Below are 57,671 nucleotides of genomic sequence, written 5' to 3' on the forward strand. Positions count from 1 at the left end.
AGGGAAATATCAATGAAAATTCCTACAGATATGATTCCTAAATGTCCTGATGATGGCTTGGATGTAAAAATGAATCTTCGTGCTGATAGTTCCTTTGTCGAAGATGAAGGTTGGCACAGAGCATCGAAAAATTATTATAATTTCCTTGAAAAGTATAAAGATAAACTTATACTCTTTTTAGAATTGGGTGTTGGAAATAATACTCCTGTAATAATAAAGTATCCGTTCTGGCAAATGACTATGGAAAATAAAAATTCTGTTTATGCTTGTATCAATTATAAAGAAGCTTTTTGTCCTGAACAAATAAAAGATAGAAGTATTTGTATTGACGGAGATATTGGAGAAATTTTAAAGAAAATTATTGAATGATAAATTAACAGTTTTGACGAAAGAATATTCTTTTTAAGAGTATTCTTTTTTTGTTGGAAATATGAAGTAAAGTTATGATGTTTTTGTAGTGGATATATCTACGATACATTCACTTTTGTTTGAAACAAAAGTATGAGATTTTCGCAGTCGATTGTATCCAAATCAAAGATTTGGACAATCTTTCCGTCATATTTACTTTTGATTGTTTACAAGTAAGCAATCAAATGAGATTTCTCCATTCCGCTTCGCTACAGTCGAAATGACGTATAAGGAAGAATCTTTGTTTAGGAGCTTAACGTTAAAAGTAAACAAACTTAAAATTTAGTTTGTAAAAATTAAAAAAATTTTTCATTTCATAAATATTTCATTTTCATTTCATAAATATTTCATAAATCTAGTTTAAAATAGCTACTGTAAAGAAAATACACACAGTGTTAAGGAGGAATGATAAATTTCTAATTGCTTAGAATTTAAGGGGTAATCCTAAAATATAAAATAAATTTGAGAGAGGGGAGCTGAATAAGAAAGTGGTAAAAAATGCGATAGCATATGTTTTAAGAAAAAAGAATAGAACTTTTATAGTTTTTATTATTTTGACAGTAGTGCTTTCTTGCTTATATGCATGTTTAAATATTTTGAAATCTGGTTCTAGTATGGAGAAGTCTTTATATAAATCTTCAAATTCATCTTCAACAATAGCCAAAAAAGATAGTCAAGGATATTTTGATAAAAATGATTTTAAAGGACTAGATAATATAAAGGAAATTGAAGAAGTTGTTTCTCAATATGAAGGTTTAGCAAGATTGTCAAATACAAATGCTGTAGATAGTGGACAACATGTTACTAGAGATGATATTCCAAGTTATTTAAAAAATGTTGTTTCAATACAAGCTACAAGTAATGTAAAAAGAAATGTTTTATTTAACAGTGGAGTTTTTGCAATAAAAGAGGGAAGAAATATTGAAAAAAACGATAAAGACAAGATTCTAGTTCATGAAGAGTTTGCTGAAAAGAATAAGTTAAAAGTGGGCGATAAAATTAGTTTAGAATTTGTAGATCCAAATCAAACTGACAAGAGTAATAAGAAACATGAATTTGAAATTGTTGGAATTTTTTCAGGAAAGAAACAAGAAAAACAAACTGGATTAACTTCAGATTTGAGTGAAAATACAATGTTTACAGATTATGATTCTGCTCAAAAAGCATTAAATGCTGAAGGAAATAAACAGTTAGTAAATAAGTTGACATTTTTCTCAGGAACTCCTGAAAATATGGATGAGGCAATAAATAAAGTTAAAAAACTTAATGTCGATTGGGAAAAATCTTATACAGTTGATAAGGAAGCAAATGCTTTTAAAGACGCTCTTGAGTCATTAAATGGTGTTAAACATATTATAAGAATAATGACTTTTGCAATTATGATTGGTGGTTCTGTAGTTCTTTCATTAATATTAATATTATGGTTAAGAGAAAGAATTTATGAAATTGGAATTTTATTATCCATTGGGGTAAGTAAATCTAAAATTATAGGTCAATTTATATTGGAATTAATATTTATATCACTTCCGGCAATTCTAGTATCTTTGATATTTGGAAATCTGGTAGTAAATCAAATTATTGGTGGATTGATTAGTTCTGAGGATACAACATCAATTACATCTAATTTTATAAGTAATGGATATAATATTGACAGTTTAATAACTTTTGCACAAAGTTATGGAATATTGGTGCTAATTATACTTTTATCAGTAGTTTTTGCATCAGGATTAATTTTAATTAAGAAACCGAAAGAAATTTTATCACAAATTAGTTAGGAGGAAGTAAATGAACACATTAGAAATTAAAAATGTAACATATAGTTATGCGAATTCAAAAGAAAAAGTTTTATCATTAATAAATCAAGGATTTGAACTTGGAAAATTTTATGCAATTATCGGGAAATCCGGAACAGGAAAGTCAACATTACTTTCACTATTAGCAGGATTGGATAAACCAAATAGCGGAGAAATTTTGTTCAAAGATGAAAATATAGAAAAAGCAGGTTATAGTAATCACAGAAAGAATAATATATCTCTTGTATTCCAAAACTATAATCTTATAGATTATCTATCACCATTAGAAAATATTAGATTAGTAAATAGAAAAGCCTCTGAAGATATATTACTTGAGTTAGGACTTGATAAGACTCAGGTTAGAAGAAATGTAATGAAGTTATCAGGTGGACAACAACAAAGGGTTGCTATCGCAAGAGCTTTAGTATCAGAAGCACCAGTTATTTTAGCAGATGAACCTACAGGAAACTTAGATGAAACTACTGCTGGAGAAATAATAGCGGTCTTAAAGAAATTAGCTAAAGAAAGAAATAAATGTGTAATAGTAGTAACTCATAGTAAAGAAGTTGCAAGTGCAGCTGATACGGTACTTGAGCTTAATAATAAGAGATTAAAAGAAGTAACAAAAAGTAAGTAGGAGGTAGGCGATGTTTAAAAATGCTTTTGCGTATGTAACAAGAAAGAGTTTAAAATCATTAATTATATTACTAATTATCTTATCAATGTCAGCACTTAGCTTGATAAGTTTATCTATAAAAGATGCTACAAATAAGGCATCAGAAGAAACTTTTAAAAATATTACAAACAGTTTTACAATGGAAATAAATAGAAGAGTAAATCAAGGTACTGCCAGAGGTGGTGGTAATGTTAAGGGACAAGATATAAAGAAAATTGTTGATTCAGGACATGTGGATAATTTTGTTAAGAGAATCAACAGTGTTGCCAACCTTGATGACAACTTGGATATAGTTCAAGCACCAGGAGCTGCTCAAAACGAATCTCCTGAAAGAGCTAAAAACTTCAAAAGAGCAGTAATGCTAACAGGTGTAAATAGTTCTGAAAAAGAAACAAAATTTGTTTCAGGAGCATATAAATTAGTTGAAGGTCAACATTTAACTAGTGAAGATAAAAATAAAATTTTAATGCATAAAGATTTAGCTGCAAAGAATAATTTAAAAGTTGGAGATAAAATTAAATTAAAATCCAATTTATATGATGCAGATAATGAAAAGAAAGCAGATGAAACTGTAGAAGTAGAAATAAAAGGTCTTTTTGATGGACATGGAAAAGGTGGAGTAACTTACTCACAAGAACTTTATGAAAATACTTTAATTACAGATGTTCATACAGCAGCTAAAGTATATGGAAATACAGAAGATACAGCAACTTACCAAGATGCAACATTCTTTATAAAAGGAAATAGAAATTTAGACCAAGTAATAAAAGATCTTAAAAAATTAGATATTAACTGGAAATCATATAACTTAATTAAGAGTTCTTCAAACTTCCCAGCATTACAAAGATCTATTTCTGGAATATATAAAATTGCAAATCAATTATTTGCAGGTTCACTAATATTTGCAGGTGTAGTAGTTACATTATTGTTATTCTTGTGGATGAATGCTAGAAAGAAAGAAATTGCAGTATTGTTATCAATAGGAATTTCTAAAACTAAAATATTTACGCAATTTGCAATGGAATTACTTTTCGTTTCAATACCGGCTTTCATAGGATCATATTTCTTAGCTGGTTATACGGGAAAAATTTTAGGAAATAGTATATTAAAGAAAGTTACAGGAGGTATTGCAAAACAAATTGCAAGACAATCATCAACTACAAAATTAGGTGGTGGTGCAGAAGTTGACGGATTTAATAAAACACTATCAAGTTTAGATGTTGTTATTAATACAAGAGCATTTCTTTACGTAGTATTGTTTATGACAATAGTACTTGCAATTGCTTTGGTAATCTCTTCTTCAAATATCTTAAGAAAGAAACCAAAAGAATTATTAATAGATACAAAATAGTTGTTTATCATGTTTTGGAGGTACTTCGTAATATTGTTGTACAAAAATGGAAATTATCGGTGTTTATACATCGATAATTTTTGTTTTTTGTGGTAAAATAGTATTAGTAAAATTTTATATAAAAAGGAGGGCTTATGAGAATACTTGTTGTTGAAGATGATCAATTTATCAGAGAGGGAATTTCTGAGTATTTATCTGAATTCGGTTATGACATCATTCAAGCAAAAGATGGACAGGAAGCCTTAAAAAATTTTAATAATAATGATATTAATTTAGTAATTTTGGATATTCAAATTCCATTTCTAAACGGATTGGAAGTTTTAAAAGAAATCAGAAAAAAAAGTAAATTACCCGTACTCATGTTGACGGCATTTAATGATGAAGAATATAAAATAAATGCTTTTTCAAGTTTGGCAGATGGATATATGGAAAAGCCATTTTCACTGCCGGTTTTAAAAGTTAGGATTGATTCTTTGATTAAAAGACATTATGGCGGTCATGAAAAATTTGAATATAAACATGCTGAAGTTAATTTTACAAGTTATACGGCTAAGTTTAAAGGAGAAGATGTAGATATAAATGCAAAAGAACTTGAAATATTAAAATATCTATTAGATAATGAAGGACATGCCTTGACTAGAGCACAGATAATAGATAATGTTTGGAAAGAAACGGATGAAATTCCATTCGATAGAGTGATAGATGTCTATATAAAAGAATTGAGAAAAAAATTAGGTTTAGATTGTATTGTAACAATAAGAAATGTTGGTTATAAATTGGAGAGAAGATGAAGAATTTAAAAATATTTCCTAAAATGTTTTTGCAGACATTCGGAATTCTTGGAACTGTAATTGTTTTAATACATTTACTAGTATTTTTTATTTTTCCAAGAACTTACTTGGAAACGAGAAAGCAGGAACTCTATGCAAAAGCAGATGAAATTGCTAATAATATTCAAGGGAAAGATATGAAATTTGTTGAGCAATCTTTGGAATTTTATTCTAAAAGCAGTGATATAAAAGCAGTCATAAAAGGACAAAGTGGAGATGGAGAACTACAAATTGGTGAGGATATCAATGTTGACTTAAAGAGTGGCAATAATTCTTTAATCATTGAAGAGAGAGAAATAGAATTAAAGGATGGGAAAAAAATCTCTGTTCAATTTATTTCTACTGCAGATATGCGAAAAGACGCCAAAGAACTTAGCTTTAAATTCTTGCCTTACTCATTATTTATATCTTTTATATTTTCTATTATAGTTTCCCTTATTTATGCTAAGGCGATAACTAATAATATAAACGAAATAAAGAATGTTACAAAAAAGATGATGCGACTAGATAGAACAGCTTATTTGAGAATTAATTCTACAAATGAAGTCGGAGAATTAAAAGAACAAATCAATGATTTATATAATACTCTTTTAAAATTGATAGATGATTTAGAACTAAAAAATGACGAAATCATAAAATTAGAAAAGCTAAAATATGATTTTTTCAGAGGAACATCTCACGAATTAAAAACACCTTTAGCAAGCTTAAAAATAATATTGGAAAATATGAAATACAATATTGGAAAATATAAAAATAGGGATTTATATATTGGAAATTGTATTGACATAGTTGACCACTTGACAAGAAGTATTTCGCAAATGCTATCAGTTTCTTCCTTTGAACATCTAAAAGATGATGAAGAAATAATAATTGTAAATGATATATTGGAAGATGTATTGAAACAGTATATGTTACTTGCAAATCACAAAAATATAAAAGTCAATAATAATCTAAAAAACGAAAAAATCTATATAGGAATGACTGCTCTTAAAATAGTTCTATCAAATTTGATAAACAATGCAGTTAAATACTCTGACGAAAATGGTGTGATAAACATCGGAATTAAAGATGATTGGCTTTATATTGAAAATTCCTACAAGGATAATAAAGATTTAGATGTAAATAAAATATTTGAAATTAATTTCAACCTAAACAAAGAAAACAGCAATGGTTTAGGATTGTACATTGTAAAAAACATCTTATTAAACTATGGAATAAAATACAAAGTAGAAAAAACCGAAATAGGAATTGTCTTTTTAATTGAATTGTCAGGTAATATGGACAAATAAACACTATTTAGCTAAAAAATGCAGACAAAAGTGTCTGCATTTTTAGGTTTTAATAAGTTGCTATTGTTCTTTATCTATTAAAAAACAGGATACCATTCTACCACTACCAATATCAACGAGAGTTGGCTTCTGAGTTCTACAAATTTCCATACACTTATCACATCTAGTTGCAAAAGGGCAACCTTTAGGAGTATCAATAGGACTAGGAATATCCATTGAAATTGTTTCTAAAGGTTTTGATTTATCACTTATTGGAATGGGTTCAAGTTGTGATTTCAAAAGTCCTTTAGTGTATGGGTGTAATGGATTTTTATAAATTTCAGCACTTGATCCAATTTCAACTATATTTCCAAGATACATAACCATTATTCTGTGAGAAATATGTCTTACCATAGATAAATTATGTGCTATAAATAGGTAAGTTAGTCCTAAATCTTTTTGGATATCTTCTAGTAAATTTACAATTTGAGCTTGGATAGATACATCCAAAGCTGATATTGCTTCATCACACAATATAAATTCTGGATTAGTAGAAATTGCTCTTGCTATACTTATTCTTTGCCTTTGTCCACCACTGAATTCTTTAGGTTTTTTTCTAATGCTTTGTCTGCTAATTCCAACCATATCTAAAACTTCAAATACTTTTTTTTGAATTTCTTCCTTAGATTTATTTTTATCTATTTTTAGAGGTTCAGAAACTATATCATAGACATTTAATTTTGGATTTAAAGAAGAATAAGGGTCTTGAAAAATAGCTTGTATTTTGCTTCTAAATAATTTCAACTCATTTTTGCTCGCGTTAGTTATATCGATATTATTATAAATTATTTTTCCTTCTGTGACGGGATAAATATTTGTTACACATCTTCCTAGTGTTGATTTTCCACTTCCTGATTCTCCAACAACACCTAAAGTTTCTCCCTTATATATAGAAAAGTTTACATTATCAACTGCTTTTAAAAATTTAGACTTTTCTAAGGGGTGATTTTTTTTGATTGGAAAATATTTTTTTAAGTTTGTTACTTCTATTAGTTTTTCTAAATTTTCCATTATTCATCACCTCCAAATAAATGACATCTAGAAAAATGATTACTTGAAATTTTTTTTATTTCTGGAATACATTTATTACAAATTTCTAATCTGTCTTTACATCTTTCATAAAATGGACATCCATTAATATTTTTTGTCATATCAGGAGGATTTCCTGAAATTGGAGTTAATCTCTTGTTACATTCTAATTTAGGTAAAGAATTTAATAGTCCTATTGTGTAAGGGTGTTTAGGGTTATTAAATAACTCTTCAACAGTTGCCATCTCCATTATCATTCCAGAATACATAACAATAACTCTATCACAAGTATTGGCAACCACACCCAAATCATGGGTAATTAAAATTAAGCTTCTATCTTTTTTTGAATTTAAATTATTTATAAGATTTAGTATTTGAGCTTGAATTGTAACATCTAAGGCTGTGGTAGGCTCATCTGCAATTATAAGATTAGGTTCAAGACAAAGAGCCATTGCAATCATTACCCTTTGTTTCATACCTCCACTAAATTCATGTGGATAATTTTTTAATCTTTTTTCTGCATTGGGTATTCCAACCAAATTTAAATATTCTATTGATTTTTCCTTTATTTGTGCATTACTCAGCCCTTTAAGATGTCTTTTAATTAGACGTTTCATTTGTGTTTCTATTGTAAATAACGGATTTAATGAAGTCATTGGATCCTGAAAAATCATTGATATTTTAGAACCTCTAATAGTTTTCATAAAATTATCATTTTTCCCTAATATTTCTTCTCCATTAAATAATATTGAACCAGATATTTTTGCGTTTTTACCTAATAGTTTTAATATAGATTTTGCTGTTACAGATTTACCACTTCCTGATTCTCCAACTATACCTACAGTTTCTCCTAATTTTACAATAAAACTAATGTCGTTAACAGCATAAGTTATTAAATCTTTATTTTCAAATCTAATTTTTAAATTTTTAATTTCTAAAAGTGAATTCATATTTTCTCCTATTTGCTATTTTGTCTAATATTATCTCCTATTAAATTAAAAGATAATACAGTAAGTAAAATTAAAATTCCTGGAAATAAAGCTAAATATGGAGCTTCTCCTAGGTATTGTTGAGCATCTTTAAGCATAGAACCCCATGAAGAACTAGGAGGTCTAACACCTAAGCCTAAAAAACTTAAAGTCGATTCTGTTAAAATGGCTCTTGCAACATTTATTGAAGCTGCAATAGATATCGTTTCAATAATATTTTTTAAAATATGTCTTAACATAATAGTTTTGTTGCTAACATCTATCATTTTAGCGTAAATTACATATTCTCTTTCTTTAACTGATAAAGTTTCTGCTCTAACTAACCTAGCAATTCCCATCCAGTTAAACAATCCTATTATCAAAATAATATTTTGAATACCTGGTTTCAAATAAGCATTTAATATTAATATCAAGAAAAATGTTGGAATACTCATTAATATATCAACTAATCTCATAATAATCATATCTACTTTTCCACCAAAATATCCGCTAATTATTCCTATAAAACTACCAATACAAGTTGATATAAAGACCGATAAAAACCCAACAGTAAGAGATGCTCTAGCCCCATGTAATGCTCTAGCAAAATAATCTCTCCCTAAATCATCTGTTCCAAAAAGATGTTCTTTACTTGGTGGTTTTAAGGCATTTGAAATATTAGTATCAATCCCATTTTGAGGATAAAAATCTGCAAATATAGCAAATAAAACAAAAATAAGTAAAATTATTATGGATATTTTGAATGAAAGAGACTTATTTAAGAATTTATTTATAATTTTTTTCATATCAATTTAACTCCTTAATTCTAGGATCTACAATCATATACAATATATCACTTATCAAATTTCCTACAATGAGAAGGATTGACGCAAACATTGTAGTTGCCATAATCATAGGATAATCATAGGCAAAAATTGATTTCATTCCGAGTTGTCCAAGTCCTGGCCAACCAAAAATACTTTCTGTTACAAAGGCACCAGAAATTAAAGCAGGAAGGCTCATTCCGATTATTGTAATCAGTGGTAATATCGCGTTTTTCAATATACTTTTAAAAAACACTTCGGTTTTACTTGCACCATAAGCTATTTCAGTTAATACATAATCTTGATCCATCTGTTCTATAACTCTTGCTCTTACATATCTACTTATTACAGACGTGTCAGCTATGCTTAAAGTTATTACAGGCATTATTAGATGTTTTAATAAATCACTAAAAGTGTTGACTCCTACAGTTCGCATACCAACACTTGGTAATATATTTAATTTTAAAGCAAATAATTGTAATAACATCATTCCAAACCAAAAACTTGGAATTGATATTCCTATGTATGATAATAAAATAAAAATCTTATCAAATATACCATTTTTGTTCATTGCTGAAATAACACCGATTATAACTCCTAAAATTATAGAGATAAGCATAGATGTTCCCATTAACAAAAATGTAGCTGGCAATCTTTCTGTTATTTGCTTTAAAACTAATTGATGATTTGAAAAAGAATAGCCAAAGTCTCCTCTAAGGATAGCTTTTGCCCATCTAAAATATTGAACTATATAGCTATCATTTAATCCCATACTTTCTCTAATTTTTTCAATATCTTGAATAGATGCCTCTGGAGTGATGTGGGCAGTAACAGGATCTCCTGGAGCCATCCTTATCAATATAAAAGATACAATTGATATTACAATAATCATAGGGATTGCTTGTAATATTCTTTTAAATATCGTATTTAACATAATTTCTCCTACATAAAAAACAAATAAAAGCTTAAAAATTAAGCAATTATTTGTTTTTTTAATTATAAATTTTATTTTTCCATTGATATTTTATTGAAATTATCAAACATATGGATTGGAGCAGGAACTGCTTCATCTAAATTTTTAAATTTCTTGTTTACAGCAACTATAGATTTTACATATGCAGTAGATATTTGAACAACATCTTTGGCAAGTATTTGTTGAATCTCTTTATACATTTCTTCTCTTTTTTTATCATCTTTTTCTTGAACTGCTGAGCTAAATAATTCATCAACCTTTTTATTACTATATCCGCTGAAATTTTCAGAACTTCCACTAGTGAATATTGCTTTATATCCATCTGGATCTTCGCCTAAAACATAACCGTTCAAAGCAAGCTCAAAGTCTTTATTATTTTTATCAAGTAGTTTCTTGATAAAAGAGCCTCTTTCTAAAGGTAAAAGTTCAACTTTAACATTAATTTCTTTAAGCATCTCTTGAATTAATAACCCTTCCTTTTCTTGTGCAGGATTACCAGAAGTATACATAAGTCGAATTGTTAAGTTTTGAACATTTGCTTCTTTAAGTAATTCTTTTGCTTTTTCAATATTATAAGAATATTTTTCTACATCATCAGTATAGTATTGGGTCTCTTGTGAAAATGGAGAATGAGCAACACTTGCATATTCAGTTCCGTTATATGAACCTTTTAGTAATTTTTCTTTATCAATAGCATAGGCTATAGCTTGTCTTACTCTTACATCTTTAATTCTTTCGTTATTTACTCTGAAAAATATATTATTTACCATTCCTTCAGAAAAAGTAACTAAATTTAAATTATCATTTTTCTTATATTTTTCTACTTGATTAGCCTTTACATATCCGGCACTAATTTCTCCGCTTTCTAATGCTACTGAAACTGCATTGGCATCTGGTATTACTCTGTAAACAATACCATCTAACAAAGCTTTATCTCCATAATAATCATCATTTCTTTCAACTTGATATGTTTCGCCTGTCTTTTGTTCTTTAAATTTAAAATATCCATTTCCAACTGGTGTGCTATTATTAGGACTTTTTTCTATACTTTCTTGTCCTTCATATATATGTTTGGGTATAGGTTTTATCTCTGAAAGATTTTGAATAAAAGACATATTAACTTTGGGAAGTTTAAATTCTATTGTATAATCGTCAATCTTTTTGAATTCAACTTTTTCACTACCTGAAATCAGAGCACCTCTGCCTTTTGCGTTTTGTTTTTCATCAAGAATCACTGAAAGAGTATACATCATATCTTCGGCAGTAAGTGGTTTTCCGTCGTGCCACTTAATATTTTGTTTGAATTTTAAAGTATAAGTTAGATAATCATCAGAATGTGTTAAAGATTCAGCAAGTTTATCAAAAACTGCTTTTCCGTTTTTGACGGTATAAAGTGGATCATATAACACATGTGAAATTGTTAAAGAAACTCTGTCATTAGCGTATAGTGGATTTACAATAGTAGGGTCTGAACCTATTGCTAAAGTCATAGTTCCTCCTTTTTGATTTGACTTTTCTGTTACATTTGTATTTTTTTCTTCAGACTTTTTTCCACTACAAGCACTCAATGACATACTTAGTACAAGAAACATAATTGTCGAAAAAAATATCATTCTTTTCTTCATCATAGTCACTCCTTATTAAATATTTTTTCGACAATATTATAACATTTATAAATTTAATTGTCCATACAAAGATTATCAAATTATTATAAATTTTTATCTTATAACACATTATTCACATTCGATTTGTTGTTAATAGAATATTTTTAATCAAATTTCATAAATTATTTTATTAGAATTTCTTATAGATGTTATAAATATTTATTATAGATAATATTTTTAATTAAATCAGCTTAATATTAGAATAGAATGGTAGATTTTTCATAATGTTTATATATAAATTAGAATTATTATCTACACAAAAAAAGCAGACATTTTTGTCTGCATTTCTAAGGAGCGAGAGCTCCTTTTTCATTTTGTTTTAATAATTTTTTTCTTATCACTAAATAGCAACAGATATGTGCTGTGGTTGTCAATGCCCAAGAAATTGGATAGGAAATGTAAAGGGATTCTTGTGTTTTATAAATTTGAAATATAGTAAATATCCAAATTACTCTAAACAGACAAGCACCCGTTAAAGAAACGACCATTGGTAAAATGGAGTATCCCATTCCTCTTAGAGAACCAACTGTTACGTCCATTAGCCCACATAGTAGATAGGTTGCTGAAACAATTTTCATTCTGTTAAGTCCATACATAATTACTTTTGGATCATCTGTGAATATTCCGAGTAGAATATTTCCTAAAGAATATGCACCAACACCTAGTACAAGACCAACTACTGCAACAATTCCAAGACCTTGCAATAAAATTTTATCTATTCTATGATATTTTTTTGCTCCCATATTTTGACTTGTAAAGCTAAGTGTTGATTGATAAATTGAATTCATTGACATATATACAAAGCCTTCAATATTTATCGCTGCTGTATTTCCTGCGATAACGAGCTTTCCGAATGTATTTATTGAAGATTGAATCAATACATTTGAGATACTAAATACAATACCTTGAAGTCCAGCTGGAAGTCCTATTCTTAAAATACTAATAACTTTATCTTTTTGCAATTTTATTTTTCTTAAATTCAAATGCATATAACCTACATTTTTTGTTAAGAATGATATCATCATAATTGCTGAAACATATTGAGAAATTATTGTTGCTATTGCTACTCCATCAACACTCATATTTAAAACTATAACAAAAAATAAATTCAAAAAAACATTTAAAATACCGGAAACTATTAGAAAAAAAAGTGGTCTTTTTGTATCTCCAATTGCTCTTAAAAGTGCTGCACCAAAATTATATATGGCTGCAGCGGGACTTCCTAAAAAGATTATTCTCATATAAAGTGCGGACAAATCTATTATTTCATCAGGTGTTCCCATAAGATGTAACATAGGTTTTGAAACAATAAGTCCCACGAAAAGTAAAATTGTTCCGGAAATAATGGCAAGACCAATTGCATTGTGAACAGTGTCAGACGCATTTTTATAGTCTCTTGCTCCACAATATTTTCCCATTGTAACACTGATTCCCATAGAAATTCCAATTAATAAACTAACGAGTAAATTTATTAGTGATGAAGTCGCACCAACTCCTGCAAGTGCGGTACTTCCAGAGTAACGTCCAACAACTATTATATCTATTGTATTAAAAAGTAATTGAAAAACACTTGTAAAGATAATTGGAATTGAAAAAAATATCATTTTTTTCAAGGTCTTTCCATTTATCATATCTATTTCATTGCTTTTAACCATTATATCCTCCGTAAAAATGTTTAAAATTATTCTAAAATGATAACATATTTTTAGTCTTTTTGCAATGTATATGTAATGTTTATAGTGATATAGATATTTTTTAAAATATTATATCCTGTTTTTAGATGCAATTAGCATCAGTTTTAAGTATAAAATATAGAAAAAAGTATAAAAAATATGTTATAATGACTATTGAATGAATGATAAAGCAAGGATGAAAGATGATGTTTAACAATATAGATGATATAATAAAAGAATTAGAAATTTCCAAGTCATATTTATACAAATTGATACACAAATCAAATATTAAAATTACTAAAAATAAAACAGGAAGGTATATTTGGAATGATAATGTAGTAAAAACTTTAAAGAAATTTTTGAAAAAAGACAAATTATCAAAATCAAAAGATACAGATAATTTAATATCTGAATTAGGATTAACTAAAATTAATATAAATAATAGGAGATATTTAGGGAATAAATATTCTCTTTCTAACTTTATAAGAAAAACAGTTAACGATAATTGTAACAATGTAAATGTAGTTATTGATATATTTAGTGGAACTGGAGCTGTTGCAAATGCATTTAAAGATAAAATAATTATTACAAATGATTTGTTATACAGTAATTATATATCTAATTATGCATGGTTTGGATATGAAAAATATTCAAGTGAAAAAATAATTAAAATTATATATAATTATAATCAATTGGAAACAAGTGAGAATAATTATATGCGAGAAAATTTTGCAAATACTTATTTTTCTGCAGATGATTGTAGTAAAATAGGATTTATAAGAGAAGATATAGAAGTTAAGTATAAAAATAAGGAAATAAATTTTAAAGAATATACAATTTTAATTACATCTTTATTATATGCAATGGATAAGATTGCTAATACAGTCGGACATTATGATGCTTATAGGAAAAATGTAGTACTTAAAAAATCTCTTATATTAAATGTAATATTACCTGAGATGACGATAAACCCTAATAATATTTGTTATAATCTTGATGCAAACAAGCTAATTAAAGATATTAAAGGAGATTTACTATATTTAGATCCACCGTATAATTCAAGACAGTATTGTGATGCTTATCATCTATTAGAAAATGTTGCGAGATGGGAAAAACCAGAAGTTTATGGGGTTGCTAGGAAGATGGATAGGACATTGCTAAAGAGTGATTATTGTAGGATTAGTGCTACAAAAGCATTTGAAGAGTTAATTGTAAAAGCAAATACTAAATATATTTTACTTTCATATAATAATATGTTCGATAAAGGAAATGACAGGTCTAATGCAAAGTTATCAGATGCTGATATAATTAGAATTCTCAGTAAAAAAGGAAAAGTTACTATATTTGAATCAGATTATAAAAGTTTTTCGACTGGAAAATCAAATATAAAAGGTAATAAAGAAAGATTATTTCTGTGTGAAGTGTTTAAAGAGGAGAAAAAGAAAGTTAATATATCTTGTCCATTTAATTATATTGGTGGAAAATTTAAGTTGTTAAATCAATTACAACCTTTATTTGCAGAAAAAGAATTATTTGTTGATTTGTTTGCTGGAGGAGGGAATGTCGGTATAAATTCTATATCTCCAAAATTGATTTTTAATGATTCTAATGACAAAATGATTGAGTTAATCAAATTTATTAAAGAAAAAGATACTAAAGATTTATTGCAGGATATAGAGAATATTATTGATAAATTTAGTCTATCAAATACATCTTTGTATGGTTATTCTTATTATGGATGTAATAGTAGTAAAGGATTAGCTGAGTATAATAAAGATAAGTTCTTGAAACTAAGAGATTCTTTTAATAAAAAGTTAATTAATGGAGTAGTTGATTATTTGATGCTATATGTGTTAATTGTATATTCTTTTAACAATCAAATTCGTTTTAATCAAAGGGGAATGTTTAACCTTCCTGTTGGTAAGAGAGATTTTAATTCTAAAATGAGAAGCAAATTAATTTTGTTTTCTGAAAAATTGAAAAGTAAAGATGTTAAGTTTTTAAAAAAGGATTTTAGAGAAATTTCATTAGAAGATTTACCTAAAGACGCTTTTATATATTGTGATCCACCATATTTAATAACAAATGCAACTTATAATGAGAATGGAATGTGGACTGATATAGATGAAAAAGATTTGCTTCATTTTTTAGATGAAGCTAATATAAAAGGTTTGAGATTTGCCTTGTCTAATGTTTTAGAAAGTAAAAATAAAAGAAATAATATTTTGCTTAAATGGATTAAAAAAAGAGGGCATTACTTGCATTACTTAAATAAAAGTTATTCTAATAGTAATTATCATAGAAAAAATAAGCACAGTATTACTGAAGAAGTTTTAATTACTAATTATCCTATAGATTGGAGGGAAAGTTAAATGATTAATAAAAGAATTTCTTACAAAAGTTTTTGTTGGGTTATTGGAACTACAAGTTTTAGGACAGCGAAATTAAACTTGAAAATAGAAGAGCAATTATTACTTCTTGATGAATTTCATAATGAAGAGATAAAAGAGTCAACTTGGAAATGGAACAATCACTTGCAAGAAAAATATTATGATTTTATGAAAAGTAGAAAATTTTTATCAGGAGAAGCGAATAGAAAAGATAAAGATGCTAGAGAAAAAACATCTGGATTAGTTAATATTGGTTTAATTACAGAAGATAGATTAATTACGGAAGCGGGAAGAGAGTTGCTTAAGGTAACTAGTGATGGAATCTATGATACTAATAATGTATTTAATATTAATAGGGATAGCTTTATTTACCTAAAGCAACTACTTAAAACTAGCATAGAAGTAAGTGATTGCAAAGTTAGACCATTTATTGCTGTTATAAAGTGTTTGACTGAATTGGATTTTTTAAGTTATGATGAGTTTACTTATCTGGTACCTTTAATTATAGATGATAACAGTTTAGTGCAAATTATATCAGATATAAAGCTATATAGAAAAGATGAAATTTCACTGGAAGATATAATTTATAAGAGGCTCATGCAGATGGATAATTATATAATTGCTAAAGAAGAATTTATTGCTTCTAAGGTTGATGAAAATGTAATTTGCTTGATTGGGATGAACCGAAAAAGTAGAAGCTATGACAAACCATATTATAAATTATATGAGAGTGTAAAAAATATATTTCTGGATGGTGGTAGTGACTATGAATCTCTATTAAATTCTGTAAAGAATATAAAACATAAACCTGGAATATTATGGAAGAAATTATTTTTTAAAACAACAAATATTGGAACTATAAGGAAGAACGGAAAGGCGTCAATTAATAATAAATGTCCATTTTTATATTGTACAAATGAACGAGATTTAAAAGAAGTATTTTTTAAGTACCTACATGTGTTTAAAGCAGAGGCAACATTGTTTGATTATTTTGATTTGAATAGAAGATATTTTAATATTACAGATACATTAATTTTTGAAGATCACATTATTAAGTTGGATATACTTTCAAAGTATTATTTTAAGGAGATTATTGATGTTCTTTGTACAGATACTTTTAGTATATCTGATAAACTTAAATATAACGTTAAATTGGAAGATATATCGGAAGCTTTCAAGCTTGACATAAGTAAAGTATATATAGCTTTAAGTAAAGATTTAGGAATTAAAATCAATAGTTCTGAACAAGCTGTAACTTATATAAATGATGAACGATATAGAAGGTTTAATACATTGATTGATAAGAAATTTAATGATTCTGTACTCATAGAGTTGCTAAACTGTTTTGAAAACCGAGATGATAAAAGAATTGAGGAACTTGTTACAGATGAGGCTACTATACCAACAATTTTTGAATATATCTTAGGAATTATATGGTATAAGATAAGTGAAAGACAAGGTAATATTCTAGATTTTATGAAATTATCATTAGAGGCTAATTTATTACCAAAGACCCACGCTGCAGGAGGATATGCAGATATAATATATGAGTATGATTCGTGTGTATTTTATCCAAAGCACTCATTATTACTTGAAGCAACACTTGCGGATAGAAATAATCAAAGAAGAATGGAAATGGAACCAGTTTCAAGACATTTAGGAGATTATAGGATTAGATTTAATAATCCTTTTGATTATAGTTTATTTGTAAGCACATATTTGGATAAGAATGTAATTTCTGATTTTAGGTATAGAAAGATAATACCATATACAAGAGATGAAGAAACTATTACAGGGATGAAGATTATTTCAATGGATACAACTTCTTTAAAGAAAATAATTGAAAATAAAGTTAAATATAAGTATCTTTATGATATTTTTGATAAATATCACAAAATGCCTATAGAAAAAGAAAATTGGCATGATGAAATGATTATAGAGGTTACTGGAGAGTATAAAGTATAGGTATGAATGGTAAAGGAAAGTATTATGAATGGTGTAGTTGAAAGAAAAATTGGAGAAACTATAATATTAGAAGTTCAAGCTTTATCCGATGAATTAAAGAAAAAAATAAGTGATGAGTTAGTAAACATATGTCATGGAGAATATGCTATTGGGTCAGGACTTATTTATCATTCTTTTGATGAAACAATAAAAGAATTGGTAAATCATAGAATTCCAAGTGATATAAAAAGAAAAGTAGGCGTGATAGGTGAGTTGTTGCTAAATGTGATGATTAGAGAATTCACTGATATTAAAATAGTTTCGCCATTTTTTAATTTAGAAGAAGGACACGTGAAAAAGGGTTTCGATATTATTGCTGTTGATTCTAATGAAGATTTATGGATTATAGAATCAAAAGCGGGTGAATTAGGAAAAATAAAAACTTCTACTGAGAAGGTATGCGAAAGAATCAATACTGCTAAAAGAGATTTATATACACGTCTGAATATGCATAATTCACAATTATGGTTAAATGCAGTGAATAGCGTTAGGAGTGCATTAGATGATACTAGTGAAAAAAATACTATAGTTAATATACTTAATAAAAGTGGTAACTCATGTTCAAGCAACGATAAAAATGTTATTTTAGGGGGAACAGTGTTTTGTTTATTTAACTCTACAATAGATTCAATAGAACTAGAGAAACTATACAATTCAATATTAGCCTCTAATAAATTTTCAAAATTGAAATTAATTGCAATACAAAAACAAACATATCAAGCGATTATAAACTATTTAATAAAATTGATATAGGAGGTTTGAAGTGGATAAATTAACATTGAGAAAGCTTTATAACACTGAATTTCCAGAACTATATAAAAAGTTACAGATAGGTGTAAAGTTATCTGATATAGAACTAGAAAAAATATTATCTATAGGAATTTTTTTGACTGGATTGGAAGATAAAAATCTTCAGAAATTAGGATATAGATTATTTTTGTTGTATAGCAAAATAACTGATGACTATAAACCATTGTATGAATTAAGTTTAAATAAAGGACTTATCCCTATATCTAAATTTATAGAAAACAACTTAAATTATTCAGAGAAATATGGAAATTTATACACTGAAATAAATAGTATAATAAGTGATGGATTTAAATGGAATAATTCATATCAAACAATAGGACAATCTGAACTATTTAAGGATGCAATTGAATTAAAATTAAAATCTCAGATTATTGTAGCTCCAACTTCTTATGGAAAAACAGAATTGATATTATCTTTTATTGATCAAAATAAATTTAAAAAAATATGTATAATTTCTCCTACTAAATCTCTTTTGGCACAAACCAAGAAAAGAATCTTAAATAAATTTGGATACAGAAAAATAATAACTTATCCTGAAATGTATAATGTGAAGGATGAGAAAATAATTGCTGTATTAACTCAAGAAAGATTGTTGAGATTATTACAGGACAATCCGGATTTGAAATTCGATTTATTGGTTGTTGATGAAGCACATAACATTTTAGATGGATTTTCAGAAGAAAATACACGTAGTTTAATTTTAACCTCAGTTATTATTATTTGCAAAAAAAGAAATGAAAATGTCATTTGTAAATATTTGACTCCATTTTTAAAATCAAAAGAAAGCTTAAATATTAAATATATCACTAATGATGCTAAATGGTATAGTGTTGTTGAAAGTGTTAAGTCTGAAACGTTTTATTTTTATGACTTGGAAAAAAATAAGAAAGTTTTGCTAGACCAATATTCTACAATGAAGGATAAGTTAATTGAATTACAGGTCGATGAATTAGGAGATGATGCAGATGTTGTTATTACTAATTGTGATAATAAAAATATAATATATTTAAACAGTCCTAAGAAACTGGAAAACTTTGCACATAAATTATTTTCTAAACTCCCTGAAAGGAAAATACTTAAACTTAATAAAGCTGCTAGTGATTTGCGTGAGTATGTGCATGAAGACTATAAATTAGCTGATTTTATCGAGAAGGGAATTATTTATCACCACGGTTCAATACCTGAACCAATAAGATACTTTATAGAGGACTTATATGTTACTGTGCCAGAAATAAAATTACTTATTGCTAATTCTACATTACTTGAAGGAGTAAATATTCCTGCTACAAAGATGTTTATATTAGATCCTTATAAAGGGAGGAGTTATTTGTCGCCATCGTCTTTTAAAAATTTAGTTGGAAGGGTATGTAGATTCGGAGAAATTTTTAATAGTAAAACTGGAAATTTAAAATACTTATTGCCAGAAATTCACATTGTTAAAGGAGAATATTGTAGACAAAATTCTAAGGTAGAAAATTTTGTCAAAGGACTAAAAATATTAGTTGAAGATGATGATAAAATTACTGACGATATAAAAAATCCATTGCTAACTAATTCTGATTCTGATGAAAGTAAAAAGAAAAAGGCTGAAGATATTATAGAAAACATTTCTCATTGTGATGATATAACTGCTAATAATTCTAATAAAGCAAAAACAAAAGTTGGACAATTATGTTTTGAAAATAATATTAATATATTTGATATACTAGAAATAGAGAAAAAAATAGATAATGAGATAAAAAATGTAAATAAAGCTCAAAGTATAGATACGGTTTTCAATATAATAGACTATTTATTTTTTTCTAAAATTAATGATAGTAAAGGAAAATATAATAACCTAAAGCGTTTGAGGGAACTTGAAGCTCAAAAATTTTATAAGATGTTAATTAATTGGAGAATTATTGGATTAACTATAAAAGATATGATAAACAAAATAGTTGGATATTGGAATACGCTAATAGAAGAGCAATCAAGAATTGTTTATGTTGGCAAATGGGGGGACAAAACCAGAGGGGGATACAATCCTTGTTGGACTGATATTAGTGAAAAAGATAAATATACAAAAGTTAATTTAGCAATTGTAAGGTTAAAAGAAGAATATGATTTTATAGATAATGAAATAGTAAAATATATAGAAATTCTATATTCTTTAGAACTTATTGAAGAGTCTCTTTATTTGAATATAAAATATGGAACAGATGATAAAACTAAAATTGCATTATTGAACTGTGGTATTAGTAGTATTCTATCAAAACTGTTGCAAGAAAAATATTCAGATATGTTTGAGGCTGATATAGATAATAGTACTGTAACTTTTTCTGAAAATTTAGTTTCTAAAATGTTAAAAAATAATGAAAATGGTGTTTTGATTTCAGAAGTCAAAATGAATACTAAAGATTGAATTAAAGTTTTAGAAATATAATTATTTTAGTAGAGCTGTTATTTAAAATAGTCAAATTAAAAAGAGAAGTAAAACAAACTTCTCTTTTTAAAATTTCTTTATTTGTATATTTTCTAATTAAATTTTCTATCATACAATAATGACGCATTTAAAATTACAAGTATTGAGCCTAGATTGTGGACTATTGCGCCAACTAATGGATTTAAAACTCCAAGTACTGATAAAATTACTGCTACAAAGTTAATTAAAAGAGATATGATAATGTTGAATTTTATCGTCTTTACTGTTGCATTGGCAAGTTTTTTTAGATAAACTATTTTTGAAACATCATGTCCCATTAACACAATATTTGCACTTTCGATTGAAATGTCGCTACCTGTTTTTCCCATTGCTACTGAAACATCTGCAAGTTTAAGAGCAGGAGCGTCGTTTATGCCGTCTCCAATCATACAGACAACATTATTTTCTTTTAAATTTTTTATGTTTTCAAATTTTTCTTCAGGGGAAAGTTCTGCTTTAACTTCTGTTATTCCAACTTTTTCAGAAAAATATTTTGCAGTTGAAAGATTATCTCCTGTTAGAAGTAGTGGCTCAATTTCAAAGCTTTTTAAATTTTCAACCATTTCTTTTGCGTTCTCTCTTAGAGTGTCGGATAGAGTTACGATTGATAAAACTTCTTTTTCATCTCCAAAAAGAATTATATTTTTAGCTTCACTTGAGCATTTTTCTATTTTTTCCTTTACATTTTCTTTGATATTTATATTATTTTCTTTTAAGTATTTTTCATTACCACAGAAGTATTTATTTCCTAAAATCTCTCCTTCAACACCTCTTGCAATTTTCATTTTAAAGTTTTCAACATTTTCTTTTTTGATATTTTTTTCATCTAAATATTCTGTTATGGATTTTGCGATAGGATGTTCGCTTTTTGATTCTAAACTTGAGATTAAGGACATTATTTTTTCATTGGGAAAGTCTGAAAAATTTTCTATATCATTTACATTTAATTTTCCATAAGTTAAAGTTCCAGTTTTGTCAAAGGCTATTTTATTAACTTTTGCCAGTTTTTCAAGAGCATTAAATGTTTTTATAATTACACCATGTTTACTAGCTTGACCGATTGAAGCCATAACAGCTGTTGGAGTTGATAAGAATAGAGCACAAGGGCAAAATACAACCAAAACTGTAACCGCTCTATTTATTGAAGTATATAAATCAAATTTATATAACATCATTATTGCAAAAGTTGCAATTGCAATTAAAAGTGCAGTTGGAACTAGCTTAACAGCAAGTCTATCAATTAGAGTCTGCATAGGAGTTTGTTCTTTTTCAGCTCTTTCAACCAAGTCGATAAATTTTTGTAAAGAAGAGTTTTCAACATCTTTTGCCACGATGTCGATACTTCCAAAACAATTCATAGAACCACAGAAAACTTCGTCTCCAACAGTTTTATCTACAGGTAAACTTTCTCCTGTTAGAATTGATTGGTCAATAGAAGAAAAACCCTCTTTTATAATTCCATCAACTGAAATTATTTCCCCAGGCATAACTCTGATTATATCTCCATTTTCAATTTCTTCAATCGGAACTTCTTTAACAGTATAAGAATCATTAGTTTTAATGAGTTTCTTTGCTTTTTTTGGAGCGGAAGAAATTAAATCATTAAGACCTTTTTTGGCTCTGTCAACTGTATAGTCTTCTAAAAGTTCTCCAATTGCCATAAGAATTGCAATTTCAGCTGCTGCAAAATATTCTCCAACAAATACGGATGCGATTACTGCAATTGTGATTAAAAGTGAATTTTTTATTTTAAATTTTACTATATTTTTAATAGCCCCAACTAAAAAAGGGAAAGCAGATATAACAATACTTATCCATACCGGTTTAAATGCAGTTTCTATCTTTAAAAGATTTAAGACAACATTTAGTATAAAAAATACTATTGAAATGATAGTAAAGTGTAAACCACTGAATAATTTTGAAATTTTATTTATCATAAGTCCTCCTTGATTTTTTCTGTTTATAATGCTACAATTAATTTAATAACGAACACTTTGTTTGATTTAATTGTATCACTATAGATATTATATATCAATAAGCAATTAATTAAAATAGTAATACTTTGAACATTTTTTTAAAAATGTATGGAGGATTTTATGAATAGACAGCAAATTAAAACTAGAAAAGCAATTTTTATGGCTTTTACTGATCTTTTATCCAAGAAAAATTATAATAAAATAACAGTTCAAGAAATTATTGATTTGGCAGATATAGGTAGGAGTACTTTTTATTCTCATTTTGAAACAAAAGATGATTTATTAAAAGAAATTTGTCGTGAGTTGTTTGAACATATATTTTCTAATGATTTAAGTAGAGAATGTTCAAAAATTTTTGAAAATTCAAAGAAAAATCCTAAAATTTTAATTACACATATACTTTATCATTTAAAGGAAAATAAGGAAAAATTTATAAAAGTTTTAAGTTGTGAAAGTAATGATTTGTTTTTGAGTTATTTCAAAAAATATCTGGATAAGCTGATTGATGAGTATATTTTTATTGAAAAGACTGAAGATGAAAAGTTTAAAAGATTTTTAAAAAATCATATTTGCTGTACATTTGTGGAAACAATAAAGTGGTGGATAAAAAATCAAATGGAAGAAAGTCCAGAAGAGATTGCAGATTATTTTTTTAAAGTAGTAGACCCTATAATATAATATATTTAGTATATAATGATTTGAGAAATTACCTAAAATATGATAAAATGAATGGGACTTTTCGTATTATGATAAATCAATATTTTTTTATCATAATTATATATTGAATATCAGGGGGAAATTATGAAGTGTATAATGTTTGATATGGACGGGACTTTGATTGATTCTATTGGGGGATGGTTTGGAAGTTGTTCATATTTTCTTAAAGAGATGAATTTAGAAGAAACGGATGAACTAAAAGAGTTGTTTAAAGGAAAAAAACTTTATGCAAGAGGAATAGCAATAGGAAAATATTATAATCTCAATTTAACTCCGGATGAAATTTATGCCAAAAATTTAAAATATGTAAAAGAGGGATACGACGAAATTTTCGGAGCAAAAGATAATGTGATGAATGCTTTGGATTATCTTAAAGAAAAAGGTTATAAGATTTCTTTGAATACTGCTACAAATATTGGACTTTGTAAAAATTGTTTAGAAAGAACAGGACTTATGAAGTATTTTGACTATATCCAAACTTGTGATGATTGTGGATATTTAAAAGATGATGAAAGATATTATGATTGGGCAATAAAAAAACATAATGAAGATACAGAAGAAATTATATTCTTTGACGATACTGAAGCTCCTTTAAAAACTGCAAAGAAAAGGGGAATTAAAACGGTTTTGGTTTATGAGCCTTTGACTAATGGAGAGTATTTTGGTACGACAACGGATTTTGACTATAAAATGGATACAATTTCTGTTGAAAATTTAAAAAGAATTGGGCTTTAAACAAAATTATAATGAAAAAAGAGCTATGTTGTGAAAATTTAACATAGCTCTTTTTGTCTAATCTTGATAATTCTCTAAATTATTTTAAATAATTATCAAACCATTCTAATATTTCTTTTAATCTTCTTATTCTATGCATTGGTTTACCGCTTCTTGAAAGTTCATGATTTTCACCTTTGAACATAACAAGTCTTGCAGGTACATCATGATATTTTAATGCAGAGAACATTTGAATTCCCTCAGGTATCCAACATCTATAATCTTCATCTGAATGGATGAAAAGTGTTGGTGTTTGTGCCTTATTTGCATATTTAAGCGGGGAATGATACCATAATTTTTCATAATTATTCCAAGGTGTTGCAGAAATTTGGTCATCAATGAAATAATATCCTATGTCTGTAAGTAAAAATTCAGAAGTCATATTTGAAATTGAACGTTGTGAACAAGCAGCCTTAAATCTGTTTGTGTGTCCAATTGCCCAATTTGTCATAAAACCACCGTAACTTCCACCCATAATGGCAAGTCTTTCTTCATCAAGAGCGGGATAGTTTTTAATTACATCATCTGTAAATTTCATTAAGTCATCAAAGTCAATTTCTCCATATTTTCCACGAATATCTGCAAATTCTTTACCTCTACCGTCAGATCCTCTAGGATTTGTGAAAAATACAAAATATCCATTATTTGCTAAAAATTGCATTTCGTGATGGAATATTTTTCCGAAAACTGTCTTAGGGCCTCCATGAACATGAAGCACACCAGGATATTTTTTATTTGGATTATAATCAACAGGTTTCATAACATATCCTATAAATCCAATTCCATCATTTGTAAAGTTGATTTCTTCAATTTCTGAAAGTGAATATTCTGTTGTATCATTGTGGAAGGAAATTCTATTTTCTTCTTCCATAGAAATTTCATAAATATCTTGTAAATTAGAATCTTTTAGTGCAACAGCATAAATTTTTCCATCTTTTGAAATATCGATACAATCGATAGAACCTGATTTTTCGTTTAATCTTTCAAGATTTCCATTTTTGTCAATTCTATAAATATATGAACTATTTACTTCAGTATTTATGAAGTACATAAATCCTTCTTTTACTAAAACACTTCTACCACCAGTTAATCTCATATCTGTTCCAACAGAGTTATTCATACACATATCAAAATTGTCATTTACAATTTTTTCAAAAGATTTATCTTTAATATTTATAATATAGATATTTGAATTTTCATTTATACCATATTCCTTCATATCTGTTGCTACGGTTATAATGTTTTCAGAATCAATAAAGTTTGCATAAGCAAAAGAATAATCTTTTGCTAAAAGGTCAACTGTTTTAGTTTTGATATCTAAAATTTTAACCTCATTTACAAGAGGCATCTTTCCTGTAAAAGTTGTTGCAATAAAAACAGCCTTAGTTTTGTCCTCATTTAATTCCAAACCATAAATATCAGTGATATCATCGCTTAATGGAATAAATTCAGAAGTCTTTTTGTTGAAATGATAAAGTCTGCTTCTATCTTCGTTTGTAAAGCCTATATTATTTCCCCAGAAAGGTATTTCAGTTGCAACTAGGTAATCCTTAGAATCATCATAAGTTTTTTCTTTGTTTTCTTCTTTTTTAGATTCTTTTTCTATTTTTTCTAATTCTTTTGTTCTATTGAAATTAGCTAAAACTAAAAATTCATCATCATTTATTTGTTTTATTGTATTTACTAAAGCAGGAACAGTAAAGTCTAAAACAGCTTCTCCACCGGAAGTACATATTTTGTAAAATTTAGTTGTATCAGACTCGTCTTTTTTACCTTCTCTATCACCTGCAAAGAGAATAGAACCGTCTAAAAGCTCAATGAAAGAACTTTCCTTAGCACCATTAGTAAAAACAAAGGACTTTTTAGTTTCCAAATCCATTTTATAAATTCTGTGTTCATAAGAATTTTTTTCTAAATTCATATTAGAAACACTATAGAATAGATTTTTTTCGTTTTTACTTAAATGTAAATTTCCCAAAAACTTAAAGTTTTTAAACTCATCAATTTTTATACTTTTCATATTGCCTCCTTAAACAACAATTTACAAGGATTATCTTATTGAAATTCCCTTGCAATTTGATTATACTACAAAAACAAAAAAATTACAAAAAAATTTTTGATAAATTCTAATTATATGATAAAATAAATATATTAAATGAAATTAAAAAATGGAGAAATTTATGGAAATTAGAAGATTGATTGATATTGATGCTAAAGAGTTTTATAATTGTCTTAAAATTATTGACAGTGAAACGGATTTTATGATGTTTGAACCTGACGAAAGAGTTTGGAATGAGGAAAAAATTGTAAAAAATTTAAAAGATGAAAATAATTTATTTTTAGGAGCGATAGAGGACGAGAAAATAGTAGGCTTTTTATCTGCCCAAAGGGGTGCTTTTAGGAGAATAAGACATACTGCCTATGTGATAATTGGGATACAAAAAAATTACTGTAATAGAAAAATAGGAACAAAACTATTTCAAATGCTTGATAATTGGGCAGTTAAAAACAAAATTATAAGACTAGAGTTGACAGTTGAATGTGAAAATGTATCTGCAATAAAATTATATGAAAAAAGCGGATTTACTATCGAGGGAATTAAGAAAAAGACAATGTATGTAAATGGAAAGTATGTTGATGAATATATGATGTCAAAAATATTTTAATGGAGATATTATGAAAATAGGACTGGTTTCTTACGAATTTAAAAATGGAGAAATTGAATATAATATTAAAAAAATAGAAAAGGCGAGTATCTCTGCTAATGAGAAAGTAGATTTACTTTGTTTTGGAGAAACTTTTTTGCAAGGCTTTGACTCTCTTTCTTGGAATTATGAAATAGATAAAGACATTGCAATTACAAAATATTCTACAATAATGGAAAAATTAAAAAATCTTAGTGAAAAATACAATATTGATCTTGGTGTCGGATATATCGAAAGAGAAAGAGAGCAGATTTTTTCTTCTTTTGTAGTAATTGAAAAGGGAAAAATAATCCACAACTATAGAAGAATTACTAAAAATTGGAAAGAATATTCCATTACTGATAAACATTATTGTGAAGGAGAGCTTTCAGATACATTTATCTATAAGAACAGAGAATTTAAAATTACCTTATGTGGAGATATGTGGATTTGTTCTGAAAAGTTTAAAACAAATGGAATTTTGCTTTGGCCTGTTTATTGTAATTTCTCAAAAGATGAATGGGAAAATACTGAACAATATGATTATGCTAAGCAATCTAAATTAGCATCGGATAATGTGCTTTTGGTAAATTCAATAACAAAAGACGAGCCAATAAGCGTTGGTGGGGCATATTATTTTAAAAATGGAAAAATTGAAAAGAGTTTAGAGTTGGATAAAGAAGATATTTTAATCGTTGAGATATAAAAAAAGATTCTGAAATTTAGAAAAAGAGCTGACTAGAGGTTTTAATCTCAAAATCTGCTCTTTTTTTGTTCTAAATAGATATTAATAAATCAACATTTATATACTTTCTTTAAAATCTGTAAACAATTCAATAAATTTTTTAGGTTTAAAAGAGTGAATTACATGATTAGTAGAAACTTTTTTATATGTAATTTGTGGATCTAATGAAATTACATTTTTTATCCACAATATAAAAAATATAAGCACTTAATTTATATTATAAATCTTATATAAATAAATCTACTTCATAATTAAATAGATAAGTTTATTTATCCTTTGGATTATTAATTTTGTTAAGTTCAGAAATATAATCTAGTCCAAAAATTTCTATTTCGTTCAAAACTTTCTGAAATTTAGTACCTAATGTACTTAAAGAGTATTCAACATGAGGAGGTACTTCAGCAAAAACTTTTCTTGTGATTAATTTATCTTGTTCTAATTGACGCAGTTGCCTTGTTAAAACAGTTCGAGTAACTTCAGGAATTAATCTTTCAAGTTCATTAAATCTTTTAGTACCTGTACTTAAATGATATAAAACTACAATTGCCCATTTTCCTTGTAAAACTTTCTGAGTAGTAACATAAGGGCATTTATCATAAATAGTTGACATAAAAACCTCCTTAAGCTGTGTAATAGTATCGTATCAGATACTATGTATTATAAATGTTCGTACTTTTAAAGTCAAGACTTAAAAAGTATAATAATAGTAAGAGGAAAATCAATCCTCAAAAAGAAAGGAGATTAGCTATGAAAAGTGAAATTATGAAAGTATATAATGCTTATACAGAAGCATTATTGAAGGGAGATTTTAAGTCTGTTTTTGAAACAATGTCTGATAATATTGTATGGCATATGGGAGGAGAAGGTCCACTTTCAGGAATTGTTAAAGGTAAAGAGGCGTTGGGAGAACGTTTAGGAGAATTTACCAAAAGAAGCAATGGTACATTTAGAGTAATTACAAATTGGGCTGCAAGTAATGATTGCTTTGTTGTTGCAAGTGTTGTTTCTTTAGCTGAAAAAGAAGATCAAAAACTAAATGACCCCGGTATTGATTTATTTAGAATAGAGAATGGAAAAATACAAGAAGTATGGACTTTTGCAGAACAACAAGAGGAAGAAGATAAATTTTGGAAATAGGTTAATTTATTTTTATAACAAAATGTAAGAGATATGTAAAATAAAATAATGAATGTCAAATTTTTAAAAAGAGAAGATTTTATATCAAAATATATAAGTCTTCTCTTTTGTTGTGAGACAACAAGGTTCTCGAATACCCACTCAATGTGAAGCATTTAGAAATAGTGAGCATATTATTTTAAAAATGGAAAAATTGAAAAGAGTTTAAAATTGAATAAAGAAGATATTTTAATCGTTGAGATATAAAAAAATATTCTGAAATTTAGAAAAAGAGCTGACTAGAGATTTTAAATCTAAAATCAGCTCTTTTTTCTTTTGCAATAGTTAGATATTTTCTCTAAATTCTGTTAATAATTCAGTAAATTTTTTAGGTTTAAAAGCGTGAATTACATGATTACCAGAAACTTTTTTATATATAATTTGTGGGGCTAATGAAATTGCAAGTTTAGCATCATCTTCATCAAATGCTCCTACAAGTCCAAAATTTTCATACCTTTTCCAGTCAGCATGAATAAGCATTATTGGACATTTTGTTTTTTTAAAGGCTTCTTCGTGCTTAATACCATCATAAAATCTTCCATCAACAAAAGCTCTAGAAAAATCGGGATCAAACATAGACAATGATTTAATAAGTAGTCGTAAACTATCTGGGAATCCTACTGCAATAGGTTTATTAGGGTATTTGTTTTGAAATTTCTTTATCTTTCTTGATAGCCAATTGGCAAACCAATTTGGAATTTTTTTAATTCTCTTTTCAGAAGCTGGCATTTCCATATCTCTAAAATAATCTGCTAAATCTCTATCTTCAATATTTCCAATTTTGTCAACAAGATGTTTTAATCCATTGTAAACAAATTTATCTTGTTCTTTAAATCTTGGCATCTCTGTAGAAAAGATTGGGGCATCCTCGAGAACAATTCCAGAAACATATTCAGGAATATTAACTGCACACCATAAGGCAAGAATACCTCCAGATGAATTTCCACTTATAATTACTTTTTCTTTTATTACATTTTTGATAAACATTTTTAAGTCTTCACCTACAATTTTCCAAGAATAATAACCAGGTGTCCAAGTAGATTTTCCATGTCCTCTTATATCTATTGAATAAACTTGAAAAATTTTAGATAAAGGTATTAGTACTTTTTTATAACTCTCCCACATTCCCATTTGAGCAGGAATTAGCAATAAACTAGGCCCGTTTTTGGGACCAACAACATAGTTAAGTTTAACAGTTCCTGTATCATAAGTTTTTTCCGAAAAGCCAGCATTAATAAGCTTTTTATTTTCAAGTTTTCCTGATAAGTTTTCATAAGGGTTTTTATAAAACATTTTATCCTCCTATCTTAAGCAATCTGTATTAAGAAATCCATAAAGCATTAAATGTAGATATTTCTTAATACTATTTTTAAATTCATCATAATTGTCGAATAAATCCATTGGATTGTCTTGATATTGATTGAGATGTTTTATTACAATCGCATCAATATATAAAGATAAAGCATCCACAACTAATTCATGATCAATATCTTTTCTTAAGTTAAATATTTTAATAGAATTAGAGATTTGTATTTTTAATTTTTCATTTGATTTTTTGTGATATTCACTAAAAATATCCTTAATTTCTTTTTCAACTTCTTTGCTTGTTTCCCTAGAAGCCATATTTAAAAATTTAGTTTCATTAGGATATTTTTTTATTAAATTACATTTTTGATCCATAATACTAAAAATGTTATCGAAAAAATCATAATATGTTTTACATTCTAAATTTTGTGTCAATAAATTTACTGCATAATTAAGTAGGTATAGATAAAAATTCTTTTTATTATCAAAATAGTAAAATAATAAACCCTTAGAAATACCAGCTTCCTTAACTATTAAATCAGTTTTTGCTTCTACAAATGAAAACTTTGAGAAAATCTCTATCCCTTTATTTATTATCATTTGTTTTTTATCTTCTGAAACTTTTTCAAAATTTTTAGTAGTCATAAATACGTCCTCCTTACTTGACTAATCAGTCAATTTATTTCAATTAAAGTATATCATCTTTTGACTGATTAGTCAATATTAATGAAATAGAATATACAATCAAAGAAAAATAAGGTTTTGTAGTAACAAATATAAGAACATTAAATAAAACTAAAAAAATACCAAAAACAGTATTTAGAAGAAATAGAAAAAAATTAAGTTTAGAAATCTTTTTAAATAGAAAAGCTAAGTAATTGAATAATTATACAATATGTATACGCTGTTAAAAGTAGGATATCTGAGAAAATATTCTCCTTTACTTTTTACAGCAATTATAGTAAAAAAACACTTGATATAATATATAATTATATGGGACAGAATATATTTAGTGAAAAATATCTATAACCTAATATTTATTACATTTTACAAAATATAATTTTTTTGGTATAATTATTTAGCCTAATTAAGTTTTAATAATACTTATTATGTAAAACTAAATTAGGTATAAATGAGGGATAAAATTTATTTATCAATATTTAGGAGGAAATATGAAAAAAGTTAAAGGAATATTATGTGGATTATGTGCGTTGTCAATAATTGCAATGACAAATCCAGTAAGTAATGCAACAACAGTTAATAAAGATGTAGTTGCTAAAAATGAAAAAACAGCACTTGCTAAAAACACAGAGAATAAAAACACTATGAGGACTATAAAAGTTACAGTTAAATGGATAGGTCCTAAGGAGAATATTATTATATCTCCTCGTGAAGCTGGAGTTAGACATGCAGGTTGTTATATAGATTTTGGCCGTAGATTACCGGGATATCCTGATAAATGGTATTATGGCGAGATAGAAATGCCTAAATATAATGAAAAAGGACAACTTAGAAAATATAATTTAGATGTTAATTACTCTATTTCTAAAATAGAAAAGTTACGAATAGAAAACAATGTAAAAGATCCTAAGCCTAATTATAAGATAACAGGAGATATAGATAAAGGCTTCACTGTTACTATAATAAACAATCCAAAAAAAGAAGAATGGATGTATGACGGTCTTTATGAAATGTATAAGTTATCAGATGGCTCATATTTTAAAAATGGTTGGAAGAATATAAAGGGTAGATGGTACTATTTTGATAAATCAGGATATATGGTTTCTGAAAAGTGGATTAAGACAGGAAATAACTGGTATTATGTTGGTGGTTATATTGAAAGATATACTAAAGAAGAAAATAGATTAAATGGCTCTATGTATGTTGATACTTTTACTCCAGATGGATATTATGTAAATTCAAGTGGAGCATGGGAAAAAGGAAGCCAATGGAAAAAGGATGCAAAAGGCTGGTGGCTAAGATATGACAATGGAAGTTATGCAAAAAATAAATGGGTTCAATTTGGCAAAAAATGGTATTACTTTGATGAATCTGGTTATTTAGTTCAAGGAAAGTGGGTAAATACAGATGGCACATGGTATTATATGGGAAAAAGTGATAGAGCTGATAAGGTAAGTCCTATGTATACTAATGCTTATACTCCAGACGGCTATTATGTAAATTCAAGTGGAGCATGGGAAAATGGTGGCCAATGGAAAAAGGATGGAAAAGGCTGGTGGCTAAGATACCCTGATGGTAGCTATGCTAAAAATGAATGGGTTCAGCTTGGAGAAAAATGGTATTACTTTGATGAATCTGGTTATTTAGTTCAAGGAAAGTGGGTAAATACAGACGGTTTATGGTACTATATGGGAACAGGTTCCAGTTCTAATGAAGTAGGTCATATGTATGCTGATACTTTTACTCCAGACGGCTATTATGTAAATTCAAGAGGAGAATGGGAAAAAGGAAGCCAATGGATATGGGGCGAAAAAGGTTGGTGGCTAAGATATGACGATGGTAGTCATGCTAGAAATCAATGGGTTCAATTTGGTAAAAATTGGTATTATTTAAAAGATACAGGATACATGGCAACTAATGAATGGATAGGAAACTGGCACGTAAATAATAGTGGCGTGTGGGATTATTCAAGATAGAAATTTACTGATTGATCAACAAATATAAAGAGGCAATTATGAAAAAAATTAAATTAAAATCATTTTTAGCTATCTTATTGATGAGCTCGATGATTTTTTCAGGATGTAACAAAAAAAAGGAAGAAAATAATATTACAGAAACTAATACAAAATATGATGTAGAGTATGCTAAGGATATTATTGAAGTTGGAGAAGGCGAAAGTATTTCGTTGGATACTAGTGTTAAAGATGGCTCTAAATTTGAAGTAGTTGGAGACGAGTTAGATGCTGCACCTCTAAAATTATTTGGCGATGCTAAACTATATAAATTTATAGATGCTCCTATTGTATCAGGTAAAAAACTTGATGGTAAGATTACAATTAATCCTACTAATATTAAACAAAATAAATTCAAATTATCAGATGGCAAGGAATTAACCTTAAAAGAAGGTGTATGGCCTGCATATGAAAAATTATATTTAGCTCAATATAATGATTTAAAAACAGGAAAAAAATTAAAAAAACCAGTAGTTCATGTTATAAATGTAAAAGGAAGAAGCTCAGGGATAACACCTCCAGTAGTTTCTAAAACTATTACGAGTGATGGGAAACTTAATTTGGAATGGAATCAAGTTAAAGATGCCACTTCTTACCACATTTTAAAACGTACTAAAAATTCTGATAAAAATGTAAAATTTGATCAATATTATATTTATGAAGAATTAGGTAAAGTAACAGAAAATAATTGGACATCTACTCCTGAAGTTCTTAAAAAATTAGCAATTGATCTTAAAAATAATAATGGTGATACTTCTAAATACTATGATTTAATAGTAGTTGCTGAAGATAGTTCGGGAAATTGTACACCTGCATCAAATTTAATATCAGGTGTTGATATTTGTAGAACTTTGATTCAAGATATAGACTATAGTAAAATTACAAATGCTATTGATGCAAAAACTTTAACTTTTGAAACATTAGACAATTTACCTAAGTTTATGCCTGTTTTGACTCTTGGTGGTACTGAAAGAATTTCAGCCGTTGAATACCATGGTTCAGAAATAAAAGCTGAAAAAACTGGAAATCAAGAATATAAGATAACAATACCTTTCTCATTAAAGGGAACAAGTATTAAAAAAGAAGTAACTATAACTAAGGTTAATAGCGATTATAAGAATAAGTTAGAGGATAAGCTTAAAAATATTGAACAATCAACTAAAACTGGAAGAGTTGATAAAAATATCACTATTAATGAAAAAGATATAGACTCTTTAAGTGAAGATATTAAAAAGAATGTTGCAAAAGTTGATACAAATTATGATGCATCATCATCACTGGAGGAATTTTTATTAACAAATATTTTACAGGGAAATACTTATTTAAGCCTTGAAAATTATCCAGAAGCAACAGATAAGTCATTTTTGATAAACACTATTGAGAATATTCTTTTTGAAAATCCAATTATGTCAACTGTAGTTAATTATAATTATTCATCAAAAAATAAAATTCTACAAATAACTTATGATTCAGAAAAACAAGCTAAACAAAAGGAATGCTTAGATAAGATTTCTAAGATTCTGCCTACTATAATCAAAGAAGGAATGTCAGATTTAGAAAAAAGTAAAGCTATAAATGATTATATAGCTAAGCAAACTGTATATGATTATAAAGCTTTTGAAGCAATAGAAAAATACAATGCTATTTATGAAAAAAATGGCGGGAAATCTGAAATAACTAAAAAAGCATATGATGACTTAGTTAAAAACTTTGGTTATGCTATGGATTCTGAAGGAGTATTGTTAAAAGGGATAGCTGTTTGTAGTGGATATGCAAAAACTTATTATTTGATGGCAAGAATGGCAGGATTGCAAGCGAGAGTAGTTACAGGTCAAGCAACAGGTGGACTTCATGCATGGAATTTAGTTCGTATAAATAATAAATGGTTGGTTGTTGACCCAACTTGGAATGATTCTGATGCTGATCCTAATAAATATTTGAATATTTCTCAAGATGACAAAACTTACACAAAAGATCATGTTATTGATGAAAAATTTAAGGAATTTAAATAAATTATAAGGAGAATTAAGATGGAAGACAAAAAAAAAACCTATATGGATGATTGTTCTAATTTTGATTGCTGCAACAGCGTTTGCCACTGTTTTGGTTATGAACGTTCCGGAGAAAATGCAAGCACCATTTAGAACTGCTTGTTATATATTATTGGCAGTTGTTTCTGCTTATCAAGCAAAAAGACTTAAAAATAAAAAGAATAACGAAAATAATAATAACGAAAATGAAGAAGATAAAAAAAATTAAATATTAGAAACATTAAAGTTGAGAAGAGAAAACTTCTCAGCTTTTTGGGTTTTTAAGTATAATTTGCTTAAAAAAGTAAATACGCTATTCTGGTAGAGATAAAATCTTAAGCTACAAAAAAATTTATAAAAAAACTTGACTTTATATATTGATATATAATATAATCAATAGCGATATTGAAAATTAATCTATATTAAAAAAATATTTCGGAGGTTTATATGAAGAAAAAACTTACAGCAATTGTTTTAAGTCTTTCAATGTGCTTAATTCCAATTAGTCAAATGCAAGTTTTAAATGCAAAAACGACAACACAAGAACAAAAAGATGATATTTCTTTAAAATTTATTAGAGGTAAACTGGGAAGTAGAGATAAATATGAAATTACACCTAAAGATAAATTAAAGGAAATAACAAAAATTTTTGTAGAAAATAGTGAATATGAAAAGAAAGATAATAAAGCTGCGGTATTTGGAAAGACATTCTTTGTAGATTTATCAGATAACTGTTTATACCTTGGTCTTGATCCAAAGGATAAAGAAGTTATAAAAATTGAATTTAAAGATAAAAGTACTGTTTCATTTAAAAAAGATGGAGACAATTTTATAAAAATAGAAGAAAAAAATAATAAAAAACCTTCTACACCAAATGAAACTCCTGATAACAAAGGGCAAAATGATTTTTCATTAAAAGTGATTGAAGAAAAAAATTATGAAAATAAATATTCTCTTGAATTAAAGGATAAAATTGCACAAATTAAGCAAATCTTTGTAAATGACGAGGAATACAGAAAAGTAAGCAGTAAGGTTGCTGTTTTTGGGTCAACTTATTTTGTAGATGAAGCGAATAAAATTTTATATCTTGGACAAAAAGTACCGGATGGACATATAGTTAAATTTGTCTTTAATGATGGGACATCTGTTTCATTTGAAAGAAAAGGAAAAGAATTTGTTAAAAAAGACAATCATTCTGCAAAAAAATATTATTTAAGAATTGTAGGTTCATTTGAGGCAGCAATTATCGGTCAACAAAAATATGATTCTATTTCATCTGCTACAGGTGGAGGAGTAAATTCAAATAAAAATAGTAATGTAAAATTACAAATTGCTTATACAGACAAGGAAAAACCAGCGGATTCAGATTTTAAGGATGCGAAAGAAGTAACACATGATTTACAACTGGAAGCAAAAATGGTTTCAGATGATTCTGGTATGGTAGCAAAATACTCTAAAATAGATAATAGTGTTAAATTATCTGGAATTCCTTCTAAAAAAGGAACTTATAAAGTTTTTGTACAATCAAAAGATGGAAAATTAAAATCAAATGAATTAGATTTTGAAGTTTTTGATTCAAACGAAGTTACTCTTGAAGAAAGATTGGTAGATAAAGAATTTAAACCTTTAAAACATCCTGATACAAAAAAAGAATGGGATATGAAACCTTGGGTAATCAAAAAGTTTGGAAAAAATAAAGAAGAAGTAACTGTTCCAAAAAATCTAAAACTTTGGTTTGGTTCAAGAGAAAGTGGAAAGTATTCAGAATTAGGCTATCCGATTGATGAAAATAAACCTACTACTCAAACTTTAGTTGTAACAGGAGAACTTTACCTTGTAAATATGAAAATTTTAAGTTCTGTAAATATCGTAGTAAAAGACGGTGGTAAACTTAATCTTTCAGATTCATCACTATATGGCAAAATAACTGTTGAAAAAGGTGGAACTCTTGAAGTAAATTATGATGACTACCACAAGAGTTTTGCAAGTGGATCTTCTATAAACGGTCAAATAATTTTAAAAGATGGTGCAACGCTACAAAACTCTGTTATTTATTCAAATGCCAATTATTTGACTGATGGAAAAAATGCAAAACATATACAAACTCCAGTTGTGAGTGTTCAAGGTAATGCAACTATAAAAGGTAATGTATTTATACGTGGAGATGAAGCTCCTACAGGTCAACAATATAAAGGACAAGGAGCAATGGAGATTGCAAAAGGTAAAACATTAACTATTGAAAAAGATGCAAAACTTGGACTTTTTGCAGGCGGTCGCTATGCTCTTACAAGTAATGGAGGAGACGCTTTAAAATTAGAGGGAACAGTAACAGGAAAAGGAACTTTAATTGCTGTTGGAGGAAATGGTCGATTTGCAGGTAAAGGTGGAAATGGAGTTTCAGGTAATGGAACAATTTCTGTTGATAATGCATATTTGCGTGGTGGAAATAGTTATATGAGTAAGAGTGAAGGTGGAAAAGCTGTTCTTGACTCAATAACTATTGACAAAAAAACAAAAGGATATGCAATAGATGGTAAAAAATCTACAAATTCGATTGAAGACTCTAAACTTCAAAATGAAACACCAAATTGGAATGGATATACTGCTCCGAATAAAGACTTATTAGATAAATTAAGTACAGAAAATGCTCCGTCAATAGTTGGGGAAAAAGAAAAACAAAAGCTTGAAAAAGATTTAGAAAAGACTAAAAAAGAGCTTGAAAAAATTAAACAAGAACTTGAAAAAATTGAGCAAGAACTCGAAAAATCTAAACAAGATTCAGAAAAAATTAAAAAAGAGCTTGAAAAAATCAAACAAGAACTTGAAAAAGCTAAGCAAGAGTTAGAAAAGGCAAAACAATCCGGAAGTAAAAAACAAAATGAAATTGATGAGCTTAACAAAAAAATAAAAGAACTTGAAGAAAAAGTAAATTCTTTAAAAGCTAAGCTTGAAAAAGGAAAGAATAATAATTCATCAGATAAACAAAATAACAATAATCCTAAGATAATTGAATTTTTATATGGTAAAAATCAAACTGTAACAAAAAATGATGGTCATAAATTATTCTTTAGATTGGATGAAGATGTTAAAAACTTTGAAAATGTATATTTAGATGGCAAGCTTGTTGACCCATCAATGTACACTGTAAAATCAGGTAGTACAATCGTAGAGTTTACTAATGAATTTAAAAATTCTTTAACAGAAGGAAATCATAATCTTGAGTTTAAATTTAAAAATGGTTATGCAAAAACACAAATTCATGTTTTAAATAAGAAGGAAGATTCTAAAAAAGATAAAAATAAAGTTATACAAACAAAACAAAAGAATACAAAAATTAACAAGGGTCTTCCAAAAACTAATATTTCAAATTCAAGTATATTGTTAGCAGTAACAAGTTTAGTAGGTTTTCTTTATTCAAAAAAGAAAAAATAGATAACAAAATGTAATTAGCTTATAATGTAAAGCCCCCAAATCAGAATAAAAGATTTGGGGTTTTTGTTGTGGAACAACAAGGTTTGCGGGCACCCAGCCGATGCGAAGCATTGTGGAAGGGTGGGGTTTTTGTTGCGAAAATTAAATTTTCAATATTTATTTATAATTAGAAATATGTTATAATAACAATTGTAGATATATAATAACTATATTGTTTTTTAAAAATTAGAGTTAAAAAGTTTATTAATCAATTATAGGAGGTTGTATGGAATTTAGAAATACAGTTAATATTCTTGGAAATAGATTAGAAGAAAAATATAGTAGTATAGGGTTTAAATATAAAAAAGATGAGAGAATGTTGGAAATGGAGAGCGAAAACTTTACATATTTGGTAGCTTTCTTTTCATTTGGTTTTAAAACAAGTCAAAGAATGGATTTAGACGTATGTTATATTATAAATCGTCGTCCTTTTGATCCAAGACAAAGTGAGGATCATCAGTTATTAAATCATTCATTGTGGAATAATGAAATTTTTCTTGATATATCAAATGAAGAAAAATTAGAAGAGGCTTACAATATTATATGTAAGTATATGGACGAAATAATGATTCCAAAGATTGAAGAGCTTAATGATACTAAATCATAACCACCACCTCAGCTGGTGGTTTTGATTTTTGAAAATTTAATTTTCAACGCATTTATTTGTAATCATATGATAAACGACTTATTAATAAATAATCTTATGCTATAATAAGAATAAAATAAATTAAAAAACTTGGAGGTAGTTGTGCTTCATTTAGAAAAAATAAATGGAAAAAATATATGGGAAATACTTAAATTAAAGGTATCTGAATCACAAAAAAATTTTGTTGCATCTAATGACGTAAGCATTATTGAAGCATATCTAACTATTACTGCAAATGGAGTTGTTTTTCCCTTTGGAATCTATGATGACGATATACCTGTTGGTTTTCTGATGATTGGCTATGATGTAGATGAAACTTGGGAAAATGTTCCAAATATAGCAAAGGGAAACTATAATCTTTGGCGTTTGATGATTGATGAGACTTATCAACAAAAAGGCTTTGGGAAAAAAACTATGAAACTTGCTTTAGATTTTATTAAATCATTTCCTTGTGGTAAAGCAGAGTATTGTTGGTTGTCTTATGAACAGGAAAATATAACTGCCAAAGAGTTGTATCATTCATTTGGATTTGTTGAAAATGGAGACATGGATGGAGATGAAGTTATTGCAATACTAAAACTTAAAGATAGATAAAATTTAAATTTATAGAGTTGAGAAACTAAATACAAATTAAATTTAAAGGAGAAAATTATTTGTATAGAAAATAAAAATTATAATAAAATTGAGGTTTTATATGGATATTAGATTTGAAAGAGGAATAAATAGAGAAAATGCCACTCTCTTATGTGAATGGTCAAATGATAGAGGAGAGGCTTTTCAAGAACAATGGATGGGACTAAAAATTTCCTATCCATTGACTTATGATAAAATTAAAGAAATGGAAAATGTATTTTCTATATTCAATGAAGATGATTTTTTGGGAATGATTCAACAAGTAAGAATTGAAAAAGATAATATACATATAGGTAGATTTATAATAAATCCTAAAAAGCAAGGAATGGGTTTTGGAAAAGAGGCAATAAAAAGTTTTATAGATTTGATTTTTAAATATGAAAATATAAAAAGTATTTCTTTAAATGTTTTTGATTCTAATAAAAATGCAAAAAATATTTATACTAAACTGGGTTTTGAAATTGATGAAGTTATTGAAACACCAAAACTTAAGTATATAATGAAAAAATATAGATAATAAATTTTTAAAACAGCAATTCAAAAGATTTGCTGTTTTTCTTTGTCAAAATTAAATTTTAAGGAGAATTATATCTAGAAGATGTACCTTCCTATGTGAATGCCCAAAAGGATTGTCATTTTTAAAATTCTTGATAAAAATCTATAAAAGTATATTACTTTTGGTATTTTTTAATTATATAATATCTAACGAAGACTTGTTTTATTCAATTATATATCATATTAAAACTTAGCATAAAAATCACTAAAAAGTTTTGATTTATTATTGAAATCTTGAATTTCATATGATATAATAACTTGAATTTAATTTTTCATAAAAATAAACTTTTTTATGAAAAAATATATTATTGAAGTGAGAGAATTAAATTCTCTCACTTCACAAAAAAGGAGATAAAAAATGAATATTTTTTATAGTGTTTTCTCTTCAACGGCATTTTGGGGTGATGTTACCTTTACTATTCCGTTATGGATTTTATGGGTACTGCCTATATTGTGGCCTTTTATTATACCAATGTTATTAGTTTTCTATTCAACTGTTTTGTGTATATTTATGTTATGTTTGAAAGTAGAAATTCCTTTAAAAAAAATAATAGTCAGAGTAACTTTTTTTGGGTTTTTATGCGATATAATTGCTATTATATTGATGTTTTTGATTGTAGGAACTTTAGAAATTTTTATCAAACCAACTCTAGGTTTTTTCAATTGGTATGGGTCTTTTTTGTATTCTTTAGTTGTAAAGATACCTATGAATATAGTTGAGGTATTGATATTGAGTGTTGCAATTCTTTTGTCAAGAATTATAAATTACAAATTAAATAAAAGATATACTTTTTCAAAACTTGATATAGAGGAAGAAAATAAGAAAAAATTAGCATTAGCCATAGCAATATTTACAGCACCATATTTATTTTTCTTTACTATATGATAATTCTTATATTATTAATCAGAAAAGGTAAAAAATGAGTTATACAATAAGATATTTTGATAGAAATGATAAATTATTGGATGAAAGAACCTTTGAAATATCTGTTACAAAAGATATGGTAATTAAAACAGGGATAAACAAAGATAAAGATACAGTTCTGCAAATAGATAAAAACAAAGATGGAGAAGTTGATGAAAAATTTTCAGCATCCAAAAATGAAAATATTAAAAAATAAAAAAATTGAAGTGAGAGAATTAAATTCTCTCACTTCATAAAAAGGGGGAGAAATGAGTACTTTTTATAGTGTTTTATCGGGAGTATATTTTCTATCTTTCGATAGATATATTGATCTTACCATACCATTATGGGTTTTTTGGGTAATTCTTATTTGTTGGATTGCTATTATACCAGCAACTGCTATATTATGTTCAATAGTAATGTATATATCTATGTTATATTTAAAAATGAAAGATCGTTTTAAAATACTTAGAAAAACAATAATACAAATAACTTGTTTTAGCTTTTTATGCGATTTAATAGTTGTTGTATTTTTACTCTTACTTGAAACAGGAAAAGATTTTATTGATTTGGATTTAGATTCATATCATTGGTATAAAAATGTATTTCTAAGGGCATTGGAAAGAAATCCATTTTCGAATGTATTTGCATTATTAGTATTGTGCTCTATAATCCTATTGTTAAGGATTTTAAATTATCAATTAAATAAAAGAATTACATTTTTAAACATTGACATAGAAGAAGAAAAAAAGAAAAAATTGGCATTAGCCATAGCAATATTTACAGCACCATATATATTTTTTATTCCTATAGGATAATTTATATATGACTAACTAGAAAAGACATAGGAACTATGAATTATACAATAAGATATTATATACAGAAAGTAGTTAAAAGTAGTGTGTAAAAACATAAAATTTTATACACTATTTTTTTACATTTTCTGTAAAATTATTATTGAAATTGTTAATAAAATAGCAAAAAATCATTAAATTATATTACAATATACGAAATTTTATTACCTACCTTTGCGAAAATTAAATTTTCAATTCATTTATTTATAGTCGGAAATATGGTATAATATTAATAACTTTATGCATTTGTATAAAGACAATATTATTTTTAAAAAATATGTGTTATAGAGAATTAATAAATGAAAATTTATTAAGATTAGTTTATGAAATAGAGGTTTAAAATGCAAGATAAAAAAATATTTTTATATTATTTTTTGGCTGTAGGAATGATTTTATTTCCTATCTTAAATTTATTAAGTTTTGTTCCTATGGTGATTTTATACAAGAAATCAAACTTTAGAACTTATATCTTGTCAGCAGGAATGTTTATAGTATTATCTTTAATTATTTTGCGAAATTTCACTTCACTTATACCTGTTTTTAGTTCTTTTATAGTTATAAAAGGAATGGATAGTGAAAAAGATGGATATAAAGTTTTGCTTGTAAGTGCTCTTGTTATGACAGTTTTGCTTGTAAGTGATTTTTTGCTATTAAGGATTAATGCAAAGTCTTATGAATTATTTTTAAACAACATAAGTGATTTTTTGAATCGTTTTGAAAATTACAAAGAAATTTTTAATATAAAAAATGCTGAAGATTTTGTCAATAGAATGATGAATATTTATCCTTCCGTTTCATTTACAATAGCATATATTTTCGGAACTATTGGATATTTGTTTTTATCCAAGAAAATTTATAAAAATTACAAAGATTCAGATGATGTTATTATACCCCTAGATATGAAATTTTTCTTTATTAGTTTAGTTGTAATTGTTGTAATGATATTTACTACTAGTTTAGAGGATTTTTATCAGGTATTTCTAATTTGCTATAATTTAATTATAGTTTTTATAGGAATAATGATAGTTCAAGGTTTTATAAAGGCTAATGCAGTTTTACAGAAGAAGTTGAATAAAATATTAGCAAATTTGCTAAGTTTCTGTTCAATATTTTTGGGGATAATTTATGCAGTTTATGTTATTTATGGAATTTATAGTTCAATTTTGCGAGGTGTGAAATGGGAAAGAAAATAGTTAAATTATCAGATTTTTATATTTTATTTTTATTTATGGTTATAATCTCAGCTTTTGTACTTTATTTTAAATTAATATTTGGGATTGTATCTTTTATATTGACTTTTATTTCATTTATTGTAGTCTTATACTATGTAAAAAATAAAAATGTTGAATATGAAGAGGATATAAAGAGACATAAAGATTCTTTAGATAATATTGCAAGTGAAGTAGTTTATAAGATGCCTTTTCCTATTGCTGTACTTAACAATAAAGGTAGAGTTAAATGGTATAGCCCAGAGTTTTCAGAGCTTTTTTCAGGAAAAGATGTTATTGGAATTGATATTAATTCAAAAATTTCAAATTTTAATATTTCTGAAGTTTTGAAAAAAGGTTCTGGAAAAGTAAATTGGGAAACAGAAAAATTTAATTATTTGGTTTATTATAATGTTGTAAAAGATGATGATAATGGGGAAGTTAATACGATTATTTATTTGATAGATAATTTAGAATTTTCAAAACTTCAAAAGCAATATGAAGACGATACTCTAAATTCTATTTTAATCTACATTGATAATTTTGAAGATGTTCGTAACAACACTAACGAAGATTTTAAGACATTATTGACTGCTGAAATGGATAAACTGATTATAAGTTATTTTTCAAATTTAGGTGCAATAGTAAGAAAATATGATTATGGGAAATATATTGTTATCTCAAATAATTCAATTTTACAAAAAATAAAAACTGATAAATTTAGTATAATAGAAAAATTAAGAGAAATAGAAATTTCAGGTAATATAAAACCGACTTTAAGTATCGGTGTAGGTCTTGGTGGAAATAATCCTTTTGAAAGATATAAGGAAGCTCAAACTGCTCTTGATATGGCATTAGGACGTGGAGGAGCTCAAGTTGTCTTTAAAAATGGTGAAGATTTAGAGTTCTATGGGGGCAAGAACAATAAGGGTGTTGAAAGAAATAAAGTAAAGGCAAGAGTTATTTCTCAAGCACTTGAAAATATAATAAGAGAATCTTCAGAGATTTTTGTAATGGGACATAAGAATCCGGACATGGATTGCTTTGGAGCGGGAATCGGTGTTATGGGAATTTGTAAAGAATTGAAAAAAGACTGTTATATGGTTTTAGAAGATGTCCCTATTACAATAAGAAATGTATATGATAGGATAAGACTTGCAGAACCTGAGTATGTAGAAATGATGATTTCTCCAGAAAAAGCTTATGATATATGTAAGGATACAAGTTTAGTTATATTGGTGGATAATTCGAGAACAGCTTCAACAGAAGCTCCTTATTTGTTAGATGTTACTTCAAAAATTGTTGTAATTGATCATCATAGAATAGGAAAAGATTTTGTTGAAAATCCGATGTTGACTTATCTTGAACCTTATGCGTCTTCTGCATGTGAGCTTGTAACAGAAATTATCTACTATATGTTTGAAAAAATTAATTTGGATAAAGAAGTCGCTGAAGCTCTGCTTGCAGGAATTGTAGTGGATACTAAAAACTTCTATTACCAAACAGGAGTAAGGACTTTTGAAATGGCATCCTATTTGAAACGATTTGGAGCAGATAGTATTGCAGTAAAACATCTTTTCAAAGATAATTTTAATACAATAAAATTAAAATCTAATGTTTTATCTAATGCAATATCATACAAAAATTATATTTGCATTGGGGTATTTCCGGAAGAAATTGAGGAATCTATGTTGATTGCAGCACAGGCGGCAGATGATTTGCTTGGAGTTTTAGATATTGAATGCAGTTTCGTTTTAACTATTGTTTCCGGACAAATTCATATCAGTGGAAGAAGTTTAGGAAAAATTTCAGTTCAATTAATTTTAGAAAAACTCGGTGGTGGAGGACATTATACTTCTGCCGGAGCAAGACTTGATTGTTCAATGGATGAAGCGATAGAAAAATTAAAGAAAGCCATAGATGAGTATTTATTGGAGGAAGATATAGATGAAAGTAATTTTAATTAAAGATGTTAAAAGTTTTGGGAAAGCTGGCGAACTTGTCAATGCAAAGACAGGATATGCCAGAAACTTTTTAATTCCTAATGGATTAGCTAAAGAAGCTACTAAAGAAAATCTTGAAATTTGGGAAAAAGAACAAGCTGAATTAAAGAGAATTGAAGCTGAAAATATAAAAAACGCAAAAGAATTAAAAGAAGTTTTAGAAAAATTAGAAGTAGTTATAAAGACTAAAACAGGAAGTGGGGATAAACTTTTTGGTTCAATAACTTCTCAAGACATCAGCGATGCTTTGAAAAAACAACATAAAATAGAAATTGACAAAAGAAAAATAGAATTAAAGGAAAATATAAAATCACTTTGTGCTTTGACAGTTCCAATCAGGGTTTATCCTGAAATAGTTGCAACTGTTAAGGTTTCTATTGAAAAGGAGTAATTTATGCATAATATTTACGACTTAGAAGCTGAAAAATGCGTCTTGTCGATAATGATTACAGAGCCAAATAAAAGAGAATATGTTTTTGAAAAATTAAAGAGAAAAGATTTTTATTTAGGTTGGCATAAAGATATATTTAGTGCAATCTTGGAATTATCAAGAGAAAATACAAATGTAGATCCTATTACAGTAATTAATAAAATGGAAGCAATGGGTTTTGATACGGAATCTAATAATGGAATTGTTGGAGTTGTTGAAATTGTAAATGCTGTCGCCTTTCCTTCAAATATAGAAAATTATTGTAAGATTGTAAAGGATAAAGCAGATACTAGAAATTTACTTTTTATTCTTGATAATATAAAGGATAGAGCATATAAAAATGAAGATTATGACAAAGTTTTAGAGTCTATAGAAGGACAAATTTTTGAATTGTCTCAAAATGAAAATAGAACAGGGCTTACACATATAAAAGATACTCTTACAGAGCTTATTGAGATACTTGATGATAGAAGTAAAAATAAGGGTTCGGTAACTGGAATTCCTACAGGTTTTGCAGATTTGGACAGAATTTTACTTGGAATGCAAAGAAAAGATTTGATTTTACTTGCTGCAAGACCATCTGTAGGGAAAACGGCATTGGCTGTTAATATCGCTTTAAATGCTGCACAAAAAGATTATAAGGTCGCGATATTTTCTTTGGAAATGAGTAAAACACAATTAGCACAAAGAATGTTAAGTTCGCTTTCTCTTGTTAATTTAAAACAATTAATCAGTGGAGATATAACAGAGTGGCAAGATATTTTTGAGGCCAGTTCGATAATAGCTGGAAATTCAATTTATATGGATGATACTGCAGGAATTTCCATTACTGAGCTTAGGAGTAAATGTAGAAGACTTAAAGCAGATAGTGGACTTGACTTTATAATGATAGACTATTTGCAACTTATGACTTCTGAGGGCAGAAATGAAAATAGACAACAAGAAATATCTACTATTTCAAGAAATTTAAAAGCGTTAGCCAAGGAATTAGATGTTCCTATTTTGGCGTTGAGTCAGCTATCTCGTGATAGTGAGAAAAGTGGAAGGAAACCAAAACTAAGCGATCTTAGGGAATCAGGAGCAATCGAACAAGATGCTGATGTTGTAATTTTACTTTATAGAGAAGATTATCAAAATGAAGAAGCAGAAGTTAAAAACCAAATAGAATTGATTATAGCAAAACATAGAAATGGGGAAACAGGAAGTGTTGAACTTAACTTTATTAAAGAGTGTACAAGATTTATAGATCTTCAAACTGATAGAGATAAGGAGCTTTTCAATGGATAATTTTTTAATTGAAGATGAAGATATTAAGATTAAAAAATTTGAAAAGAGTTATTTTAAAAATTTCAAAAAATTTTCTCCATATGATGATATTTTACTTACTGATTACAATCTTTGCTTTTTGACTGAATCAGAAATTAAAAATTGGGAAAAGAAAGTAAAATCGAAAAGGAATAATTATTTTGCCATTTTTTTAAAGGAGGTTTTGATAGGATATATTTCTATAAGCAGGATAAGTTTTCTAAATAGCAATTTTGAACTTTCTTTATGTTTAGATGAAAAGTTTTGTTCAAAAGGTTATGGTTTTAAATCGCTTAGACTGTTTTTAGAATACTATTTTGAAAATTTTGACAAATATTCTATTTGGCTAAATGTAAATGCTTTTAATCAAAGAGCAATACATTTATACGAAAAAATTGGATTTGAAAAAATAAGTGAATTTCTTGGAGATTTTGAAGTTCAAAAAATGCAAAAATTGAAGAGATATGAAGAAACTAAGGAATATTTTGAAGAAAAAAATGGTGTGATTTATTCCAAAATTTTCACGATGAAATTGGATAGATTAAAATTTTTAGAAAGGTGGGATAGGAGTGGAAATAAGTTTTAAAAAGTCAATAATTCAACCCGGAGTAACTCCTATTGAGAATATGTTTTTGGATAATTACTTGCCAATAGTTGATGAAATTTCATTAAAGGTATATTTATTTTTATATAAAAGACTTTTTGGGTCGTATAAAAGTGAATTGTCGATAAAATGTATAGCAGAAGAGCTAAGATTTTCTGAAGTTCAGATTATGAATGCTCTAAAATATTGGAAAAATAATCAACTTTTAGATTACACTTTGGATGAAAAAGGGAGTGTTGAAAAGATTGAATTCGTAAATAATTTTGCTCTCTATGCAGGTGGGGTCTATGACGGCAATGTAGAAGAAAAAGTTATAGAAAAACCGATGATTGATAATAAGGAATATTTCACTAAAATTGAAAAAATTACAGGCTTAAGCCTAAAACCTCATGAGATAACTAAAATTGTTGAGCATATTGAAGAAACCACACATGGTATGGACTTAGTTTATAGGGCTTATGAATATGCAAAGAGCGAAGGGAAAAGTATGTCAGTAGATTATGTTATTGGCATTTTAAGAGCTTGGAAAAGGGATAATAATATTTTAACAGTTGAAGATTTGAATTATTTCCTTGAAAATAAAGATAAAAATAAAATCAAAAGATATAGTAAAAATACTAAAAAATATATTGAAAAAGAACATATTTTAACAGAAGAAGAAAAAAGAGAAAAACTTAAGAATAATAAAAATTCGGCTACAACAGAATTGCTTGATAGGTATTAATTATGAATTTAGATGAATTAGTTTTAAAAAGTCTTAGCAAAAGACCAATAATAAGAGAAAAAATAAAAGAAGAAAGAAGAAAAAAAGTATATTCCTCTATTGAAAACATTGAAAATTTAATATCGAAGAAAAATAATTTAGCCACAAAAATTATGAAAATGACTCTTTTAAATCAAGATTTTACAGTTGAGAAAAGAGAATTTGAAAAACTAGAAAAAAGTATTGAGGAGATACTTACAATAAATGGCTTTTCAAAAGATTATCTAAACAAAATTTATGTCTGTGAAGAATGTAAAGATACAGGATATCTTAATGGTTCTGTTTGTAATTGTATAATGAATGATTTAGTTGAGGACAGGGTTTTGGAAAGTGGTTTTTCAAATAAAAAAAGGGAACAGAGCTTTTCCAATTTTGAATTTTCTCTTTTTGATGGAAATTTCGAACATGGTAATAGACTTGTAAACTCGAAGGAATATATTGAAAAACTTATATCTTTTTCAAAAGAATATTGTGATAATTTTAAAATTAAGGATTATGGAATATTCTTTTATGGTAAAAGCGGTGCTGGAAAGACTTATTTTGCATCAGCAATGGTAAATTATATGTTGGATAAGGGAAAGCGTGCTTGTTTTGTTACTTCGACGGAATTTTTTGAGCTTATGGCAAATTATAGTTACAGCTTTTACAGAGATAAAAAAGAATTACAAGATAGAATTGATTTTATAAGAAATGTTGATTTTCTAGTGATTGATGATCTTGGAAATGAAATTTCTAATAAAAATAATAATAGTTTTTTAAGTTCACTTTTGGATTATAGACTTGAGAAAGGTTTAAATACAGTAATAACTTCAAACCTTTCGGAATATGACCTAGCCGAATCTTATGATTCAAGAGTGGCGAGCAGAATTAGGGGGAATTTTAAATTTTTCATTTTTCCACCGTTTGATTTAAGAGAAAAAATTGGTAAAAATATAAAATTGTAGGAGGTAGTTATGAAATTTAACTGGGAACAAAAGAATACAGTAAATGTTATAACTGGAGTTTTAATATTTGCTATTTCAATACTTTGTTATTTTATATTTTCTAATATGAAATCCATAGTTTCATATACTTCAAATCTAAAATATGTATTGATGCCTTTTATATTGGGAGGAGCAATAGCTTATATTTTAAACTTTTTTGTAAAGTTTTTTGAAAATAGTTTTTTAAAATTTGAGTTTTTTAGAAAATTAAAAGTTAAACATGTTAGAATGTTTGCAATGATTATAACTTATTTCATATTTTTTGCATTTATAGTTTTACTTTTAAAATACATTATTCCACAATTTTATTCAAATATAAAACTATTTGTGGATAGAACTCCTGCATTTATTGATTTGGGAGTGGAAAAAGCAAAATATATGTTACAAAATGTTGAGATAAGCTCTGAAATTAGAACTTTTATCAATGGTAAATTAACGGAATTTGCGACTTTTTCAACAACATTCTTAACAGATATGATTCCTTTGGTTGCAACATTTGCAACTAGAGTTATATCCTTGTTTTTAAATATAATTTTAGCTATAATAATATCAGTATATTTATTATATGACAAAGAAAATTTTTCAAGAATTTTGAAAAAATTTATGATAGCAGTTTTTCCTGATAATGCAAATAGGGTTACTTTTAAAATAGTAAAGAGATTTGACTATACTCTAAGGTCCTATCTTTTAGCTAAGGGAATCGGAGCAATAATAGTTGGAATTACTTTTTATATAATTTTATTATTTATGAAGATTGATTACGCATTGTTATTTGCTTTTATTCTTGGTTTTACAAACTTAATTCCATGGTTTGGCTGTTATCTTGGAGCTGTCCCAATAGTAATAGTATTGCTGTTTACTTCGACATTAAATACAGTTTTATGGTTTATGGTAATTGTAGTAATTGTTTCGATGATAGATGCAAATGTAATATCACCTAGAGTTTCAGGAAAAAGTTTAGGAATAAGCTCATTTTGGGTTATTTTTGCACTCGTACTTGGAGGCAGTTTGTTTGGGGTAATAGGATTTTTACTATCAGTTCCAATTTTTGTTGTTATCTATACGACATTAAAAGAATATATAGAAGATAGATTGACAAAAAAGGGCTATTCATTAAGAAATCCTGCTGAAGAGTTTGAAAAGAAAGAGGTTTAATTATGCTAGATATAAAGAGAATTAGGATGAACAAAGAAGAAATTATTGAAAGCTTGAATTCTCGTTTTGGAAATTACAATATTGATAAAGTTCTGGAACTTGATGAAAAGAGAAGAGAAATAATTTTTGAAGTTGAAAATAAAAAAGCAAGACAAAATGAAGTTTCAAAACAAGTTCCAAAATTAAAGAAAGATGGAGTAGATGTTTCAGATCTTTTTAAGGAAATGAAAGCACTTTCAGATGAAATAAAAGAACTTGATACTAAAGTTAAAGACTTGGATGAGGAAATTAGAAAAGAACTTTTGAGTATTCCTAATACACCAAATAAAGATATTCCAATTGGAAAAAGTGATGAAGATAATGTTGAAATCAGAAAATTTTTAGAACCTAAAAAATTTGATTTTGAAGTTAAAGCTCATTGGGATTTAGGTGTAGATTTAGATATTTTAGATTTTGAAAGAGCAGTTAAAATATCTGGGTCAAGATTTTCAGTATTTAAAGGTTTGGGTGCAAAACTTGAAAGAGCATTAATAAACTTTATGCTTGATTTACATAGTAATCAAGGCTATGAAGAAGTTGGAGTTCCTGTTTTGATTAATAGAAATTCAATGTATGGAACAGGACAATTACCTAAATTTGAAGATGATATGTTCCATGTTCCTTCAAAGGATATGTTTTTAGCACCAACTGCTGAAGTTCCTGTTACTAATCTTTTAGCAAATGAAATTTTAGAATTTGAAAAACTTCCAACTTACTATACAGCTTTTACTTATTGTTTTAGACAAGAAGCGGGCTCAGCAGGTAGAGATACAAGAGGTTTAATCAGAAATCATCAATTTGATAAAGTTGAAATGGTTAAATTTGTAAATCCTGAAAATAGTTATGATGAATTGGAAAAACTTACAAATGATGCTGAAGAAATTCTAAAACTTTTAGAAATTCCATATAGAGTAGTTTGTTTATGTACTGGAGATATTGGTTTTACAAGTGCAAAGACTTATGATATAGAAGTTTGGATGCCAAGTTATGGAAGATATGTAGAAATTTCTTCTTGCTCAAACTTTGAAGATTTCCAAGCTAGACGTGCAAATATTAGGTATAGAGATACAGATGGTAAAGTTAAATTTGTTCATACTTTGAATGGTTCTGGATTAGCTGTTGGTAGAACTTTTGCTGCTGTATTGGAAAACTATCAAAGAGAAGATGGAAGTATAGAAATTCCATATGTTTTAAGAAAATATATGGGTTTGGATGAAATAAGAAAATAGGGGAGTGTTATGAAATTTAAAAAATCATTACTTAGTTTAATACTTATTTTTTCAATTTGTTTTGTAGGAGCTGGAAAAACTTTTGCAATCTTTGGAATAGAAAAGAAAACTACAGCTTCTTTAATCGGAGATGCAAAGTCAGGAGGTTTATTTGTTGCAGAAAATGTTGATGAATCCTTACCGGTAGCAAGCATTTCAAAACTTATGACTTATTATTTAGTCAAAGAAAAAATAGCAGAGGGAAAACTTAAATTAGAAGATAAAGTTAAAGTGTCTAGGAACGCAAGTAGAGAAGAAGGCTCAAGCTTGAATTTGAAAGCGGGAGAGCAAATTAGCATTAAAGATTTACTTGACGGATTGATGATTGTTTCGGGAAACGACTCAGCTGTTGCACTTGCAGAGGCAGTAGCTGAAAGTGAAAGTAATTTTGTAACAATGATGAATGAAAAAGCAAAGGAACTCGGACTTGAAAATTCAACTTTTACAAATGCATCTGGTCTTACAAAAAATGGTCAAGATAATAAAATGTCAACAAGAGATATCTTTACTCTTTCAAAGGCAATAATTGAAAAATATCCTGAAGTTTTAGAATATGCAAAAACTACAGTTCTAGAACAACCTGCAAGAAATTTTAAAAAAGAGAGCACAATTCCTCTAGTTGGACAAGTTGAAGGAGTTGACGGTTTAAAGACAGGACATACTGATGAAGCAGGATACTGTTTAGTTTCCACTATGAAAATCAAAAAAGGAGATTCTGAATTTAGAGTAATTTCTGTATTAATGGGAGCAAAAACAAAAGCTGATAGAGCTCAATATATGAAAGATATGCTAAATTATGTAAAACAAAATATAGAAACTAGAAAACTTGTGGATGCAGAAAAATTTACTAGAAGAGTTGAAGTAAAATCAGCAAATCAAGGTTATATTGAATTAGTTCCTAAAGAAGATCTTGAAAGAGTTTCAATGAAAGGTATAAATTATGATACAGAAGTAACTGTTGATGATGTAAAATTACCTTTAAAAAAAGGTGATAAAGTTGGCGAAATTAAAGTTAAAAATTCAAAAGAAGTTATTGCAACTGTTGATTTAGTTGCTAAAGAAGACTATTCAAAAGCAGGAATTGTTAAAAGAATTGGAAGATTTTTCAAAACAGTTTTTGAAGTAGTTGAAACAATTTTACCATAAAAATTTTAAGACAAATCCGACTTTTGAGTCGGATTTTTTTGTGAAAAATCTTGCAATAATATCTAAATTAAGTTTTAGTTATTATTCCCAGTTATTTATTAATTTTCCACTTTTTATTATCTCGATAAAGTTGTGTATTGTATGTTTACAGTATTAAATGATATAATAGTATAGTAACGATTTTATACCATATTATTGGAGGATTTATGGAAACAGTTTTAGTAAATATGTGTATGATTTATGATAGAAATAATGATAAGATTTTAATTTTAGATAAAGTAAAAAAATATGGTTGGGAAGGACTTACTTTTGTTGGTGGACATGTTGAAAAAGGAGAAGTTCTATATGATTCATGTGTAAGAGAAGTTTTTGAAGAGACGGGATTAAATGTAAAAAATTTAAAATTAAAGGGAACTGTCAGTTGGATTGATGAAATTAACGATATAAGAGAATTGGGATTTTTATATTATACAGAAGATTTTTCAGGAGAATTAATAGAAAATAATATTGAAGGAAAACTATTTTGGATGGGAATGGAAGAATTTAAAAATGCTGATGGAAAGAGCTATAGCATAGATAAGATTTTTGATTTGTATTTAAGTGATAATTATACTGAATTGATGATAAAATGGGGTCAGAATGACGAAATTGTATCTGAAATATTTTTTTAAGAAAATATAAATATTATGAAGTTAGGAGGTAGTTATGAATTTTATTAAAGGTATTATTTTTACAATTATTTCTGCATTTGTTTTCGGCTTTACACCAATTCTTGCAAAACTTACCTATGATGGTGGGAACAATGCTATCACTCTTACATTTTTAAGGGCATTGTTGGGACTACCGTTTTTATATGTAGGAATGAGAAAAAACCATACTCCTATGAAGATTACAAAAAAAGAGTTTCTTCATTTTATTGTGCTTTCTTTTTTAGGTATAGGAATAACTACAACAGCACTCTATGCTTCATATAATTATATTTCTGTTGGAATGGCAACTACTATACATTTTATTTATCCTTGTGTTGTTTATTTTATTTGTATTTTATTTTTTAAAGAAAAAGTTACTTTAAAAAAATTATCTGCACTTATTTTTTCAATGATAGGAATTGTAATGTTGGTTGATGAGATTACAGGAGGAAGTGCACTAGGGATATTTCTAGCTGCACTATCAGGTGTAACATATAGTTTGTTCTTAGTATATCTGGATAAAAGTGGTTTTAAACATATGGATCCTTTCAAATGTACTTTATACATCAGTTTATTCAATATTGTAGGACTTTTTGCACTTGGTAAAGTTAGTGGACAGCTTACTTTTGCACTTACACCAATGGCTTGGGGACTTACAATCTTAATTTCATTTTTAACTTCAATTTTTGGTAATGCATTTTTGCAACTTGGGGTTAAATATTGTGGAGCGACAACGGCATCAATTTTATGTACATTTGAACCGATAACAAGCGTAATTTTGGGTATATTCTTCCTTAATGAATCTATGACTATTTTTAAAGTTATAGGTTGTGGGTTGATTGTTTTAGCAGTATTGCTACTATCTTTAAATAATGATTTGAGAAGGAGAAAAAAATAATGAGCGCATTTTTGGCACCAATACATTTCTGGATGTATGATAAGATTTTAATTGCACAAAAATTAACTTTTGCAGTAGAAGAAAAATTTTTAAATAAGGAAGAAAAAGATGAAGTAGAAAGTCTATTTCCTGCTTTAATTTCTGAAGATTTAGAAGAAGTAATAGACCAAAGTAATATTCATGGATGGTTACATATGGCAGTTTCAAATGTTGAAATAAGATTTGCATATGTTGTAAAAAAACTTTTAGATAAGGGAGTTTCTCTTGAAGAAATTAAAAAAGTTGCTTTTGAATATGGAACAAGTTTTCCAGAATATGAAATTTCATCCTTACAAGATGCTTATGAATTACTAATGGACACTTTACTTGACGGACTACCTTGTGATGTTTCAATTTCTGTAATTAGGGAAGAAGAAAATGAGTTGGAATTTGTACTTTATAATGACATTCATAAACAATATTTTAATGAATTTGATATGGAAGTTTCTGTATATCACGAACTTAGAGAGGCTTTTGTAAATGGACTTTTCGAAAAATATTCATTAAAATATAAAAATATTACTGATAGCAATAAGTTAATTACAAGATAAAATGAAGATTAGAATTGATAGATTTCTTTGCCATATGGGAATTGGCTCAAGAAGTGAAGTTAAAAAGTTTTTAAAAACTTGTAGAGTTAAGCTGAATGAAAAATTTGAAAAAAATCCAAATACACAGGTTGACATTGAAAAAGATGAGATTTCTTTTGATGATGAAATTGTAATTTATAAAGAATTTACTTATTTGATGTTGAATAAGCCAAAGGACTATATCAGTGCAACCTTTGATACAAAACTTCCTACAGTTTTAGACTTGCTTGAATTTCCATACTCTAATATGGAATTATTTCCAGTTGGACGACTTGATATAGATACAACAGGATTTTTGATTTTAACAAATGACGGAAAATTTTCCTATAATGTAACAAATCCAAAGAAAAAAGTAAATAAAAAATATTTTGTTACTTTAAGAAATGAGATTACAGAGAAACAAATTGAAAGTCTTGAAAATGGAATTTACTTTGAAAAAGAAGATTTTACAACAGAAAATGCAAAGGTTGAAAAAATTTCAGAAAAAGAAATTAACCTTACTATTTCCGAAGGAAAATTCCATCAAGTAAAAAGAATGTTGGAATATGTGGAAAACGAAGTTGTAGAACTAAAAAGAGTATGCATCGGAAATTTGAATTTAGACGATAGTCTTAAACTTGGAGAGTATCGAGAAATTACAAGTAATGAATTAAAAGAAATATTTAAATAAAGTTTTGATTATTGTCAAAACTTTTTTTATTGCTCTTTTTATGATAAAATAATTGTAAGATATTTATTTTTAGGAGTTTTTATGAAAAATTTAGAAAATGTTAGTAATAATCAGAGAGAGGAAGATTTAAAATTACTTTTTTATGGAATCTTGATTGGGATAGTTGCAGGGGGATTTTCAAGTTTCTATCGTTATATTATTCATGGAATAGAAGGTATTTTAGGAGCAATCATAAATTTCAGTAAAGGTCATTTTTATATTTATCCAATTATTTTTTTTGCACTTGTTTTTATTTCTTTTTTAGTTACAAAAATTAAGAGAATGTCAAGATTTTGTGGAGGATCAGGAATACCACAAGTTGAAGCAGAAATAAAGGGATATATCAATCCAAATCCTGCAAAAGTTTTATTTGCAAAAATTTTTGGTGGAGCTTTAACTGCTTTGGCAGGTTTTTCAGTTGGTCGAGAAGGTCCATCAATTCAAATAGGGGCAATGAGTGGAAAATTAGTTTCAAGAAAATTAAAGAAAAACAAAACAGTTGAAAAGTTTTTAATAACTTGCGGTGCAAGTGCAGGACTTGCAGCTGCATTTAATGCACCTGTTGCAGGGATTTTATTTGCGGTTGAAGAAGTACATCGCCATATTAGTAAAAAACTTTTGGTAGTTTGTATGGCAGCTACAATAACTGCAGATTTAGTTTCAAAAATACTATATGGAACAGAAACAGTATTTAATTTTAGTTTAGCTGAAAAATTACCATTGATAAATTATTGGACTTTAATTTTATTTGCAGTTGTGTTATCTGTTTTGGGAGTTCTTTATATATTTTTAATGGAATTTTTTATGAAAATTCAAGATGGATTAAAACTAAAAAAAGAATTTAAACTGATTCCGTATTTTCTACTACCTATAGTAATTTTAATATTTACACCTAATTTGTTAGGTGGTGGCGGTTTCTTGATGAAAGAGTTACAAACTGTTGATTTTCCAATTTATATGTTGATTTTACTTTTTGTAGTAAAATTACTATTCTCAATAATTTGTTTTAGTTCAGGAGTTCCTGGTGGAATTTTCTTCCCTATATTAGTTTTGGGAGCAACTATCGGAACAATTTTTGGGAAAATCATAGATCCTATTTATATAAATAGTTTTATAATTCTTGGAATGGCAGGATATTTGACTGCAATAGTTAGAGCACCACTTACTTCAATAATTTTAATTTTTGAAATGACTGGTAATCTTTCCTATTTATTACCACTTTCAATAATTTGCCTTATAACTTATTCCATACCAAATTATTTAAAATCACTACCTATTTACGAATATCTTTTAGAGAGATTAATGGAAAAAGAACATATTGCAAGCTCAAAAGATGGAGAAAAAATGACTATGAGTATAGTTGTTGAAATTGGAAGTGAGATAGAAAATAAGAAAATAAAAGAAGTAGAATTTCCAAGGGGAATGTTAATTATAAATATTGATAGAGGAGTCGAAGAAATAATACCAAATGGCGAAACTACAATAATAAATGGAGAT

The 57,671-nt window shown here is 27.3% G+C and carries 51 protein-coding genes (2 of these 51 cut by a window edge); 40 read left to right on the forward strand and 11 right to left on the reverse strand.

What is annotated here, in order from left to right; genetic code table 11:
- The 6 genes from VJI95_RS05780 to VJI95_RS05805 form a co-directional block, all read left to right on the forward strand.
- Window positions 1-369, forward strand: the 3' portion of a protein-coding gene (locus VJI95_RS05780; RefSeq protein WP_324010585.1) for an SIR2 family NAD-dependent protein deacylase. It extends 621 nt beyond the left edge of the window; 369 of the gene's 990 nt are visible here — the last part of the coding sequence; the start codon falls outside the window, past its left edge; the stop codon is at window positions 367-369.
- Window positions 370-896: 527 nt separating this feature from the next.
- Window positions 897-2,183: an ABC transporter permease gene (locus VJI95_RS05785; RefSeq protein ID WP_324010586.1), complete on the forward strand. Its 1,287-nt coding sequence runs from the start codon at window positions 897-899 to the stop codon at window positions 2,181-2,183.
- Window positions 2,184-2,193: 10 nt separating this feature from the next.
- Window positions 2,194-2,838 (forward strand): ABC transporter ATP-binding protein, encoded by a 645-nt coding sequence (locus VJI95_RS05790; RefSeq protein WP_323999528.1) that lies wholly within the window; start codon window positions 2,194-2,196, stop codon window positions 2,836-2,838.
- 10 nt (window positions 2,839-2,848) lie between these two features.
- Window positions 2,849-4,228 (forward strand): ABC transporter permease, encoded by a 1,380-nt coding sequence (locus VJI95_RS05795; RefSeq protein ID WP_323999530.1) that lies wholly within the window; start codon window positions 2,849-2,851, stop codon window positions 4,226-4,228.
- 134 nt (window positions 4,229-4,362) lie between these two features.
- Window positions 4,363-5,019 carry a response regulator transcription factor gene (locus tag VJI95_RS05800; RefSeq protein ID WP_323999533.1) on the forward strand — a complete coding sequence of 219 codons (657 nt, stop codon included), beginning with the start codon at window positions 4,363-4,365 and terminating at the stop codon, window positions 5,017-5,019.
- On the forward strand, window positions 5,016-6,347 hold the full coding sequence (locus tag VJI95_RS05805; RefSeq protein ID WP_324010587.1) for a sensor histidine kinase: 1,332 nt from the start codon (window positions 5,016-5,018) through the stop codon (window positions 6,345-6,347). Before VJI95_RS05800 ends, VJI95_RS05805 begins: the two co-directional genes overlap by 4 nt.
- A 60-nt stretch (window positions 6,348-6,407) precedes the next feature.
- On the opposite strand, the gene VJI95_RS05810 is transcribed toward VJI95_RS05805, so the two are convergent.
- The 6 genes from VJI95_RS05810 to VJI95_RS05835 form a co-directional block, all read right to left on the reverse strand.
- Complete coding sequence (locus VJI95_RS05810) at window positions 6,408-7,397, reverse strand: ABC transporter ATP-binding protein (RefSeq protein WP_324010588.1); 990 nt, start codon at window positions 7,395-7,397, stop codon at window positions 6,408-6,410.
- Complete coding sequence (locus VJI95_RS05815) at window positions 7,397-8,365, reverse strand: ABC transporter ATP-binding protein (RefSeq protein ID WP_324010589.1); 969 nt, start codon at window positions 8,363-8,365, stop codon at window positions 7,397-7,399. The genes VJI95_RS05810 and VJI95_RS05815 overlap by 1 nt, the downstream gene beginning before the upstream one ends.
- An 8-nt stretch (window positions 8,366-8,373) precedes the next feature.
- The gene (locus VJI95_RS05820) at window positions 8,374-9,189 is read right to left on the reverse strand and encodes an ABC transporter permease (protein WP_324010590.1); all 816 of its coding nucleotides are present in this window, start codon (window positions 9,187-9,189) and stop codon (window positions 8,374-8,376) included.
- 1 nt (window position 9,190) lies between these two features.
- Complete coding sequence (locus VJI95_RS05825) at window positions 9,191-10,141, reverse strand: ABC transporter permease (protein WP_324010591.1); 951 nt, start codon at window positions 10,139-10,141, stop codon at window positions 9,191-9,193.
- A gap of 71 nt (window positions 10,142-10,212) precedes the next feature.
- Window positions 10,213-11,808: an ABC transporter substrate-binding protein gene (locus VJI95_RS05830; protein ID WP_324010592.1), complete on the reverse strand. Its 1,596-nt coding sequence runs from the start codon at window positions 11,806-11,808 to the stop codon at window positions 10,213-10,215.
- Between the two features lie 323 nt (window positions 11,809-12,131).
- Window positions 12,132-13,499: an MATE family efflux transporter gene (locus tag VJI95_RS05835; RefSeq protein ID WP_323999537.1), complete on the reverse strand. Its 1,368-nt coding sequence runs from the start codon at window positions 13,497-13,499 to the stop codon at window positions 12,132-12,134.
- Between the two features lie 221 nt (window positions 13,500-13,720).
- Here VJI95_RS05835 and VJI95_RS05840 point away from each other — a divergent pair, with 221 nt between their 5' ends.
- From VJI95_RS05840 to VJI95_RS05855, 4 genes are read left to right on the forward strand one after another with little or no spacing between them, the layout of a single operon-like run.
- Window positions 13,721-15,889, forward strand: a complete 2,169-nt coding sequence (locus VJI95_RS05840) for a Dam family site-specific DNA-(adenine-N6)-methyltransferase (protein ID WP_324010593.1) — start codon at window positions 13,721-13,723, stop codon at window positions 15,887-15,889.
- A complete protein-coding gene (locus VJI95_RS05845; RefSeq protein ID WP_324010594.1) occupies window positions 15,890-17,872 on the forward strand; it encodes an AlwI family type II restriction endonuclease in 1,983 nt (660 codons plus the stop codon).
- A 24-nt stretch (window positions 17,873-17,896) separates the two neighbouring features.
- Window positions 17,897-18,664 carry a Hachiman antiphage defense system protein HamA gene (locus VJI95_RS05850; RefSeq protein ID WP_324010595.1) on the forward strand — a complete coding sequence of 256 codons (768 nt, stop codon included), beginning with the start codon at window positions 17,897-17,899 and terminating at the stop codon, window positions 18,662-18,664.
- Between the two features lie 10 nt (window positions 18,665-18,674).
- Window positions 18,675-21,122 carry a DEAD/DEAH box helicase gene (locus VJI95_RS05855; protein WP_324010596.1) on the forward strand — a complete coding sequence of 816 codons (2,448 nt, stop codon included), beginning with the start codon at window positions 18,675-18,677 and terminating at the stop codon, window positions 21,120-21,122.
- Window positions 21,123-21,235: 113 nt separating this feature from the next.
- On the opposite strand, the gene VJI95_RS05860 is transcribed toward VJI95_RS05855, so the two are convergent.
- On the reverse strand, window positions 21,236-23,119 hold the full coding sequence (locus tag VJI95_RS05860) for a heavy metal translocating P-type ATPase (RefSeq protein WP_324010597.1): 1,884 nt from the start codon (window positions 23,117-23,119) through the stop codon (window positions 21,236-21,238).
- A gap of 159 nt (window positions 23,120-23,278) precedes the next feature.
- On the opposite strand from VJI95_RS05860, the gene VJI95_RS05865 reads away from it, so the two are divergent.
- Window positions 23,279-23,836 (forward strand): TetR/AcrR family transcriptional regulator, encoded by a 558-nt coding sequence (locus VJI95_RS05865; protein WP_324010598.1) that lies wholly within the window; start codon window positions 23,279-23,281, stop codon window positions 23,834-23,836.
- 123 nt (window positions 23,837-23,959) lie between these two features.
- Window positions 23,960-24,610, forward strand: coding sequence for an HAD family hydrolase (locus VJI95_RS05870; protein ID WP_324010599.1), 651 nt, complete (start codon window positions 23,960-23,962; stop codon window positions 24,608-24,610).
- Between the two features lie 79 nt (window positions 24,611-24,689).
- Here the strand turns inward: VJI95_RS05870 and VJI95_RS05875 are convergent, their stop codons facing one another.
- Window positions 24,690-26,669, reverse strand: coding sequence for an alpha/beta hydrolase family protein (locus tag VJI95_RS05875; RefSeq protein WP_324010600.1), 1,980 nt, complete (start codon window positions 26,667-26,669; stop codon window positions 24,690-24,692).
- A gap of 160 nt (window positions 26,670-26,829) precedes the next feature.
- Here VJI95_RS05875 and VJI95_RS05880 point away from each other — a divergent pair, with 160 nt between their 5' ends.
- Together VJI95_RS05880 and VJI95_RS05885 are read left to right on the forward strand one after the other, a co-directional pair.
- Window positions 26,830-27,315, forward strand: a complete 486-nt coding sequence (locus tag VJI95_RS05880; protein WP_324010601.1) for a GNAT family N-acetyltransferase — start codon at window positions 26,830-26,832, stop codon at window positions 27,313-27,315.
- Between the two features lie 10 nt (window positions 27,316-27,325).
- Window positions 27,326-28,039: a carbon-nitrogen hydrolase family protein gene (locus VJI95_RS05885; protein ID WP_324010602.1), complete on the forward strand. Its 714-nt coding sequence runs from the start codon at window positions 27,326-27,328 to the stop codon at window positions 28,037-28,039.
- A gap of 304 nt (window positions 28,040-28,343) precedes the next feature.
- Here VJI95_RS05885 and VJI95_RS05890 read toward each other — a convergent pair whose 3' ends face one another.
- Complete coding sequence (locus tag VJI95_RS05890; RefSeq protein ID WP_150262839.1) at window positions 28,344-28,688, reverse strand: winged helix-turn-helix transcriptional regulator; 345 nt, start codon at window positions 28,686-28,688, stop codon at window positions 28,344-28,346.
- Window positions 28,689-28,825: 137 nt separating this feature from the next.
- Here VJI95_RS05890 and VJI95_RS05895 point away from each other — a divergent pair, with 137 nt between their 5' ends.
- Entirely contained in the window at window positions 28,826-29,215 is a 390-nt protein-coding gene (locus VJI95_RS05895; protein WP_269753262.1) for a nuclear transport factor 2 family protein, read from the forward strand.
- Window positions 29,216-29,539: 324 nt separating this feature from the next.
- On the opposite strand, the gene VJI95_RS05900 is transcribed toward VJI95_RS05895, so the two are convergent.
- Window positions 29,540-30,547 (reverse strand): alpha/beta fold hydrolase, encoded by a 1,008-nt coding sequence (locus VJI95_RS05900; protein WP_324010603.1) that lies wholly within the window; start codon window positions 30,545-30,547, stop codon window positions 29,540-29,542.
- Between the two features lie 9 nt (window positions 30,548-30,556).
- Window positions 30,557-31,204: a TetR/AcrR family transcriptional regulator gene (locus VJI95_RS05905; RefSeq protein WP_324010604.1), complete on the reverse strand. Its 648-nt coding sequence runs from the start codon at window positions 31,202-31,204 to the stop codon at window positions 30,557-30,559.
- A gap of 527 nt (window positions 31,205-31,731) precedes the next feature.
- Between VJI95_RS05905 and VJI95_RS05910 the strand changes: the two genes are divergently transcribed.
- The 25 genes from VJI95_RS05910 to VJI95_RS06030 form a co-directional block, all read left to right on the forward strand.
- Window positions 31,732-33,216: a hypothetical protein gene (locus tag VJI95_RS05910; protein ID WP_324010605.1), complete on the forward strand. Its 1,485-nt coding sequence runs from the start codon at window positions 31,732-31,734 to the stop codon at window positions 33,214-33,216.
- 38 nt (window positions 33,217-33,254) lie between these two features.
- Entirely contained in the window at window positions 33,255-35,264 is a 2,010-nt protein-coding gene (locus tag VJI95_RS05915; protein ID WP_324010606.1) for a transglutaminase domain-containing protein, read from the forward strand.
- A 61-nt stretch (window positions 35,265-35,325) separates the two neighbouring features.
- Window positions 35,326-35,511 carry a hypothetical protein gene (locus VJI95_RS05920; protein ID WP_324010607.1) on the forward strand — a complete coding sequence of 62 codons (186 nt, stop codon included), beginning with the start codon at window positions 35,326-35,328 and terminating at the stop codon, window positions 35,509-35,511.
- Between the two features lie 218 nt (window positions 35,512-35,729).
- Complete coding sequence (locus tag VJI95_RS05925) at window positions 35,730-38,714, forward strand: hypothetical protein (protein WP_324010608.1); 2,985 nt, start codon at window positions 35,730-35,732, stop codon at window positions 38,712-38,714.
- A gap of 265 nt (window positions 38,715-38,979) precedes the next feature.
- Entirely contained in the window at window positions 38,980-39,360 is a 381-nt protein-coding gene (locus VJI95_RS05930; RefSeq protein WP_323999556.1) for a hypothetical protein, read from the forward strand.
- A 141-nt stretch (window positions 39,361-39,501) separates the two neighbouring features.
- Window positions 39,502-39,993 carry a GNAT family N-acetyltransferase gene (locus VJI95_RS05935; RefSeq protein WP_324010609.1) on the forward strand — a complete coding sequence of 164 codons (492 nt, stop codon included), beginning with the start codon at window positions 39,502-39,504 and terminating at the stop codon, window positions 39,991-39,993.
- 100 nt (window positions 39,994-40,093) lie between these two features.
- Window positions 40,094-40,549, forward strand: coding sequence for a GNAT family N-acetyltransferase (locus VJI95_RS05940; protein WP_324010610.1), 456 nt, complete (start codon window positions 40,094-40,096; stop codon window positions 40,547-40,549).
- A gap of 396 nt (window positions 40,550-40,945) precedes the next feature.
- The gene (locus VJI95_RS05945; RefSeq protein ID WP_324010611.1) at window positions 40,946-41,473 is read left to right on the forward strand and encodes a hypothetical protein; all 528 of its coding nucleotides are present in this window, start codon (window positions 40,946-40,948) and stop codon (window positions 41,471-41,473) included.
- Window positions 41,474-41,507: 34 nt separating this feature from the next.
- A complete protein-coding gene (locus VJI95_RS05950; protein ID WP_324010612.1) occupies window positions 41,508-41,708 on the forward strand; it encodes a hypothetical protein in 201 nt (66 codons plus the stop codon).
- 52 nt (window positions 41,709-41,760) lie between these two features.
- Entirely contained in the window at window positions 41,761-42,309 is a 549-nt protein-coding gene (locus VJI95_RS05955; RefSeq protein ID WP_324010613.1) for a hypothetical protein, read from the forward strand.
- 377 nt (window positions 42,310-42,686) lie between these two features.
- A complete protein-coding gene (locus VJI95_RS05960; protein ID WP_324010614.1) occupies window positions 42,687-43,538 on the forward strand; it encodes a hypothetical protein in 852 nt (283 codons plus the stop codon).
- Entirely contained in the window at window positions 43,523-45,520 is a 1,998-nt protein-coding gene (locus VJI95_RS05965) for a DHH family phosphoesterase (protein WP_324010615.1), read from the forward strand. The genes VJI95_RS05960 and VJI95_RS05965 overlap by 16 nt, the downstream gene beginning before the upstream one ends.
- The gene (rplI, locus tag VJI95_RS05970; protein ID WP_323999571.1) at window positions 45,501-45,947 is read left to right on the forward strand and encodes a 50S ribosomal protein L9; all 447 of its coding nucleotides are present in this window, start codon (window positions 45,501-45,503) and stop codon (window positions 45,945-45,947) included. The genes VJI95_RS05965 and rplI overlap by 20 nt, the downstream gene beginning before the upstream one ends.
- Window positions 45,948-45,950: 3 nt before the next feature.
- Entirely contained in the window at window positions 45,951-47,273 is a 1,323-nt protein-coding gene (gene dnaB / locus VJI95_RS05975) for a replicative DNA helicase (RefSeq protein ID WP_323999573.1), read from the forward strand.
- On the forward strand, window positions 47,266-47,877 hold the full coding sequence (locus tag VJI95_RS05980) for a GNAT family N-acetyltransferase (RefSeq protein WP_323999575.1): 612 nt from the start codon (window positions 47,266-47,268) through the stop codon (window positions 47,875-47,877). Before dnaB ends, VJI95_RS05980 begins: the two co-directional genes overlap by 8 nt.
- Window positions 47,861-48,619 (forward strand): DnaD domain-containing protein, encoded by a 759-nt coding sequence (locus tag VJI95_RS05985; protein WP_324010616.1) that lies wholly within the window; start codon window positions 47,861-47,863, stop codon window positions 48,617-48,619. The genes VJI95_RS05980 and VJI95_RS05985 overlap by 17 nt, the downstream gene beginning before the upstream one ends.
- Window positions 48,620-48,621: 2 nt before the next feature.
- A complete protein-coding gene (locus VJI95_RS05990; RefSeq protein WP_323999580.1) occupies window positions 48,622-49,602 on the forward strand; it encodes an ATP-binding protein in 981 nt (326 codons plus the stop codon).
- Between the two features lie 9 nt (window positions 49,603-49,611).
- Window positions 49,612-50,796: an AI-2E family transporter gene (locus VJI95_RS05995; RefSeq protein WP_324010617.1), complete on the forward strand. Its 1,185-nt coding sequence runs from the start codon at window positions 49,612-49,614 to the stop codon at window positions 50,794-50,796.
- A 2-nt stretch (window positions 50,797-50,798) separates the two neighbouring features.
- Window positions 50,799-52,064 carry a serine--tRNA ligase gene (gene serS / locus VJI95_RS06000; protein ID WP_324010618.1) on the forward strand — a complete coding sequence of 422 codons (1,266 nt, stop codon included), beginning with the start codon at window positions 50,799-50,801 and terminating at the stop codon, window positions 52,062-52,064.
- Window positions 52,065-52,073: 9 nt separating this feature from the next.
- Window positions 52,074-53,249: a D-alanyl-D-alanine carboxypeptidase family protein gene (locus VJI95_RS06005; RefSeq protein WP_324010620.1), complete on the forward strand. Its 1,176-nt coding sequence runs from the start codon at window positions 52,074-52,076 to the stop codon at window positions 53,247-53,249.
- Between the two features lie 206 nt (window positions 53,250-53,455).
- Complete coding sequence (locus VJI95_RS06010) at window positions 53,456-53,920, forward strand: 8-oxo-dGTP diphosphatase (RefSeq protein ID WP_324010622.1); 465 nt, start codon at window positions 53,456-53,458, stop codon at window positions 53,918-53,920.
- Window positions 53,921-53,954: 34 nt separating this feature from the next.
- Window positions 53,955-54,836, forward strand: a complete 882-nt coding sequence (locus VJI95_RS06015) for a DMT family transporter (RefSeq protein WP_324010623.1) — start codon at window positions 53,955-53,957, stop codon at window positions 54,834-54,836.
- Window positions 54,836-55,426 (forward strand): hypothetical protein, encoded by a 591-nt coding sequence (locus VJI95_RS06020; RefSeq protein WP_324010625.1) that lies wholly within the window; start codon window positions 54,836-54,838, stop codon window positions 55,424-55,426. The genes VJI95_RS06015 and VJI95_RS06020 overlap by 1 nt, the downstream gene beginning before the upstream one ends.
- A 1-nt stretch (window position 55,427) precedes the next feature.
- Window positions 55,428-56,135: a pseudouridine synthase gene (locus VJI95_RS06025; protein ID WP_324010626.1), complete on the forward strand. Its 708-nt coding sequence runs from the start codon at window positions 55,428-55,430 to the stop codon at window positions 56,133-56,135.
- Window positions 56,136-56,216: 81 nt separating this feature from the next.
- Window positions 56,217-57,671: the 5' portion of a ClC family H(+)/Cl(-) exchange transporter gene (locus tag VJI95_RS06030; RefSeq protein WP_324010627.1), read on the forward strand. The gene runs 78 nt beyond the window's last position; the window shows 1,455 of its 1,533 coding nt (coding positions 1-1,455); the start codon lies at window positions 56,217-56,219; the stop codon falls past the right edge of the window.

Source organism: Parvimonas sp. C2, assembly GCF_035282405.1.
In the GTDB taxonomy this organism is placed as follows: domain Bacteria; phylum Bacillota; class Clostridia; order Tissierellales; family Peptoniphilaceae; genus Parvimonas.

Coding starts and splice junctions, on each gene's coding strand:
- VJI95_RS05790 (WP_323999528.1), top strand. CDS start 2,194: ATGAACACATTAGAAATTAAAAATGTAACATATAGTTATGCGAATTCA.
- VJI95_RS05795 (WP_323999530.1), top strand. CDS start 2,849: ATGTTTAAAAATGCTTTTGCGTATGTAACAAGAAAGAGTTTAAAATCA.
- VJI95_RS05800 (WP_323999533.1), top strand. CDS start 4,363: ATGAGAATACTTGTTGTTGAAGATGATCAATTTATCAGAGAGGGAATT.
- VJI95_RS05805 (WP_324010587.1), top strand. CDS start 5,016: ATGAAGAATTTAAAAATATTTCCTAAAATGTTTTTGCAGACATTCGGA.
- VJI95_RS05810 (WP_324010588.1), bottom strand. CDS start 7,397: ATGGAAAATTTAGAAAAACTAATAGAAGTAACAAACTTAAAAAAATAT.
- VJI95_RS05815 (WP_324010589.1), bottom strand. CDS start 8,365: ATGAATTCACTTTTAGAAATTAAAAATTTAAAAATTAGATTTGAAAAT.
- VJI95_RS05820 (WP_324010590.1), bottom strand. CDS start 9,189: ATGAAAAAAATTATAAATAAATTCTTAAATAAGTCTCTTTCATTCAAA.
- VJI95_RS05825 (WP_324010591.1), bottom strand. CDS start 10,141: ATGTTAAATACGATATTTAAAAGAATATTACAAGCAATCCCTATGATT.
- VJI95_RS05830 (WP_324010592.1), bottom strand. CDS start 11,808: ATGATGAAGAAAAGAATGATATTTTTTTCGACAATTATGTTTCTTGTA.
- VJI95_RS05835 (WP_323999537.1), bottom strand. CDS start 13,499: ATGGTTAAAAGCAATGAAATAGATATGATAAATGGAAAGACCTTGAAA.
- VJI95_RS05840 (WP_324010593.1), top strand. CDS start 13,721: ATGATGTTTAACAATATAGATGATATAATAAAAGAATTAGAAATTTCC.
- VJI95_RS05845 (WP_324010594.1), top strand. CDS start 15,890: ATGATTAATAAAAGAATTTCTTACAAAAGTTTTTGTTGGGTTATTGGA.
- VJI95_RS05850 (WP_324010595.1), top strand. CDS start 17,897: ATGAATGGTGTAGTTGAAAGAAAAATTGGAGAAACTATAATATTAGAA.
- VJI95_RS05860 (WP_324010597.1), bottom strand. CDS start 23,119: ATGATAAATAAAATTTCAAAATTATTCAGTGGTTTACACTTTACTATC.
- VJI95_RS05865 (WP_324010598.1), top strand. CDS start 23,279: ATGAATAGACAGCAAATTAAAACTAGAAAAGCAATTTTTATGGCTTTT.
- VJI95_RS05870 (WP_324010599.1), top strand. CDS start 23,960: ATGAAGTGTATAATGTTTGATATGGACGGGACTTTGATTGATTCTATT.
- VJI95_RS05875 (WP_324010600.1), bottom strand. CDS start 26,669: ATGAAAAGTATAAAAATTGATGAGTTTAAAAACTTTAAGTTTTTGGGA.
- VJI95_RS05880 (WP_324010601.1), top strand. CDS start 26,830: ATGGAAATTAGAAGATTGATTGATATTGATGCTAAAGAGTTTTATAAT.
- VJI95_RS05885 (WP_324010602.1), top strand. CDS start 27,326: ATGAAAATAGGACTGGTTTCTTACGAATTTAAAAATGGAGAAATTGAA.
- VJI95_RS05890 (WP_150262839.1), bottom strand. CDS start 28,688: ATGTCAACTATTTATGATAAATGCCCTTATGTTACTACTCAGAAAGTT.
- VJI95_RS05895 (WP_269753262.1), top strand. CDS start 28,826: ATGAAAAGTGAAATTATGAAAGTATATAATGCTTATACAGAAGCATTA.
- VJI95_RS05900 (WP_324010603.1), bottom strand. CDS start 30,547: ATGTTTTATAAAAACCCTTATGAAAACTTATCAGGAAAACTTGAAAAT.
- VJI95_RS05905 (WP_324010604.1), bottom strand. CDS start 31,204: ATGACTACTAAAAATTTTGAAAAAGTTTCAGAAGATAAAAAACAAATG.
- VJI95_RS05910 (WP_324010605.1), top strand. CDS start 31,732: ATGAAAAAAGTTAAAGGAATATTATGTGGATTATGTGCGTTGTCAATA.
- VJI95_RS05915 (WP_324010606.1), top strand. CDS start 33,255: ATGAAAAAAATTAAATTAAAATCATTTTTAGCTATCTTATTGATGAGC.
- VJI95_RS05925 (WP_324010608.1), top strand. CDS start 35,730: ATGAAGAAAAAACTTACAGCAATTGTTTTAAGTCTTTCAATGTGCTTA.
- VJI95_RS05930 (WP_323999556.1), top strand. CDS start 38,980: ATGGAATTTAGAAATACAGTTAATATTCTTGGAAATAGATTAGAAGAA.
- VJI95_RS05940 (WP_324010610.1), top strand. CDS start 40,094: ATGGATATTAGATTTGAAAGAGGAATAAATAGAGAAAATGCCACTCTC.
- VJI95_RS05945 (WP_324010611.1), top strand. CDS start 40,946: ATGAATATTTTTTATAGTGTTTTCTCTTCAACGGCATTTTGGGGTGAT.
- VJI95_RS05950 (WP_324010612.1), top strand. CDS start 41,508: ATGAGTTATACAATAAGATATTTTGATAGAAATGATAAATTATTGGAT.
- VJI95_RS05955 (WP_324010613.1), top strand. CDS start 41,761: ATGAGTACTTTTTATAGTGTTTTATCGGGAGTATATTTTCTATCTTTC.
- VJI95_RS05960 (WP_324010614.1), top strand. CDS start 42,687: ATGCAAGATAAAAAAATATTTTTATATTATTTTTTGGCTGTAGGAATG.
- VJI95_RS05965 (WP_324010615.1), top strand. CDS start 43,523: ATGGGAAAGAAAATAGTTAAATTATCAGATTTTTATATTTTATTTTTA.
- rplI (WP_323999571.1), top strand. CDS start 45,501: ATGAAAGTAATTTTAATTAAAGATGTTAAAAGTTTTGGGAAAGCTGGC.
- dnaB (WP_323999573.1), top strand. CDS start 45,951: ATGCATAATATTTACGACTTAGAAGCTGAAAAATGCGTCTTGTCGATA.
- VJI95_RS05980 (WP_323999575.1), top strand. CDS start 47,266: ATGGATAATTTTTTAATTGAAGATGAAGATATTAAGATTAAAAAATTT.
- VJI95_RS05990 (WP_323999580.1), top strand. CDS start 48,622: ATGAATTTAGATGAATTAGTTTTAAAAAGTCTTAGCAAAAGACCAATA.
- VJI95_RS05995 (WP_324010617.1), top strand. CDS start 49,612: ATGAAATTTAACTGGGAACAAAAGAATACAGTAAATGTTATAACTGGA.
- serS (WP_324010618.1), top strand. CDS start 50,799: ATGCTAGATATAAAGAGAATTAGGATGAACAAAGAAGAAATTATTGAA.
- VJI95_RS06005 (WP_324010620.1), top strand. CDS start 52,074: ATGAAATTTAAAAAATCATTACTTAGTTTAATACTTATTTTTTCAATT.
- VJI95_RS06010 (WP_324010622.1), top strand. CDS start 53,456: ATGGAAACAGTTTTAGTAAATATGTGTATGATTTATGATAGAAATAAT.
- VJI95_RS06015 (WP_324010623.1), top strand. CDS start 53,955: ATGAATTTTATTAAAGGTATTATTTTTACAATTATTTCTGCATTTGTT.
- VJI95_RS06020 (WP_324010625.1), top strand. CDS start 54,836: ATGAGCGCATTTTTGGCACCAATACATTTCTGGATGTATGATAAGATT.
- VJI95_RS06025 (WP_324010626.1), top strand. CDS start 55,428: ATGAAGATTAGAATTGATAGATTTCTTTGCCATATGGGAATTGGCTCA.